The organism is Streptomyces sp. NPDC007971, assembly GCF_042958635.1.
In the GTDB taxonomy this organism is placed as follows: domain Bacteria; phylum Actinomycetota; class Actinomycetes; order Streptomycetales; family Streptomycetaceae; genus Streptomyces.
This window is the reverse complement of record NZ_JBIBJK010000008.1, coordinates 272,029-328,691: the sequence shown is the minus strand read 5'-3', so window position 1 is coordinate 328,691 and position 56,663 is coordinate 272,029. Positions and strand designations below refer to the sequence as shown.

The 56,663-nt window shown below is 70.9% G+C and carries 51 protein-coding genes and 4 pseudogenes (2 of these 55 only partly in view); 36 read left to right on the top strand and 19 right to left on the bottom strand.

Annotated elements, in window-relative coordinates:
* A protein-coding gene (locus ACFZCP_RS19380; RefSeq protein WP_391428248.1) for an adenosine deaminase crosses the window boundary here: on the top strand, positions 1-411 show its 3' portion. It extends 582 nt beyond the left edge of the window; 411 of the gene's 993 nt are visible here — the last part of the coding sequence; its start codon lies beyond the left edge, outside the window; its stop codon occupies positions 409-411.
* On the opposite strand, the gene ACFZCP_RS19375 is transcribed toward ACFZCP_RS19380, so the two are convergent.
* On the bottom strand, positions 375-1,640 hold the full coding sequence (locus tag ACFZCP_RS19375; RefSeq protein ID WP_391428247.1) for an MFS transporter: 1,266 nt from the start codon (positions 1,638-1,640) through the stop codon (positions 375-377). The genes ACFZCP_RS19380 and ACFZCP_RS19375 overlap by 37 nt on opposite strands.
* 536 nt (positions 1,641-2,176) lie before the next feature.
* On the opposite strand from ACFZCP_RS19375, the gene ACFZCP_RS19370 reads away from it, so the two are divergent.
* From ACFZCP_RS19370 to ACFZCP_RS19335, 8 genes are all read left to right on the top strand, one after another.
* Positions 2,177-3,073, top strand: a complete 897-nt coding sequence (locus ACFZCP_RS19370) for a 5-dehydro-4-deoxyglucarate dehydratase (protein WP_391428325.1) — start codon at positions 2,177-2,179, stop codon at positions 3,071-3,073.
* On the top strand, positions 3,070-4,359 hold the full coding sequence (locus ACFZCP_RS19365) for an enolase C-terminal domain-like protein (protein WP_391428246.1): 1,290 nt from the start codon (positions 3,070-3,072) through the stop codon (positions 4,357-4,359). Before ACFZCP_RS19370 ends, ACFZCP_RS19365 begins: the two co-directional genes overlap by 4 nt.
* Positions 4,360-4,460: 101 nt before the next feature.
* Positions 4,461-5,591 (top strand): PfkB family carbohydrate kinase, encoded by a 1,131-nt coding sequence (locus tag ACFZCP_RS19360; RefSeq protein ID WP_362697702.1) that lies wholly within the window; start codon positions 4,461-4,463, stop codon positions 5,589-5,591.
* 214 nt (positions 5,592-5,805) lie between these two features.
* Positions 5,806-6,876, top strand: a complete 1,071-nt coding sequence (locus ACFZCP_RS19355; RefSeq protein ID WP_362678451.1) for a PhoH family protein — start codon at positions 5,806-5,808, stop codon at positions 6,874-6,876.
* A gap of 15 nt (positions 6,877-6,891) precedes the next feature.
* The gene (gene ybeY / locus ACFZCP_RS19350; protein WP_391428245.1) at positions 6,892-7,389 is read left to right on the top strand and encodes an rRNA maturation RNase YbeY; all 498 of its coding nucleotides are present in this window, start codon (positions 6,892-6,894) and stop codon (positions 7,387-7,389) included.
* 15 nt (positions 7,390-7,404) lie between these two features.
* Complete coding sequence (locus ACFZCP_RS19345) at positions 7,405-8,706, top strand: CNNM domain-containing protein (protein WP_391428244.1); 1,302 nt, start codon at positions 7,405-7,407, stop codon at positions 8,704-8,706.
* Positions 8,703-9,062, top strand: a complete 360-nt coding sequence (locus tag ACFZCP_RS19340) for an MmcQ/YjbR family DNA-binding protein (RefSeq protein ID WP_391428243.1) — start codon at positions 8,703-8,705, stop codon at positions 9,060-9,062. The genes ACFZCP_RS19345 and ACFZCP_RS19340 overlap by 4 nt, the downstream gene beginning before the upstream one ends.
* A gap of 44 nt (positions 9,063-9,106) precedes the next feature.
* A complete protein-coding gene (locus ACFZCP_RS19335) occupies positions 9,107-10,126 on the top strand; it encodes an LD-carboxypeptidase (protein WP_391428242.1) in 1,020 nt (339 codons plus the stop codon).
* On the opposite strand, the gene ACFZCP_RS19330 is transcribed toward ACFZCP_RS19335, so the two are convergent.
* Entirely contained in the window at positions 10,111-11,529 is a 1,419-nt protein-coding gene (locus ACFZCP_RS19330; protein WP_391428241.1) for an MFS transporter, read from the bottom strand. The genes ACFZCP_RS19335 and ACFZCP_RS19330 overlap by 16 nt on opposite strands.
* A gap of 46 nt (positions 11,530-11,575) precedes the next feature.
* Here ACFZCP_RS19330 and ACFZCP_RS19325 point away from each other — a divergent pair, with 46 nt between their 5' ends.
* The 5 genes from ACFZCP_RS19325 to ACFZCP_RS19305 all read left to right on the top strand — a co-directional run bounded on the left by ACFZCP_RS19325 (position 11,576) and on the right by ACFZCP_RS19305 (position 16,245).
* Positions 11,576-12,499 carry a helix-turn-helix domain-containing protein gene (locus tag ACFZCP_RS19325; RefSeq protein WP_391428240.1) on the top strand — a complete coding sequence of 308 codons (924 nt, stop codon included), beginning with the start codon at positions 11,576-11,578 and terminating at the stop codon, positions 12,497-12,499.
* Between the two features lie 28 nt (positions 12,500-12,527).
* Positions 12,528-12,890, top strand: coding sequence for a cytidine deaminase (locus ACFZCP_RS19320; protein WP_391428239.1), 363 nt, complete (start codon positions 12,528-12,530; stop codon positions 12,888-12,890).
* 248 nt (positions 12,891-13,138) lie between these two features.
* A complete protein-coding gene (locus ACFZCP_RS19315; RefSeq protein WP_362678474.1) occupies positions 13,139-13,615 on the top strand; it encodes a hypothetical protein in 477 nt (158 codons plus the stop codon).
* A gap of 181 nt (positions 13,616-13,796) precedes the next feature.
* Complete coding sequence (locus ACFZCP_RS19310) at positions 13,797-15,125, top strand: beta-xylosidase (RefSeq protein ID WP_391428238.1); 1,329 nt, start codon at positions 13,797-13,799, stop codon at positions 15,123-15,125.
* An 88-nt stretch (positions 15,126-15,213) separates the two neighbouring features.
* Positions 15,214-16,245 carry a WxL protein peptidoglycan domain-containing protein gene (locus ACFZCP_RS19305; RefSeq protein ID WP_391428237.1) on the top strand — a complete coding sequence of 344 codons (1,032 nt, stop codon included), beginning with the start codon at positions 15,214-15,216 and terminating at the stop codon, positions 16,243-16,245.
* Here ACFZCP_RS19305 and ACFZCP_RS19300 read toward each other — a convergent pair.
* Together ACFZCP_RS19300 and ACFZCP_RS19295 are read right to left on the bottom strand one after the other, a co-directional pair.
* Entirely contained in the window at positions 16,139-16,477 is a 339-nt protein-coding gene (locus ACFZCP_RS19300; protein ID WP_362678483.1) for a P-II family nitrogen regulator, read from the bottom strand. The two genes, ACFZCP_RS19305 and ACFZCP_RS19300, sit on opposite strands and share 107 nt — an antisense overlap.
* Positions 16,474-17,784: an ammonium transporter gene (locus tag ACFZCP_RS19295; RefSeq protein WP_391428236.1), complete on the bottom strand. Its 1,311-nt coding sequence runs from the start codon at positions 17,782-17,784 to the stop codon at positions 16,474-16,476. The genes ACFZCP_RS19300 and ACFZCP_RS19295 overlap by 4 nt, the downstream gene beginning before the upstream one ends.
* Before the next feature lie 175 nt (positions 17,785-17,959).
* Here ACFZCP_RS19295 and era point away from each other — a divergent pair, with 175 nt between their 5' ends.
* Positions 17,960-18,913: a GTPase Era gene (gene era / locus ACFZCP_RS19290; protein WP_362678489.1), complete on the top strand. Its 954-nt coding sequence runs from the start codon at positions 17,960-17,962 to the stop codon at positions 18,911-18,913.
* Between the two features lie 195 nt (positions 18,914-19,108).
* Here era and ACFZCP_RS19285 read toward each other — a convergent pair whose 3' ends face one another.
* Positions 19,109-19,969 (bottom strand): helix-turn-helix domain-containing protein, encoded by an 861-nt coding sequence (locus ACFZCP_RS19285; protein ID WP_391428235.1) that lies wholly within the window; start codon positions 19,967-19,969, stop codon positions 19,109-19,111.
* Positions 19,970-20,100: 131 nt separating this feature from the next.
* On the opposite strand from ACFZCP_RS19285, the gene ACFZCP_RS19280 reads away from it, so the two are divergent.
* Entirely contained in the window at positions 20,101-20,961 is an 861-nt protein-coding gene (locus ACFZCP_RS19280; protein WP_391428234.1) for an NAD-dependent epimerase/dehydratase family protein, read from the top strand.
* A 115-nt stretch (positions 20,962-21,076) separates the two neighbouring features.
* Here ACFZCP_RS19280 and ACFZCP_RS19275 read toward each other — a convergent pair whose 3' ends face one another.
* Both ACFZCP_RS19275 and ACFZCP_RS19270 read right to left on the bottom strand, forming a co-directional pair.
* Positions 21,077-22,330, bottom strand: a complete 1,254-nt coding sequence (locus ACFZCP_RS19275; RefSeq protein WP_362678498.1) for an MFS transporter — start codon at positions 22,328-22,330, stop codon at positions 21,077-21,079.
* Positions 22,327-23,640 carry a GH1 family beta-glucosidase gene (locus ACFZCP_RS19270; protein WP_391428233.1) on the bottom strand — a complete coding sequence of 438 codons (1,314 nt, stop codon included), beginning with the start codon at positions 23,638-23,640 and terminating at the stop codon, positions 22,327-22,329. The genes ACFZCP_RS19275 and ACFZCP_RS19270 overlap by 4 nt, the downstream gene beginning before the upstream one ends.
* Before the next feature lie 114 nt (positions 23,641-23,754).
* Here ACFZCP_RS19270 and ACFZCP_RS19265 point away from each other — a divergent pair, with 114 nt between their 5' ends.
* Positions 23,755-24,336: a GNAT family N-acetyltransferase gene (locus tag ACFZCP_RS19265; protein ID WP_391428232.1), complete on the top strand. Its 582-nt coding sequence runs from the start codon at positions 23,755-23,757 to the stop codon at positions 24,334-24,336.
* Between the two features lie 48 nt (positions 24,337-24,384).
* Here the strand turns inward: ACFZCP_RS19265 and ACFZCP_RS19260 are convergent, their stop codons facing one another.
* Together ACFZCP_RS19260 and ACFZCP_RS19255 are read right to left on the bottom strand one after the other, a co-directional pair.
* Positions 24,385-24,651, bottom strand: coding sequence for a protealysin inhibitor emfourin (locus tag ACFZCP_RS19260; RefSeq protein WP_362678507.1), 267 nt, complete (start codon positions 24,649-24,651; stop codon positions 24,385-24,387).
* A 21-nt stretch (positions 24,652-24,672) separates the two neighbouring features.
* Positions 24,673-25,734 carry a M4 family metallopeptidase gene (locus ACFZCP_RS19255; protein ID WP_391428231.1) on the bottom strand — a complete coding sequence of 354 codons (1,062 nt, stop codon included), beginning with the start codon at positions 25,732-25,734 and terminating at the stop codon, positions 24,673-24,675.
* Between the two features lie 350 nt (positions 25,735-26,084).
* Between ACFZCP_RS19255 and leuA the strand changes: the two genes are divergently transcribed.
* The 11 genes from leuA (at position 26,085) to ACFZCP_RS19200 (ending at position 41,758) form a co-directional block, all read left to right on the top strand.
* Positions 26,085-27,806, top strand: coding sequence for a 2-isopropylmalate synthase (gene leuA, locus ACFZCP_RS19250; protein ID WP_391428230.1), 1,722 nt, complete (start codon positions 26,085-26,087; stop codon positions 27,804-27,806).
* A gap of 184 nt (positions 27,807-27,990) precedes the next feature.
* Positions 27,991-28,686 (top strand): TerB family tellurite resistance protein, encoded by a 696-nt coding sequence (locus ACFZCP_RS19245; RefSeq protein ID WP_362678516.1) that lies wholly within the window; start codon positions 27,991-27,993, stop codon positions 28,684-28,686.
* Positions 28,687-28,902: 216 nt separating this feature from the next.
* Positions 28,903-30,978 (top strand): MMPL family transporter, encoded by a 2,076-nt coding sequence (locus ACFZCP_RS19240; protein ID WP_391428229.1) that lies wholly within the window; start codon positions 28,903-28,905, stop codon positions 30,976-30,978.
* Positions 30,979-31,032: 54 nt separating this feature from the next.
* Entirely contained in the window at positions 31,033-32,223 is a 1,191-nt protein-coding gene (locus tag ACFZCP_RS19235) for a histidine kinase (protein WP_391428228.1), read from the top strand.
* Complete coding sequence (locus ACFZCP_RS19230) at positions 32,220-32,885, top strand: response regulator (protein ID WP_391428227.1); 666 nt, start codon at positions 32,220-32,222, stop codon at positions 32,883-32,885. The genes ACFZCP_RS19235 and ACFZCP_RS19230 overlap by 4 nt, the downstream gene beginning before the upstream one ends.
* A gap of 3 nt (positions 32,886-32,888) precedes the next feature.
* Positions 32,889-34,118 (top strand): exo-alpha-sialidase, encoded by a 1,230-nt coding sequence (locus tag ACFZCP_RS19225; protein ID WP_391428226.1) that lies wholly within the window; start codon positions 32,889-32,891, stop codon positions 34,116-34,118.
* 222 nt (positions 34,119-34,340) lie between these two features.
* A complete protein-coding gene (locus tag ACFZCP_RS19220; protein WP_391428225.1) occupies positions 34,341-35,096 on the top strand; it encodes a hypothetical protein in 756 nt (251 codons plus the stop codon).
* Entirely contained in the window at positions 35,093-35,680 is a 588-nt protein-coding gene (locus ACFZCP_RS19215) for a hypothetical protein (RefSeq protein WP_391428224.1), read from the top strand. Before ACFZCP_RS19220 ends, ACFZCP_RS19215 begins: the two co-directional genes overlap by 4 nt.
* A complete protein-coding gene (locus ACFZCP_RS19210; protein ID WP_391428223.1) occupies positions 35,680-40,296 on the top strand; it encodes a putative T7SS-secreted protein in 4,617 nt (1,538 codons plus the stop codon). Before ACFZCP_RS19215 ends, ACFZCP_RS19210 begins: the two co-directional genes overlap by 1 nt.
* Positions 40,297-40,304: 8 nt before the next feature.
* Entirely contained in the window at positions 40,305-40,730 is a 426-nt protein-coding gene (locus ACFZCP_RS19205; RefSeq protein WP_391428222.1) for a hypothetical protein, read from the top strand.
* Positions 40,731-40,789: 59 nt separating this feature from the next.
* The gene (locus ACFZCP_RS19200; protein WP_391428221.1) at positions 40,790-41,758 is read left to right on the top strand and encodes an Imm50 family immunity protein; all 969 of its coding nucleotides are present in this window, start codon (positions 40,790-40,792) and stop codon (positions 41,756-41,758) included.
* Positions 41,759-41,783: 25 nt separating this feature from the next.
* Here ACFZCP_RS19200 and ACFZCP_RS19195 read toward each other — a convergent pair whose 3' ends face one another.
* Positions 41,784-42,692 (bottom strand): hypothetical protein, encoded by a 909-nt coding sequence (locus ACFZCP_RS19195; protein ID WP_391428220.1) that lies wholly within the window; start codon positions 42,690-42,692, stop codon positions 41,784-41,786.
* A 33-nt stretch (positions 42,693-42,725) separates the two neighbouring features.
* Positions 42,726-43,102 (bottom strand): annotated as a pseudogene (locus ACFZCP_RS19190) (ATP-binding protein).
* 232 nt (positions 43,103-43,334) lie between these two features.
* On the opposite strand from ACFZCP_RS19190, the gene ACFZCP_RS19185 reads away from it, so the two are divergent.
* The 5 genes and pseudogenes from ACFZCP_RS19185 (at position 43,335) to ACFZCP_RS19165 (ending at position 46,172) form a co-directional block, all read left to right on the top strand.
* Positions 43,335-44,177 (top strand): Scr1 family TA system antitoxin-like transcriptional regulator, encoded by an 843-nt coding sequence (locus ACFZCP_RS19185; protein ID WP_391428219.1) that lies wholly within the window; start codon positions 43,335-43,337, stop codon positions 44,175-44,177.
* Between the two features lie 8 nt (positions 44,178-44,185).
* The gene (locus ACFZCP_RS19180; RefSeq protein WP_391428218.1) at positions 44,186-44,410 is read left to right on the top strand and encodes a DUF397 domain-containing protein; all 225 of its coding nucleotides are present in this window, start codon (positions 44,186-44,188) and stop codon (positions 44,408-44,410) included.
* Positions 44,411-44,418: 8 nt separating this feature from the next.
* A pseudogene (locus ACFZCP_RS19175) lies at positions 44,419-44,981 on the top strand (RHS repeat-associated core domain-containing protein); the annotation flags it as partial.
* Between the two features lie 167 nt (positions 44,982-45,148).
* On the top strand, positions 45,149-45,406 hold the full coding sequence (locus ACFZCP_RS19170; protein ID WP_391428217.1) for a hypothetical protein: 258 nt from the start codon (positions 45,149-45,151) through the stop codon (positions 45,404-45,406).
* Between the two features lie 7 nt (positions 45,407-45,413).
* Positions 45,414-46,172, top strand: coding sequence for a hypothetical protein (locus ACFZCP_RS19165; protein ID WP_391428216.1), 759 nt, complete (start codon positions 45,414-45,416; stop codon positions 46,170-46,172).
* A 26-nt stretch (positions 46,173-46,198) separates the two neighbouring features.
* Here the strand turns inward: ACFZCP_RS19165 and ACFZCP_RS19160 are convergent.
* Positions 46,199-46,717 (bottom strand): annotated as a pseudogene (locus ACFZCP_RS19160) (hypothetical protein); the annotation flags it as partial.
* Positions 46,716-47,128 (bottom strand): annotated as a pseudogene (locus ACFZCP_RS19155) (ATP-binding protein). The pseudogenes ACFZCP_RS19160 and ACFZCP_RS19155, both read right to left, overlap by 2 nt.
* A 203-nt stretch (positions 47,129-47,331) precedes the next feature.
* Between ACFZCP_RS19155 and ACFZCP_RS19150 the strand changes: the two are divergent.
* Positions 47,332-48,174 carry a Scr1 family TA system antitoxin-like transcriptional regulator gene (locus ACFZCP_RS19150; RefSeq protein WP_391428215.1) on the top strand — a complete coding sequence of 281 codons (843 nt, stop codon included), beginning with the start codon at positions 47,332-47,334 and terminating at the stop codon, positions 48,172-48,174.
* A gap of 8 nt (positions 48,175-48,182) precedes the next feature.
* Positions 48,183-48,401, top strand: coding sequence for a DUF397 domain-containing protein (locus tag ACFZCP_RS19145; RefSeq protein ID WP_391428214.1), 219 nt, complete (start codon positions 48,183-48,185; stop codon positions 48,399-48,401).
* A gap of 47 nt (positions 48,402-48,448) precedes the next feature.
* On the opposite strand, the gene ACFZCP_RS19140 is transcribed toward ACFZCP_RS19145, so the two are convergent.
* The 6 genes from ACFZCP_RS19140 to ACFZCP_RS19115 all read right to left on the bottom strand — a co-directional run bounded on the left by ACFZCP_RS19140 (position 48,449) and on the right by ACFZCP_RS19115 (position 56,328).
* Positions 48,449-49,567, bottom strand: coding sequence for a SpoIIE family protein phosphatase (locus tag ACFZCP_RS19140; RefSeq protein WP_391428213.1), 1,119 nt, complete (start codon positions 49,565-49,567; stop codon positions 48,449-48,451).
* A 178-nt stretch (positions 49,568-49,745) separates the two neighbouring features.
* Positions 49,746-50,660, bottom strand: a complete 915-nt coding sequence (locus ACFZCP_RS19135; RefSeq protein WP_362680514.1) for a dihydrodipicolinate synthase family protein — start codon at positions 50,658-50,660, stop codon at positions 49,746-49,748.
* 56 nt (positions 50,661-50,716) lie between these two features.
* Complete coding sequence (locus ACFZCP_RS19130; protein ID WP_391428212.1) at positions 50,717-51,763, bottom strand: oligopeptide/dipeptide ABC transporter ATP-binding protein; 1,047 nt, start codon at positions 51,761-51,763, stop codon at positions 50,717-50,719.
* Positions 51,760-53,733, bottom strand: coding sequence for an oligopeptide/dipeptide ABC transporter ATP-binding protein (locus ACFZCP_RS19125; RefSeq protein WP_391428211.1), 1,974 nt, complete (start codon positions 53,731-53,733; stop codon positions 51,760-51,762). The genes ACFZCP_RS19130 and ACFZCP_RS19125 overlap by 4 nt, the downstream gene beginning before the upstream one ends.
* Positions 53,733-54,689, bottom strand: coding sequence for an ABC transporter permease (locus tag ACFZCP_RS19120; protein WP_362678562.1), 957 nt, complete (start codon positions 54,687-54,689; stop codon positions 53,733-53,735). Before ACFZCP_RS19120 ends, ACFZCP_RS19125 begins: the two co-directional genes overlap by 1 nt.
* Positions 54,690-54,693: 4 nt before the next feature.
* Entirely contained in the window at positions 54,694-56,328 is a 1,635-nt protein-coding gene (locus ACFZCP_RS19115) for an ABC transporter substrate-binding protein (RefSeq protein ID WP_391428210.1), read from the bottom strand.
* Between the two features lie 293 nt (positions 56,329-56,621).
* Here ACFZCP_RS19115 and ACFZCP_RS19110 point away from each other — a divergent pair, with 293 nt between their 5' ends.
* Positions 56,622-56,663 carry the start of a hypothetical protein gene (locus ACFZCP_RS19110; RefSeq protein ID WP_067318308.1) on the top strand. Its footprint extends 174 nt past the window's final position, so only the first 42 of its 216 coding nucleotides appear in the window; the start codon lies at positions 56,622-56,624; its stop codon lies off the right edge, out of view.

Genomic DNA, 56,663 nt, shown 5'->3' with positions numbered 1-56,663 from the left:
CCGCCGGAGTACATCACCGAGGCGCTGGACGTGCTCGGTGTGGAGCGCGTCGACCACGGGCTGCGCTGCATGGAGGACCCGGCGCTGGTCGAGCGGCTGGTCCGGGACCGCATCCCGCTGACCCTGTGCCCGCTGTCCAACGTCCGGCTGCGGGCGGTGGACGTCCTCGCGGACCATCCCCTGCCGGCGATGCTGGAGGCGGGCCTGCTGTGCACGGTCAACTCCGACGACCCGGCCTACTTCGGCGGGTACGTCGCCGACAACTACCACGCCGTGCGCGACACCCTCGGGCTGAGCCGGGAGCAGATGCGGGAGCTGGCCCGCAACTCCTTCCGTGCCTCGTTCCTGGAGGACGACGAGGAGCGGCGGGCCCGCTACCTCGCCGAGGTGGACGCGTACGAGTTCGGGTAGGCGGTGTCGTAGGTGTCCCGGGCGGGCACGGCGGGCGAGCCCACCTGGATCTCCACGACCGACAGCGGCTGCCGGCCCGCCCGCAGGGCCACCACCGTCATCGGTACGGCCACCGCCAGCAGGCCTGCCGCCAGGGCCTCGCCCATGGCCGGGAAGCCGGCCTGCGCGGCCAGCAGGCTCCCGGTCAGCGGGCCGGCCGCCGTGCCCAGTGAGGACGCCGAGCCGACGAACACCGCCCAGCGGCCCCGCGGGTCGAGGGAGGCGGCGAGACCGATGACGTACGACAGCACGACGGGGTAGAGCAGGTTCCAGGCGATCTCGCCCCCGGCGAAGGACCGCAGGTCCGTCGCCGACCCGCTGAGCGCGATACAGCCCGCGATGAGCGCCGTACCCGCGCCGATCGGCACCGCCCGGCCCAGCCGGGGGCCGAGTGCTCCGGCGCCCACGACCCCGACCAGGCCGGCCCCGAGCGCGACCGCGAACACCGCCCCGACGCTGACCTCGGTGAGGTGGGCCTGGCCGAGTCCGATGCGGCCGCTGACCCCCCACAGGGAGTTCTGGGCCAGGGACCAACAGGGCATGGCGGCGGCCAGCAGCAGGCCGTGCCGCAGGTGGGGGAGCCTGCCGTGGCCGGCGTGGGTGCGGGCCGCGGCGGTGCGGTCGGGCAGGCGGCCGGTGAGCGGCCACACCGCGAGTGCGGTCAGGGCGAGCGCGGCCAGCGGCTGGCCGTGACCGGGACCGAGGCGGGGGATCGTCAGGTAGAGGGCGCCCGCGAGGGCGGAGACCCCGAGCAGGCCGAGGGTGGTGACCCGCTGCGGGTCGTTCCCCCAGGATCTCGCCGTCGTCGGGGCCGAGGGTGCCTGCAGGGCGGCGATGCCGCCGGCGGCGACCGCGGTGACCGTGCCGGACCCGAACCCGCCGGCGAGCGCGCCCGCGACGACCAGCGGGACGGCCCCGGTCAGGGCGGCGCTGCCGTAGCCGAGCACGGCGAGTGCGAGCCCGAGCCGGGCGAGGGTGCGCAGGCCGATCCGCTCGACCCGGGAGGCCAGCAGGAAGCCGGCCAGGGCCGAACTCAGCAGCAGCGCACTGCCGATGGCCCCGGCCTGGGTGGCGGTGAGCGGAAGCCCGGTGTCGAGCCGGCCGACGGTGGTCGGCAGCAGGTACGGGGCGAGATACCCGGCCGTGAAAAGGGCGACGAGGGGCCAGGGACGGGAGTGGGGGGCGGACACGGGCGTTCCCAGGGCATGCGAAAGGAGCGGCGGCTCGGAGAGGGGGGAGGGAGCGACGACCGTCGACGGACAGGAACGCGCGAGCAAGTTGTATCAAGCACGCGGTTCGAGAAGAAGGCCGATTCGAGTGATCCGGGTCACTGTTGTGTTTGTGATCGACAAGCCGGGGTAAGAGAGGCCGCTCGCCGGGCGGTTGGCCTGGAGCGGGCCGGATGCGCTATGGTTGATCACGTCGCGGTCGCCGGAACTTCCGGTGGCGGACCGCGCGTTGGTGGTCCAAGGAAAGACGCCCCGCTTCCTGTGGGGAGATGCAGGTGCAAGGCCTGCCCGGCGCTCCGATCGAGCCCCATTCCGCTCTGTGCGGGATGGGGCTCTTTTTTGTTTCCCTTCACCGTCCCGTCCGCGGGCCCCATTGACGGCCCACCGTTCGTGTATCTAGCCTCTGTTCTCATACATGGACGACATTCATAAGGGGAGATGTGCACGTGGGCGGCGATCCGAGTCCTGAGGGTGTGGCGCGGCGGCTGCGGGAGGGCATGGCGCACGGCGTGCTGTCCTTCCCGCTGACCGCCTTCTGCGACGACGGCTCCCTCGACCCCGACGGCTTCAGGGCCCATGTCGCCGAGCGGCTCGCCGCCGCGCCCGGGGCCGTTTTCCCGGCCTGCGGCACCGGCGAGTTCTTCTCGCTGGACGAGGACGAGTACCGGCAGGTCGTCTCCATCGCCGTCCAGGAGGCGGCCGGGAGCGTGCCCGTGGTGGCCGGCACCGGATACGGCTGGGCGCAGGCCGCCCGGTTCGCGCGGATCGCCGAGGAGGCCGGCGCCGACGCCCTGCTCGTGCTGCCGCACTACCTGGTCGCCGCCCCGCAGGACGGCCTCGCCGCCCAGCTGGAACAGCTCGCCGCCCGCACCCGGCTGCCGCTCGTCGCCTACCAGCGCGGCCAGGTCGCCTACGACGTGGCCGCGGTGCGGCGCATCGCGCGCATCCCGAACGTCATCGGCCTCAAGGACGGCCACAGCGACCTCGACCGCCTCCAGCGCCTGACCCTCGCCGCCCCCGAGGACTTCCTCTTCTTCAACGGCGCCGCCACCGCCGAGATCCAGGCCCGCGCCTACGCCACCGTCGGCGTCCCCGCCTACTCCTCCGCGGTGCACGCCTTCGCCCCCGAGATCGCGTGCGCCTTCTTCGCCGCCCTGCAACGCGGCGACCACGGCAGGACCGAGAAACTGCTGCGCGCCTTCTACGTCCCCTTCGTCGAACTCCGCGACCGCACACCCGGGTACGCGGTGTCGCTGGTGAAGGCGGCGGCCCGGCTGCGCGGGCGCCGCGTCGGCCCCGTCCGCGCCCCGCTCACCGACCCCTCGCCCGCGGACCTCGCCGACCTCAAGGCCCTCCTCGCCGCCGGACTCGACCTCGTAGGAGCCTCCCTGTGACCCGTGACCTGACCGTCGCCGAGGTGCGGCTGACGCCGATCCTGGTCGCCGACCGGCCCCTGCTCAACGCCCAGGGCGTGCACCAGCCGTACACCCCCCGGCTGATCGTGGAGGTCGTGACGGCCGACGGGATCACCGGCCTCGGCGAGACCTACGGCGACACCAAGTACCTGGAGCTGGCCCGCCCGCTCGCCGACCATCTCACCGGACGCTCGGTCATGGATGTGAACAGTCTGTTCTCAATGGACCTCGCCGTCGACGACAGCCGGGTCCGGGGCGCCGTGGACGCCGGCGGGCTGCGCGGGGTACAGAGCGCCGACAAACTGCGGCTGTCCGTGCAGTCCGCCTTCGAGGTGGCCTGCCTGGACGCCCAGGGCAGGGCGCTCGGACTGCCGGTGCACGCCCTGCTCGGCGGCAGGCTGCGCGACGAGGTCGAGTACAGCGCCTACCTCTTCTACAAGTGGGCCGGCCACCCCGAGGGCGTCGCGTCCGAGCCGGACGACTGGGGCGCCGCCCTCGACCCGGCCTCGGTCGTCGCCCAGGCGCGCAGGTTCAAGGAGCGCTACGGGTTCACCTCCTTCAAGCTCAAGGGCGGCGTCTTCCCACCCGAGGAGGAGATCGCGGCCGTCCGCGCCCTCGCCGAGGCCTTCCCCGGGCACCCGCTGCGGCTCGACCCCAACGGGGCCTGGTCCGTCGGGACCTCGCTGAAGGTGGCGAAGGAGCTCGGTGACGTCCTGGAGTACCTGGAGGACCCGACGCTCGGCACCCCCGCGATGGCCGAGGTGGCCGCCGCCACGGACACCCCGCTCGCCACCAACATGTGCGTGACCGCCTTCGGGGAGATCAAGGAGGCGTTCACCAAGGACGCCGTTCAGGTGGTCCTCTCCGACCACCACTACTGGGGCGGACTGCGCAACACCCAGCACCTGGCCGCGATCTGCGCCGCCTTCGGCGTCGGGGTGTCCATGCACTCCAACACCCACCTCGGCATCAGCCTCGCCGCGATGACCCAGGTGGCGTCCACCGTGCCGAACCTCCACCACGCCTGCGACTCCCACTACCCCTGGCAGCCGGAGGACGTCCTCACCGAGCGGCTCGCCTTCACGGGCGGCCGCGTCGCCGTCTCCGACGCACCCGGCCTCGGCGTCGAGCTCGACCGGGACGAACTGGCCCGGCTGCACCGGCGATGGGCCGAGGACGACGGCAGCCTGCGCGAGCGGGACGACGCCGCGGCGATGCGGGTGCGCGAACCGGGGTGGCGGACACCGGTGATGCCCCGCTGGTAGCACCGTTCCCGGTGCGAGGGGCCCGGCGCGCAGTGCGATGTGGTGCACACTGGCCAGACCCGCACCACGTCAGGGAGCGCACCGTGACCCCGTCCCGCACGATCGCCGGAGAGGACCCCGAGCACCTCACGCAGGCAGCGCGCTGTCAGGCCCAGGTCGACCCGCTCGCCGCGCTGCGCACACCGGGCGATCCGCCCTGGGACGTCTACCTCACGGGCACGGTCTTCCTCGACATCATCTTCACCGGCCTGGACTCGGCGCCCGTGCGCGGCACCGAGTCCTGGGCCCGCGGGATGGGTTCCAGCCCCGGCGGGGTCGCCAACATGGCCACCGCGCTCGCCCGCCTCGGCCTGAGGACGTCGCTCGCCGCGGCCTTCGGCGACGACCACTACGGCGAGTACTGCTGGGACACGCTCGAACAGGGCGAGGGCATCGACCTCACGCCCTCGCGCACGGTGCCCGGCTGGCACTCGCCGGTGACCGTCTCCATGGCCTACGAGGGGGAGCGGACCATGGTGTCCCACGGCCACGAGCCGCCCCCGGAGGAGCCGGCGCCGGACTTCCCGCCCCCCGCCCGTGCGGCCGTCGCCTCCCTCACGCCGGGCCTGCGCGCTCCCTGGATCTCCCAGGCCGCCCGGGAGGGCACCCGGATCTTCGCCGACGTCGGCTGGGACGACACCGGTGCCTGGGATCTGGCGGGCCTCGCCGATCTCGCCCACTGCGAGGCGTTCCTGCCCAACGCCGAGGAGGCGATGCGGTACACGGGCTCGGCCTGCCCGCGGGAAGCGGCGCGCGCACTGACCGAACACGTGCCGGTGGCCGTCGTGACGCTCGGGCCGGAGGGCGCGTACGCGGTGGACCGGCGGACCGGGGAGACCGCGGAGGTGCCGGCGATCGCGGTGGAGGCGCTGGATCCGACCGGGGCCGGGGACGTCTTCGTGGCCGGGTTCGTGACCGGCACGCTGGCCGGGTGGCCGCTGGCCGACCGGCTCGCCTTCGCGGGGCTCACGGCGGCGCTGTCCGTGCAGGAGTTCGGCGGGTCGCTGTCGGCGCCGGGGTGGTCGGAGATCGGGGCGTGGTGGCGCAGGGTGCAGGCCCTGCCGGGGCAGGAGCAGGCGCCTGCGGCGCTCGGGCGGTACGCGTTCCTGGACCGGCTCGTCCCCGAGGAGCTGGACCGGCCGTGGCCGCTTCGGCGGGCGGTGCCGACCATCGGGTTCCGCCGGTCCGGGTGAGGTACCCAGGGGGGCTCCGCCCCCTGGACCCCCCGTTTGCCCACCCACCCGACTCTCCCCGCCGGGAACCGGCCCTCGGAACTTCGGGCCGGGAAGCCGCCCTCTGAAAAGCCCTACGGTCTTGTCAGCGCACCGTCGTACTCTGGAATCGCGAGGCCGCCCCTCAGCTGTGCGGCCGTGACGAGGAGGAACCGCAGGCCTACAGAGCCGGCCCATGACTCAGACACCTACAGCTCACACCTCCGCGCAGGAGCAGGCGAGAGCGCAGCTGACCGTCCCCGCCCAGCACCCCATGGTGACCGTGCTGGGTTCCGGCGACTCCCTCCTGCGCGTGATCGAGAAGGCCTTCCCGGCAGCCGACATCCATGTCCGGGGCAATGAGATCAGCGCGGTCGGCGACCCTGCGGACGTCGCCCTCATTTCGCGCGTGTTCGACGAGATGATGCTGGTGCTCCGCACCGGGCAGCCGATGACGGAGGACGCAGTGGAACGCTCGATCGCCATGCTCAAGGCGAGCGAGAACGGGACGAGCGACGGCCCGGAGACCCCGGCCCAGGTGCTGACGCAGAACATCCTGTCCTCGCGCGGCCGCACGATCCGCCCCAAGACGCTCAACCAGAAGCGGTACGTCGACGCCATCGACAAGCACACGATCGTCTTCGGCATCGGCCCCGCGGGTACCGGCAAGACCTACCTGGCCATGGCCAAGGCCGTGCAGGCCCTGCAGTCCAAGCAGGTCAACCGGATCATCCTGACCCGTCCCGCGGTCGAGGCCGGCGAGCGCCTCGGCTTCCTGCCGGGCACCCTCTACGAGAAGATCGACCCCTACCTGCGCCCGCTGTACGACGCGCTGCACGACATGCTCGACCCCGACTCGATCCCGCGGCTGATGGCGGCGGGCACCATCGAGGTCGCGCCGCTCGCCTACATGCGCGGCCGTACGCTCAACGACGCCTTCATCATCCTGGACGAGGCCCAGAACACCAGCCCCGAACAGATGAAGATGTTCCTCACCCGCCTCGGCTTCGACTCGAAGATCGTGATCACCGGTGACGTGACGCAGGTCGACCTGCCGAACGGCACGAAGAGCGGTCTGCGGCAGGTGCAGGAGATCCTGGAGGGCGTCGAGGACGTGCACTTCTCCCGGCTGTCGTCCCAGGATGTCGTACGGCACAGGCTGGTGGGCCGTATCGTCGACGCGTACGAGCAGTACGACAGCGAGCACGGCACCGAGAACGGCACGCACAAGGGCGGCCGGGGCAGGTCCGGGCACAAGGGGAAGTAGAGACACGGCGGCACCATGTCGATCGACGTCAACAACGAGTCCGGAACCGAGGTCGACGAGCAGGCGATCCTCGACATCGCCCGCTATGCGCTCGCGCGGATGCGCATCCACCCGCTCTCCGAACTCTCGGTGATCGTCGTGGACGCCGACGCCATGGAGCAGCTGCACATCCAGTGGATGGACCTGCCGGGTCCGACCGATGTCATGTCGTTCCCGATGGACGAGCTGCGGCCGCCCGGCAAGGACGACGACGAGCCGCCGCAGGGGCTGCTCGGCGACATCGTGCTGTGCCCGGAGGTCGCCGCCAAGCAGGGAGCGGAAGCGCCCACGCAGCACTCCATGGACGAGGAGCTCCAGCTGCTCACCGTCCACGGAGTGCTGCACCTGCTCGGGTACGACCACGAGGAGCCCGACGAGAAGGCCGAGATGTTCGGGCTCCAGGCCGCCATCGTCGACGGGTGGCGGGCCGAGCGCGGGCAGACCGGCCCGTCGCCGGCGCCGACCGTCTCGTAGGCGGACCGGTCCGCGATGAGTCCGCAGATCGTGGTCGGGGCGATCGCGCTGGTCGTCGTCGCCTGGCTCGCCGCCTGTGCGGAGGCGGGCCTGGCACGCGTCTCCAGCTTCCGCGCCGAGGAGGCCGTCAAGTCCGGCCGGCGCGGCAGCGACAAGCTGGCGCAGATCGCCGCCGACCCCACCCGTTATCTCAATGTCGCCCTGCTGGTCCGCGTCGCCTGCGAGATGGCGGCCGCGGCCCTGGTGACCTATGCCTGCCTGCAGGAGTTCGACGCCACCTGGCAGGCCCTGCTGGTCGCCATCGGCGTGATGGTCCTGGTGTCGTACGTCGCCGTCGGCGTCTCGCCGCGCACCATCGGCCGCCAGCACCCGCTGAACACCGCGACCGTGGCGGCGTACGTGCTGCTGCCGCTGGCCCGGATCATGGGCCCGATCCCGTCGCTGCTGATCCTCATCGGCAACGCGCTCACGCCCGGCAAGGGATTTCGCCGCGGCCCGTTCGCCTCCGAGGCGGAGCTGCGCGCGCTGGTCGACCTCGCCGAGAAGGAGTCGCTGATCGAGGACGAGGAGCGCCGCATGGTGCACTCGGTCTTCGAACTGGGCGACACCCTCGTGCGGGAGGTCATGGTCCCGCGCACCGACCTGGTCGTCATCGAGCGCTACAAGACCATCCGCCAGGCCCTCACCCTCGCCCTGCGCTCCGGGTTCTCCCGCATCCCGGTCACCGGCGAGAGCGAGGACGACATCGTCGGGGTCGTCTATCTGAAGGACCTGGTCCGCAAGACGCACATCAGCCGGGACGCGGAGAACGAGCTGGTCTCCACGGCCATGCGCCCCGCCGTCTTCGTCCCCGACACCAAGAACGCCGGCGACCTGCTGCGTGAGATGCAGAAGGAGCGCAACCACGTCGCCGTCGTCATCGACGAGTACGGCGGCACCGCCGGCATCGTGACCATCGAGGACATCCTGGAGGAGATCGTCGGCGAGATCACCGACGAGTACGACCGGGAGCTCCCGCCGGTCGAGGACCTCGGCGACGACCGCTTCCGGGTGACGGCCCGCCTGGACATCACCGACCTCGGCGAGCTGTACGGCCTGGAGGAGTACGACGACGAGGACGTGGAGACCGTCGGCGGACTGCTCGCCAAGGCGCTCGGACGGGTGCCGATCGCGGGCGCGTCCGCCGAGGTCGAACTGCCGGACGAGCGCCGGCTGCGGCTGACGGCGGAGGCCGCGGCCGGCCGCCGGAACAAGATCGTCACGGTGCTGGTGGAGCCCGTGCACGCGCCCTCGGCCCCGGAGGAGAAGCCCGAGTGACCCCGCAGGAACTGCGCGCCTTCTGCCTGTCCTTCAACGCGGTGGTGGAGGACTTCCCGTTCAACCCGGACACGTCCGTCTTCAAGGTCGGGGGCAAGCTGTTCGCCCTGACGCGGCTGGACGCGCAGCCCCTGACGGTCAACCTCAAGTGCGACCCGGAGGACGCGGTCCGCCTGCGCGGCGAGCACGAGGGGCTGATCGTCCCCGGTTACCACATGAACAAGCGGCACTGGAACACCGTCACGGCCGACGGCGGCCTGCCCCGCCGCCTGGTCGAGGAGCTGATCGAGGACTCGTACGACCTCGTCGTCGCGGGTCTGCCGAAGGCGGAGCGGCTGCGGCTGGACCGCCCCTGAAATTCCCTGGGGCGGCCGGTTGACCACGTGTCAGAATCCGGCGCATGACTGTTCGCTACCCGCGCCCCCTGCGCCCCGGTGACCGTATCGGTGTGACCTCCCCCTCCAGCGGGGTGGCCGAACAGCTCCGGGGCCGCCTCGACGTGGCGGTGCGCGATCTGGAGGAGCGCGGGTACGAGGTGGCCGTCGGCCGCTGCATGGACGGCTCGGGCCACCTCAGCGCCCCGGCCGCCGAGCGCGCCGCCGAACTGACCGCGATGCTGACCGACCCGGACATCCGGGCCGTGGTGCCCCCGTGGGGCGGGGAGACCGCGATCGACCTGCTGCCCCTGCTCGACTTCGAGCGCATCGGCCGGGCCGAACCGACCTGGGTCGTCGGCTACTCGGACATGTCGACCCTCATGACCCCGCTGACCCTGCTCACCGGCGTCGCGACCGTGCACGGCAACAACCTCATGGACACGCCCTACCGGACGCCCGGGGGCCTCACGTCCTGGCTGGACGTCGTGGCCGCGCCGCAGGGCGAGCCGTTCGCCCAGACCCCGCCCGGCCGGTACCGGTCCGGCGGCTGGGACGACTGGACCAAGGAGCCCGGGATCCGCGACCTCACCCTGGACGCCGAGGGCGCCTGGACCCGCCTCGACGGGGACGGCGACGTGGACGTCGAGGGCCGGCTCGTCGGCGGCTGCACCGAGACGCTCGCCAACCTCGCGGGGACGCCGTACCTCGACACCTCGCGCTTCGCCGGGAACGAGCCGCTGCTCGTCTACGTCGAGGCCTGCGAGGACAACGCCTTCACCATCTGCCGCAACCTGCACGGCATGCGCCTGGCCGGGTTCTTCGACCGAGCCGCCGCCGTCCTCGTGGGCCGCACCTCCGCGCCCGACAGCCGCGGCCTCACCCAGCACGAGGCCGTCCTCGACGCCCTCGGCCCGCTCGGCGTGCCGGTCGTCGCGGACGTCGAGTGCGGCCACGTGGCGCCCTTCCTCCCCCTGGTGAACGGCGCGCGCGGCCGTGTGGTGCACACGGCCGCGCGGAGCGAGATCGTTCAGACCCTGGACTGACCCCGGCGCAGGCCCAGCGCGACGAGCACGGCGGCGGCCAGGACGATCACCGCGTCCAGGGCGATAACCGTGTGGACGCCCGACAGCAGGTCCGGGGACGTGGTGGCGAGGACGCCCAGCAGCGGGATGCCCACCGTGAGGCCCACCTGCTGGGTGGAGGTCACCAGACCGGTGGCCAGGCCCTGCTCCTCGTCCGGGACGCCCGAGGTGACCGTGAGGCCGTAGGAGATGATCGCGCCCAGGTGGCACATGCTCGCCAGGGACACGGCGGCCGTGGCGATCCAGACCGACCAGCTGTCGGAGCCGAGCAGCAGCAGGACCGCCACCAGCGCGCCCTGGCCGGTCAGCGAGCCGACCAGGGTGCGGCGGGCGCCGAAGCGGCCGATGACCTTCGGGGCCAGCGTGCCGGCGAGGGCCGACAACGCGCCCTGGAAGCCGAAGACCAGGCCCGTCTCGAAGGCCGACAGGTGCAGGATCTCCTGGAGGTAGAGGGTCAGCACGAAGATCACCGTCGACATCATCGAGAAGGTGACCAGACCGGCCACGTTGCCCCATGCCACGGTGCGGCGGCGCAGCATGGCGAGCGAGACCAGGGGCGCGGCCGAGCGGGACTCGATCACGGTGAACGCGGTCAGCAGAAGGAGGCCGGCGATCAGCGTCGTGATGACGTCGGTGCGGCCGAAGCCGTGGTCGGCGGCCGTGGACAGGGCGTAGATCAGCGACAGCAGGCCCGTGGTGACGGTGATCGCGCCGGGCACGTCCAGGCGCGGACGGTGGGGGGTGCGGGACTCCGGCAGCAGGCCCGGCGCGAGCGGCAGCACGAGCAGCGCGAACACGGCGAGCAGGGCCATCGTGGAGCGCCAGCCGAGCGCGTCGGTCAGCAGACCGCCCGCGACCATGCCCACCGTGAAGCCCAGCGACAGCAGCGTGCCCGAGATGCCGAGGGCACGGTCGCGGGCCGGGCCCTCCGGGAAGGTGGTGGTGAGCAGGGACATGCCGGTGGGCACGATCGCCGCCGCGGCGAGGCCCTGCAGGGCGCGGCCGGCCAGGAACGACGCCGGGTCCCAGGCCAGGGTGGCCAGCAGCGAGGCCGCGCCGAACAGGGCGAGGCCGGTGAGGAAGAGCCTGCGGCGGCCGTACAGGTCGCCGATGCGGCCGAACAGGAGCAGGAAGCCGCCGGAGGGGAGCGCGAACGCGGTGACCGCCCACTGCAGGGCGGAGCGGCTCATGCCGAGGTCGGTGCCGAGCGCGGGCAGGGCCACGTTCAGGACGGAGAAGTCCAGGGCGACCATGAACTGAGCCGCGCACAGGACGAAGAGGACGAGCTTGTCGCGCGGGGACAGCCGGGGGGTGTCGAGCGGTTCACGCGTGGGGGTGGTCGGGGTGGTGGTGTCGATCGCCATGGCACGAGCTTCGGGCGTGCGGAACAAGGGTGGGGAGTCGGAACTTATGGTGGTGCCGACACCACCAGACACGACGGGGGAGGGGCGGTACGTGCCTGTTGCGGAGGCGTTGAAGAACCACCGGCGGAACGAGCTGCGCGAGTTCCTGAGGAGCCGGCGGGCCCGGGTCAGTCCCGAGGAGGCCGGTCTGCCGGCCGGCGGCGGCCGGCGCCGTACGCCCGGACTGCGCCGGGAGGAGGTCGCCGTGCTCGCCGGGGTGGGCGCCTCCTGGTACCAGTGGCTGGAGCAGGGGCGGGACATCTCCGTCTCCCCGCAGGTCCTCGACGCCGTGGCCCGGGTGCTGCGGCTGAGCGACGCGGAGCGGCGGCACCTGTACGGGCTGGCCGGTCTGAACCCGCCCGCGCCCGAAGTGGCGCCCGGGAAGCGGGACATGTGCGACGGCCTGCGGCGGCTGATCGACACCTGGATGCCGTATCCGGCGCACATCATGGACCGGTACTACAACTGCGTGATGTACAACGACGCGGCCGCGCTGGTCCTCGGCATGCGACCCGGTATCACCCAGAACTGCCTGGTCGACTTCTTCACCGACCCGCTGTACCGGTCGCGGAGCAGGAGCTGGGAGAAGAACGCGCGCACGGTGGTCGCGCAGTTCCGGGCCGCGTGCGCGGCGCGGCCGGACGACGAGGGGTACCGGGCGGTGCTGGCCGAGGTGACCGGGGCGAGCCCGGAGTTCGTGGGGATGTGGGCCGAGCAGAACATCGAGGACCAGGGGCAGATCCGTAAGGAACTGGAGCATCCGCTGGTCGGGCTGCTGGTCGTGGAGTCGACGGTGCTGAAGGTGCCGGCCCGGCCGGATCTGTCGATCGTGCTGCACACCCCGCTGGAGGAGGCCGACACCGCCGGGAAGCTGGAGTGGCTGGCCTCCCCGGAGGGCAGGCGGGGCACGATGTACCCCGTGGCGGGGTGAGCGGGCGGTGACTTCGTATGCTCGGGGCATGACCGACAGCAATGCGCTCGACCCCGAGGACCGCAAGATCGTCACCCTGGCCCGTTCCGCCAGGGCCCGCAACGGTGTGCCCGAGGGGGCGGCCGTACGGGACGAGACCGGGCGGACGTACGTCGCCGGGACGGTGGAGCTGGCTTCGCTGAAGCTCAGCGCGCTGCGGACCGCCGTCGCCATGGCCGTGGCGTCCGGGGCGACTTCGCTGGAGGCGGCCGCGGTGGTGAGCGAGGCGGAGAGTGTCGCCGACGAGGACCGGGCGGCCGTGGCCGATCTGGGCGGGGCCGGGACGCCGGTGCTGCTCGCCGGGACCGACGGAGCCGTGCGGCTGACCGTCCCGGCGGGCGCCGCGCAGTAGCAGCGGCCGGTCCGCGCGGGCGCCTGGAGCCCGCCGGTCCGGGCGGGTGCTCCGGAGTAGTCCGGAATTCATCCTTGCCGTGGGCTGCCTCTCGCGCATCAATGGAGCCGTAAGTACCCGACGATCCGTCAGATCCGCACCGCCGCCGCAGCGTGCCCGCACCCACCTGCTCAGGCCTGTCGTTCGTCGGCGCACCTTCCGACCATCCCCCACATGGCATCCCCCACAGGGAAGGGAAGCGGATCCCCATGATTGGCATGCGCACAGCAACAGGTGCGGCGCTGGCCGCCGGCGTCCTCGCGGCCGCCGGGCTGGCCTTCGCGCCCGCCGCGGCCGCCGTCACTCCCCAGACGGCGACCATCAACGCGAGCTGCGGCTTCTTCGGCGGTGGCGCGGCCACGCTCACCGCCACCCAGAGCGGCACCTCGGCCACCGTCACCCTCACCTCCACCGCGGTCAAGGCGCCGGTCGCCGTGGCGGCGGACTCCATCACCTCCAAGCTCACCCTGGTCAAGGCGAGCGGCGGCACCACCGTCTTCACCGGCACGAAGAACCCGGCCATGGCCGCCGGCGACCCGGTCAGCGCCGGCCCGCTCAGCGGCACCGTGGCCTCAGGCGACAGTCTGGAGGCGTACGGCGGCTCGCTGCAGATGACGATCTTCGGGATCAACGTCACCTGTACGGCCACCGGCAAGCAGTCGCCCGGTCCGTTCGTCTTCGACTGAGCGACCCGAGTGACCTGAGTGATCTGTTCCGGATAGTTCCGGATCTCCCGGGGATGCCGCAGAAACTGATGATCCGTCAGTTTTCTGCGGCATCTCCATTGACTTCTCACGCGGGCTCCACATCAATGCCCCCTGTCGGCGCAGATGAGCCGCTGCGCCCGCAACCCTCAGGAGGGGGCCCATGGGTCCGACACCCCGAAGATCCCGACGGTGGCGCTGGGCGTCACTGCTCGGGGCGACCGCACTCGCGGTCACCGCGGGCGGCGCGCTGGCCTGTCCGGCCGGTGCCGCCGGTACCAACGTGGACTTCGCCACGCACTGCATCCCGCCCGCCGTCGCAGGCATCCCGCCGATCGACGGCACCACCACCGCGAGCGTGTCGGTGGACAACACCAGCCCGAAGGTCGGCGACACGGTCACCGTGACCTACACCGTGGTCACGGCCGCCGCCAGCAACCCCACCGACCTGGCCCTGCCGGCCGACATCATGACCCCGACCGGCAAGGTCACCCTCGGCGGCGCCCAGACCGGTGACGTCACCGTCGCCGGACCGAAGAAGAACCCGCCGGTGCCGGGGAAGGCCGCCTTCCCGTCCTTCTCCATGACCGGCACGTTCACCGTCACCAAGGCCGGCCAGATCAAACTCTCGCCCGGCGACTACAACATCCACACCAGCTACATCCTGGAGCTGGACACCCCGTGCACGGTCACCAACCCGCCCGCGCCGGCTTCCGAGACCCTCACGGCGACCGACGGGACACCCGCCAACACCCGTGCCATCTCGCTCGGTTCCGCCTCCGGTGACCCGGGCGCCAGTGTCACCGTCAGCGGCAGCAACTTCACGCCGGGCGCCACCGTCACCCTGGCCGGGCGGGCCGGCGGCAACCAGACCGCGGACACCGCCACCGCGACCGCGAACGCCCAGGGCTCCTTCAGCGGTTCGCTGGTCGTCAACGACAAGACGACGACCGGGATCGTGGCGTACGAGGGCGGCACCTGGAGCGCGGACAAGGGCGCGGGCCCCGCGGCCTACGTCGTCAACGACAACACGCCCGTCCCGGCCGGCAGCCAGAAGCTGACCACCACGGTCAAGGCGGGCACGCTGTCCATGTCCCAGGCCGGGGACGCCGTGGCACTCTCGGCGGTCGACTTCGGCAAGGGCGGGGCCTCGACCGGATCCCTCAACACGGTGACCGTCAAGGACTTCCGCGGCGGGCCCGCCGGCTGGTCCCTGACCGGCAAGGTCACCGACCTCACCGGTCCCGGCGCAAAGATCGACGCGAGCAAGCTGAGCTGGACCCCGGCCTGTGCGACCAAGGCGGGCAGCCCCAGCACCTGCAAGGCCGGTTCACCGGGCGCCGTGGGCCTGTCGGGAGCGACCCTCGCGTCGACCCCCGACTCCACGCTCACCGGCGGCGAGTTCACCGTCGACGCCGGACTCTCCCTGGACGTACCGGCGTTCACGCCCCCGGGCTCGTACTCCGGCGTCCTGACCCTCACCCTCACCTGACCCGCACTCCGGTGGCCGGGCGCCCCGCCGCACCACGGGGCCGCACCCGCCCGACCGCCCGACCCGAGCCCATGGGGGGTCCGCACCCATGCGCAAGCCGCACGTCCTCCTCCTGAGCCTTGCCGGCCTGCTCCTCGGCCTGCTCGGCGGCATCACCGCCGCACCCGCCGAGGCCGCCGACAACGGCAGCTGGTCCGTCTACCCGGCCGCCTCGAAGATCGCCGCGCGCCCGTACTTCTACCTCTCCGCCGACCCGGGCCAGACCCTCACCGACCAGGTCGTCATCGCCAACAAGACCGGCAGGCCGCTGACCTTCCGGCTCTACGCCGCCGACGCCTACAACACCGCCCGCGACGGGGGGTTCGCCGTACGCACCCTCAAGGAACACATGCACGGGATCGGCGCCTGGGCCAGGCCCGCCCGGTCACACATCACCGTGCCCGGGCACAGGAGCGTCACCGTGCCCTTCACCCTGCGCGTGCCCCAGGGCGCCGAACCGGGCGACCACCCGGGCGCGATCGTCGCCCTCGACGAGAGGGTCGCTCCCGGCAGCGGGAAGTTCGCGCTCGGCGTGCAGCAGGCCGTCGGCGCCCGCGTCCACCTCCGCGTCAGCGGTCCCACACTCCCCGCGCTCTCGGTCGAGCACGTGCGGATCGGCCACCACCAGCCCCTGGTGCCGGGCCTCGGCGACAGCACGGCCACCGTCTCCTACACCCTGCACAACACCGGGAACGTCACCCTCGACCCGAAGGTGCGGCTGAAAGCGCGGGGGCTGTTCGGCCGGACGCTGCTCGACCGCGACCTGACCCGGATCCCCTCCGAGCTGCTGCCCGGGCAGCGGGTACGGCTCACCGAGGCCTGGCACGGCGCACCCCAGCTCGACTGGGGCGACGTCACGCTGACCGCGAGCGCACCGGGCACCCGCCAGTCGGCGAGCGCCTCCTTCCTCGCGCTGCCGTGGCTACTGGCCGGGCTGGTGTTCGCCGCCGGAGCGGTGAGCGGAGCGCTGCTGGTCAGAGCGCGTCGGGGCCGCGCTCGCCGGTCCGCACCCGTACGACGGTCTCCACGGGCAGCGCCCACACCTTCCCGTCCCCGATCTTCCCCGTCCGCGCGGAGCTGACGACCGCGTCGATCACGTCCTCGGCGACCGCGTCCTCGACCACGACCTCGATGCGGATCTTCGGCACCATGTCGACGCGGTACTCCGCCCCCCGGTACACCTCCGTGTGGCCGTGCTGGCGGCCGTAGCCGCTCGCCTCGGTCACGGTCAGACCGTGCACGCCCAGCTCCTGCAGGGCGGTCTTGACCGCGTCGAGGCGGTACGGCTTCACGATCGCGGTGATGAGCTTCATGCCTGGCGCTCGACCTTCTGGGCGGTGGGGAGGAGAGAGGAGGAGACCGGGGCGCCGTGGCCCAGGACCCCGTGATCGTAGGCCGTCTCCGCGTGCACCGTAAGGTCCAGGCCGGTGTGCTCCTGCTCCTCGCTCGCGCGCAGGCCCATCGCCCTGTCGATCACCTTGCCGAGGCCGTACGTCACCGCGAACGCGTACCCGGCCACGACCGCCACGGCCAGCAGCTGCCTGCCGAGCGGGACCAGCCCGCCGCCGTAGAACAGGCCCTGCGTACCGCCGGTCATCGCCTTCTCGGCGAACAGGCCGATCAGCAGGGTGCCGATGACCCCGCCGACCAGGTGGACGCCGACGACGTCCAGCGAGTCGTCGTAGTTCAGCCTGAACTTCCAGCTCACCGCGTACGAGCAGACGACGCCGGCGGCGAGACCCACCACGAGGGCGCCGAGCAGGGAGACCGTGCCGCAGGACGGGGTGATCGCGACCAGGCCGGCCACCGCGCCGGAGGCCGCGCCGAGCGTGGTCGGATGGCCGTCGCGCCGCTGCTCCACGAAGAGCCAGCCGAGCAGGCCGGTGCAGCCGGCCGCGAGGGTGTTCAGGAAGGCGGCCGCCGCCAGGCCGTTCGCGCCGAGCGCGGAACCGGCGTTGAAGCCGAACCAGCCGAACCAGAGCAGACCGGCGCCGAGAACCACCATGGGCAGGTTGTGCGGACGCATGGCGTCCTTCCTGAAGCCCAGGCGGGGGCCGAGAACCAGACACAGGGCGAGACCGGAGGCCCCGGAGGTGATCTCCACGGGCAGCCCGCCCGCGAAGTCGAGCGCGCCGAGCCCGTCGAGGATCCAGCCGCCCGGGCCCCACACCCAGTGCGCCACCGGAACGTATACGAGCAGCGTCCACAGCGGTACGAAGACCAGCCAGGCCGAGAACTTCGTACGGTCGGCGACCGCGCCGCTGACGAGCGCCGCCGTGATGATCGCGAAGGTGAGCTGGAAGGTGGCGAAGAGGAGGGTGGGGACGGTGCCGTGGACGCTGTCCGGGCCGAGACCGCTCATACCGGCGTGGTCCAGGCCGCCGATCAGCCCGGCGAAGGCGTCCTCGCCGAAGGCGAGCGAGTAGCCGGCCGCCAGCCACACCACCGTCACCAGGGCGATCGACACGAAGCTCATCATCAGCATGTTGAGCACGCTCTTCGTGCGGACCATGCCGCCGTAGAACAGAGCCAGGCCCGGGGTCATCAGCAGGACGAGGGCGGTGGCGGCGAGCAGCCATGCGGTGTCGCCGGTGTCGACGTGCTGAGCGGCCAGGGTCACGGGGCGTCTCCAACGGTGCGGGGGCTCGTCAGAGGGTCACCGGCGGGCGTTTCCGGTTGCGTACGGGTGTGTTTCCGTGACGTTTCGTTGCGTGGGGGTTTCCGGAAGCTCACCGGGAGAGCCGGTGCGCCCCGCTGGTACGGCGCGGCTTCGTGGATCAGGGAGAATGGTCACCATGAGCGTCCGTACCCAGTCATCCGAGCAGCCGGCCGAGACCGCCCACCGCGCCGGCTTCGCCTGCTTCGTGGGCCGTCCCAACGCGGGCAAGTCCACCCTCACGAACGCTCTGGTCGGGCAGAAGGTGGCGATCACCGCGAACCAGCCGCAGACCACGCGGCACACGGTGCGCGGCATCGTGCACCGGCCCGACGCCCAGCTCATCCTGGTGGACACCCCTGGCCTCCACAAGCCGCGCACGCTGCTCGGCGAGCGGCTCAACGACGTCGTACGGACGACGTGGGCCGAGGTCGACGTGATCGGGTTCTGCCTGCCCGCGAACGAGAAGATCGGCCCCGGCGACCGCTTCATCGCCAAGGAGCTGGCCGGGATCAGGAAGACCCCCAAGATCGCGATCGTCACCAAGACCGACCTGGTCGACTCCAAGACCCTCGCCGAGCAGCTGATCGCCATCGACCAGCTCGGCAAGGAACTGGGCTTCGAGTGGGCGGAGATCGTGCCGGTGTCGGCGGTCGGCGACAAGCAGGTGGGTCTGCTGGCCGACCTGCTCGTGCCGCTGCTGCCGGAGGGACCGGCGCTCTACCCCGAGGGCGACCTCACGGACGAGCCCGAGCAGGTCATGATCGCGGAGCTGATCCGCGAGGCTGCCCTGGAGGGGGTCCGTGACGAGCTGCCGCACTCCATCGCCGTGGTCGTGGAGGAGATGCTCCCGCGCGAGGACCGGCCCGCGGACCGGCCGCTTCTCGACATCCACGCCAACCTCTACATCGAGCGGCCGAGCCAGAAGGGGATCATCATCGGTCCCAAGGGCAAGCGGCTGAAGGAGGTCGGCATCAAGTCCCGCAAGCACATCGAGGCGCTGCTCGGGACGCCGGTGTTCCTGGACCTGCATGTGAAGGTGGCCAAGGACTGGCAGCGCGACCCGAAGCAGCTTCGCAGGCTGGGCTTCTGACACCCCTGCCCACCCACCCGACTCGGCCGACTGAAAGGCACACCACCGGGGCTCCGCCCCGAACCCCGTCAGCCCGAGGACGTCGGGGTGGGTGGGCGCGCGGACGTCGGCCCCGGTGGGCGGGTGGTCGTCGGGTGGGGTGAGTCCGCGGTGCCGGGCCCCGTGGGCTCGTGGACTTCGGGTGGCAGAGGGGGTTCAGGTCTCGTGGTCCGCCGCTTGCGGTGTCATGTCCTGCAAGCCCACGACCCTCAGCAGTTGCAGCCTCTCATAGGACTCCGTTCCCGGGCGGGCCGTGTGGATGACGAGGAGCTGGTTGTGGTGGTGGTGCAGGAGGATCTCGCAGTCCAGTTCCAGGAGGCCGACCACCGGGTGCCGGAAGCGCTTGGTCGTGGACTGGCGTACGGCCACCTCGTGTTCCTCCCACAGGGCCGCGAACTCCCCGCTGGCAGCGCGTAGTTCGGCCACCAGCGCCGCCGGTTCCGGGTCGTCGGGGCGGGCGGCCGTCACCGCGCGGAGGTTCGCCACGTGGGCGCGGGCGTGCCCGGGGACGTCCTCGGGCGGGAACAGGGTGCGGGCGGCCGGGTCCAGGAAGAAGCGGCGGATCAGATTGCGCGCCTGCGGCGGGCGGGCCGACGCGTCACCGGACAGGGCCTTCGCCATCGCGTTCTGCGCCAGCACCTCGCCGCAGTCCGACATCACGTGCGCCGGTGTGTCGTGCAGCCGGTCCAGCACCAGCAGCAGACCCGGCCGGACATGCCCGGACGAGCCCTCCCGGCGCGGGGGTTCCTCGCCGGCCAGATGGAAGAGATGGTCCCGCTCGTCGTCCGTCAGGCGCAGGGCGCGGGCCAGCGCCGTCAGCATCTGGCGGGACGGGCGCGGGCCGCGGCACTGTTCCAGTCGGGTGTAGTAGTCCACGGACATGCCCGCGAGCGACGCCACCTCCTCCCGGCGCAGGCCCGGTGTGCGGCGGCGGGCTCCGGCCGCGAGGCCCACGTCGGAGGGGTCCAGGCGGGCACGGCCGCGGCGCAGGAAGTCGGCGAGTTCGGTCCGGTTCACCCCTCAAGCGTGCGGCAGCGCACCCGGCTTATCCAGGGACTGCCGATCCCCGGATCGGAAGGTCTCTCCCGGCCCCGTCCGCTCCGGCCCAGGGTGGAGGCAGCCACCGGACCCATCCTGAGGAGCGGATCATGTTCACACTCGTCACCGGCGTCACCGGCCAGGTCGGAACCGGTTTCCTGCCCAGGCTGCTGGCTCAGGGCCGATCGGGGGACCGGGTGCGCGTCCTGCTCAGGGACGCCTCCCGCGCCGACCGTCTCGCCGGCCTCGGCGCCGAGGTCGTCCTCGGCGACCTGCGCGACACCGACGTCCTCGGCAGGGCCCTCGCCGGCGTCGACGCCGTCGTCAACATGGCGGCCGCCTTCCGGGGCGTTGCCGACGAGGAGGTGCGGGCCGTCAACCGGGATGCCGCACTCGACCTCGCGCGGGCCGCCGTCGCCCGTGGCGTACGACGGTTCGTCCAGACCGGCACCAACCTGGTGTACGGCGTCGGGCGCGGGCGCCCGCACGTGGAGGACGACCCGAGTGTGCCGGGCGGCCCGATGTGGACGGCGTATGCGCAGTCCAAGGCCGAGGTCGAGCGCGCGCTGCTGACCCACGAGGAGTTCGCGGGGCTCGACGTGCGCGTCGGGCGCCTCGCCTTCGTCTACGGCGAGGGCGACCCCCATCTGCCCGGCATCACCCGGTGGACCGCCCACCAGCCCGCCACCAAGCGCCACCACCTGGTGCACGTCGCCGACGTCGCCCAGGGTCTGCTGCGCCTGCTGTACGCCCCCGGTGCCGACGGCCGCGTCTACAACATCGCCGACGACGCCCCGGTCACCGTGCTGGAGATCCACCAGCTGCTCGGCGCCGACGCTCCGGCGCAGGACGTGGACCCGGACCCGGACCCCTGGCACGGGCTCGTCTCCACCGACCGGATCCGCCGCGAGCTGGGCTTCCGCCCGCAGTACCCGACCCTCTGGACGGCCCGGGACGCCGGCGCCCTCTAGCCCGCCCGGCCCGCTCCATCCCCCGGCCCCCTCCTCGCCGCGCCCGGCCCGCCCCACGCCTCGGCCGGCTGCCTCCACGCCCCGTCCCGCCCGGCCGAATCCACGCTCGGCCGGCTCACTCCACGCCCCGGATGCGGCCCACCAGCACCGCCCCGGCCAGCCCGACCGCCGCCGCCACCAGGTACAGCACCCGGTAGCCGCCGAGGTAGGTCACGATCGGTGCGGCGAGGGCGGGGGCCGCCACCTGGGGCAGGGCGTTGGCCACGTTGATCACGCCCAGGTCCTTGCCCCGGTCCAGCGCCTTCGGCAGCACGTCCGTCATCAGGGCGAAGTCGACCGAGGTGAACACGCCGAAGCCGATCCCGAGGACCGCGGACGCGACGATCGCGCCCGGCCAGGTCTGCCGGGCGGCCAGCGCCGCCGTCGCCACCGCCATCAGCACGCCCGACCACACCACGAACGGCTTGCGCCGGCCCACCCGGTCCGACCACGCCCCGCCCGCCACCACGGTCGCCATCAGCGTCAGGCCGTTGACCGCCGTCAGGATCAGCACGCCCCGAGCGGGGTCGCCGTAGTGCAGGCGGTCCCGCAGGTAGTAGAGGAGGTACAGCAGCACCAGCGAGTTGCTGAGGTTGATCAGGAAGCGGGTCAGCCAGGCCCAGCCCAGGTCGGGATGGCGGCGCGGACTCAGCCAGAAGCCCGCGAGGAAGGTCCGCCAGGACCAGGGCGGGCGGTCGTCCGCCGGCAGGCGCAGGTCCTCGTAGCGTCCCACGTAGGGCAGTACGCCCACCACGGTGAAGACGGCGCATGCCGCATAGCCCGCCCCGATGCCGCCGGCGGCCGTCGCCAGGCCCGTGCCGCCGACCACCCCGAGGATCTGCGCCGCCCCCAGCCAGCCGCCCACCCGGCCGCGCTGGAACCTCGGCACCCGGTCCGGTACCGCCGCCGTGACCGCCGCGAAGGCCGCGTTCAGGGTGAGCTGGACCAGGCACCAGCCCAGCGTCATGGTCCACAGACCGTCCGCCTGCGCGAGCAGCAGCAGACACAGGGCGCCGGCCGCCGCCCCCGCCACGATCCAGGGCGTGCGGCGGCCCCACCGGGACGTCGTACGGTCCGAGAGCGCGCCGAAGAACGGGTTCGCCAGCAGGGAGACCACCGCGCCGGCGCCGGTCACCCACGCCAGCATCGTCTCCTTCGACATCCCGGAGCCGGCCGCGAAGTCCCCCGCCTGGGAGGCGAGCAGGATCTGCAGCGGGCCGAACCAGCCCACCCAGATCGCCCCGTTGGCCAGCGAGAGCGCCGCCGTCCAGCCCCGGCCGACCCGCTCGACCGGCTCGGCGAGCGCGGCCGAGGCGCGGGCGGTGGTCATCTCTGTGCCCGCAGCACGTCCCGGAACCAGTGGTAGGAGGCCTTCGGGGTGCGCTTCTGGGTCGCGTAGTCGACATGCACGAGGCCGAAGCGGCGTGCGTAGCCCTCCGCCCATTCGAAGTTGTCCAGCAGGGACCACACGAAGTAGCCGCGCACGTCCACGCCGGCCTGCGACGCCGCGTGCAGCGCACGGACGTGGCCGTCGAGGTAGGCGATCCGGTCCTGGTCGTCGATGCCCTCGTAGGAGCAGCCGTTCTCGGTGATGACGATCGGCGGCAGCCGGTCGCCGTAGCGGTCGCGGAAGCCCGTGAGCAGCTCGGTGAGCGCCTCGGGGACGACGGGCCAGCCGAAGTCCGTCACCGGGCGGTCCTCGATCTCCCGTACCGAGAAAGGGAGTTGGGCCGGCAGGGTCAGGCCGCCGAACTCGGTCTCGGTGCCCTGCGGGGCGCCCACCCGGGTCGGCGCGTAGTAGTTGACGCCGTACCAGTCGACCGGCTCGCCGATGACCTTCAGGTCCGCCTGGACGTCGCCCGGCATCGCCTCGCCCAGGCCCTCGGGGTAGGTGCCGAGGACGACCGGGTCGGCGAACAGGCGGTTGAGCAGGAGGTCGTAGAAGGCCGCCGCCTCCTGGTCGGCCGGTTCCGCGGAGGCGGGCCAGGTCGGGCCGTGGGAGTTGGCGATGCCGATGTCCCCCGCCCCGGCGGCGCGCAGGGCCTGCACCGCGAGGCCGTGGGCGAGGAGCTGGTGGTGGGCGACCGGGAGGGCGTCGAAGAGGAGCTGTCTGCCGGGGGCGTGGGCGCCCAGGGCGTGGCCCAGCAGGGTGTGCTCGGCGGGCTCGTTGAGGGTGATCCACTTGCCGACGCGGTCGCCGAGGCGCCCGGCCACCACGGACACGTGGTCGGCGAACCGGGCCGCCGTGTCCCGCTCCATCCAGTCCAGCGAGACGGGCAGGTCCCAGTGGAAGAGGGTGGGCACGGGACGCACGCCCGCCGCGCACAGCTCGTCCACCAGGCGGTCGTAGAAGTCCAGGCCGCCGGGGGACTTCACCCGGGGCCAGGAGACGGAGAACCGGTACGCGTCCACGCCGAGGCCGGCCAGGAGGGCCACGTCCTCCCGGTAGCGGTGGTAGTGGTCGCAGGCCACCTCCGCCGTCGAGCCGTCCTTCACCCGCCCCGGCTCCGCCGTGAACACGTCCCACACGGACGCCTCGCGCTCGTCGGCAGCGCCCTCGATCTGGTGGGCGGAGGTCGAGACACCCCACAGGAAGCCGGCCGGGAAGCGGGGGATCGGATTGCCTGCATCAGTCGCCATGGCCGGGATCATCCTTACCCCCGGTAACGGAAGTCAACGCCCGCGCGTGAAACGGCAGTTACGGGCATCACGGCATCCGGCGACCCTCGTGCGACGACTCTTTATGATCACCGGATGATCGAAGGAAGATTTGTACGACTGCGTGCCCTGCGTGCCGAGGACCTCGACGCGCAGCTGCGCTGGCGCAACGACCCCGAGGTGGCGTACTGGGCCACCGGCGGCCACCCCGGCTTCGGCCCCGTGAGCCGGGAGGCGCTGGAGCGCTTCCATGAGGCCCGGCTGCGCGAGGACCCCCGCGAGGGGTCCACCTTCACCGTCGAGGAGCTGGAGGGCGGACGCCCGATCGGCATGGCCGACTACCGCGACGTCGACCCCTTCGCGGGCCGGGCGACCGTTGGCATCACCATCGGCGAGCGGGACCGCTGGGGCGGCGGCCACGGCTCCGAGGCGCTGCGGCTGCTGCTGGACCACCTGTTCGGGGCCTGCCGGCTGCGGCGGGTCGAGCTGGACACCTGGAGCGGCAACGAGCGTGCCGTCCGGGCGTTCAGGCGCCTCGGGTTCGTCGAGGAGGGGCGTCGGAGGGCGTCCGTGCGGGTGGGCGACGCCTGGTACGACAGCGTGGAGTTCGGACTGCTCGCCGAGGAGTGGGAGCGGCCCGCGCCGGCCCGGGGCCTTCCTTCGGGAGGGCCGGCCTGATCCGGTCTTCGGGAGGGCCGGCCTGATCCGGAAGAAGGGACCCGGTTCCTAGGCGCCCTCCTTCAGCACCCGGGAGACCAGCTCCCGCTGGTCCTCGGTCAGCCGGGGGTCGGCCGCGTGCACCGTGCGCCCGTCCACCGTGATCTCGTAGCGGAAGCCGTCCGGGACCCCGGCCGGCGGCGTGCCCCGGCCGGACGCGAGCACGCGCTCGGCCAGGGCCTGCCACTCGGCGGCGTCCGGCCGGGCCGAGGTGTCCACCTCGGCCCGGCGTTCGATGCCTGCGAAACCGCCCGTGCGCCGTACCTGAATACGCATGGGTGACTGTCTAGTACGGAACTAGAGCGTGCGCACCCCGACCTGCTCCCAGGCCTTCTGCGCGGCCTGGAGTTCGTCACCGGCGCCGTACCGCGTCCGGGCCGCCTTCACGGTCAGCGTGGCGAAGTCGGCGAACTGGGCGTCCGGCTTCAGCTCGCCGCCGGTCAGCACGTCGTACCAGATCTGCCCGGCCCTCTCCCAGGCGTGGCCGCCGAGCGCGGAGGCGACCAGGTAGAAGGCGTGGTTCGGGATGCCGGAGTTGGTGTGCACCCCGCCGTTGTCGCGGCTCGTCCTGACGTAGCCGTCCATGGTCGCGGGCTGCGGGTCCTTGCCCAGGTTCGGGTCGTCGTACGCCGTGCCCGGCGCCTTCATCGAGCGCAGCGCCTCGCCGTGGACGCCCGGCGCGAGCAGGCCCGCGCCGATCAGCCAGTCGGCCTGGTCCGCACTCTGGCCCAGCGCGTACTGCTTGATGAGCGAGCCGAACACGTCCGACACGGACTCGTTGAGCGCTCCGGACTGGCCGTAGTACTCCAGGTTCGCCGTGTACTGGGTGACGCCGTGGGTCAGCTCGTGGCCGATCACGTCGATGGGGAGGGTGAAGTCGAGGAACAGCTCGCCGTCGCCGTCGCCGAACACCATCTGCTCGCCGTTCCAGAAGGCGTTGTCGTACTTCTCGCCGTAGTGGACGGTCGCGATCAGCGGCAGTCCGGCGTCGTCGATCGAGTGCCGGCCGTAGGCCTTGAGGTACAGGTCGAACGTGGCGCCCAGGCCCGCGTGCGCGCGGTTGACGGTGGCGTCCCTGGCGGGCTGGTCCTGCTCGGAGTGCACCTTGGTGCCCGGCAGGTTCTCGGTGTGGTCGGCGTCGTAGATGGTGCGGTCCGGCGCGTCGGACGGGGTGCCGGCGGGTGCGGCGGTGCTCCGCAGCGCGGTGATCCTGCGCCGGGTGCGGTGCAGGGCGTCGTGCTCCAGGGTGCGCTGCGCGGCGTCGGCGATCCCGGAGTCCGCGTGCTGGGCCAGCCGGTCGAGGACGTGCGGCGGCACGATCGGGCAGAAGACGGGCTCAAAGCCCCCGTTGGTCGTCATGCCGGGCACCCTTGCACTGAGTTACTTCGGTGTCACTACCTGCGACCATGATTGGTGAAATAGGGTGACAATCCGGTGACAGGGTGCTCGCGCTCCGTAGTGCGCGTGATATGGCGCACCATTTGTCCAATTTGTTCCATCGGTTCCGCATACTGATACAGGCCCGCGCACCCAGCGCCCCTCGGCTAGGCTGCGGAGCATCATGCGATTCGGGCTGCTTCTCCTTAGTTGCCGCGGCGAGGGCCTGTAGACAAGGCCGACTCCCTCCCCGCGGAGCTTTGGCGTTGCGTCGTCGGCCGTCCTTCCGGACACCGGACACAACCGGAAATCTTCGAGGAGCCCACGCCATCATGGCCAACCGCCAGCAGCCCAGTTCCATGCCGATCCGCAAGTACGGCCGCTACGAGCAGGTCGACATCCCGGACCGCACCTGGCCCGGGCAGCGCATCACCGCCGCCCCCCGCTGGCTCTCCACCGACCTGCGCGACGGCAACCAGGCCCTGATCGACCCGATGTCCCCCGAGCGCAAGCGCCGGATGTTCGACCAGCTGGTCAAGATGGGCTACAAGGAGATCGAGGTCGGCTTCCCCGCCTCCGGCCAGACCGACTTCGACTTCGTACGCTCGATCATCGAGGAAGAGGGCGCGATCCCCGAGGACGTGACGATCTCCGTCCTGACCCAGGCCCGCGAAGACCTGATCGAGCGGACCGTGGAGTCCCTCAAGGGCGCCCGCCGGGCCACCGTCCACCTGTACAACGCCACCGCCCCGGTCTTCCGCCGGGTCGTCTTCCGCGGCTCCAGGGACGACATCAAGCAGATCGCCGTCGACGGCACCCGCCTGGTGACGGAGTACGCCGAGAAGCTGCTGGGTCCGGAGACGGAATTCGGCTACCAGTACTCGCCCGAGATCTTCACCGACACCGAGCTGGACTTCGCGCTGGAGGTCTGCGAGGCGGTCATGGACGTCTACCAGCCGGGTCCGGGCCGCGAGATCATCCTCAACCTGCCCGCCACCGTGGAGCGTTCGACGCCGTCCACGCACGCGGACCGCTTCGAGTGGATGCACCGCAACCTCTCCCGCCGCGAGCACGTCGTCCTGTCGGTCCACCCGCACAACGACCGCGGCACGGCCGTCGCCGCCGCCGAGCTGGCCCTGATGGCCGGCGCCGACCGTGTCGAGGGCTGCCTGTTCGGGCAGGGCGAGCGCACCGGCAACGTCGACCTGGTCACCCTGGGCATGAACCTGTTCTCCCAGGGCGTCGACCCGCAGATCGACTTCTCCGACATCGACGAGATCCGTCGCACGTGGGAGTACTGCAACCAGATGGAGGTCCACCCGCGCCACCCGTACGTGGGCGACCTGGTCTACACGTCCTTCTCCGGCTCCCACCAGGACGCCATCAAGAAGGGCTTCGACGCGATGGAGGCCCAGGCCGAGGCCGAGGGCGTCACCGTCGACGACATCGAGTGGGCGGTCCCGTACCTGCCGATCGACCCGAAGGACGTAGGCCGCTCCTACGAGGCCGTCATCCGCGTCAACTCCCAGTCCGGCAAGGGCGGCATCTCCTACGTCCTGAAGAACGACCACAAGCTGGACCTGCCGCGCCGGATGCAGATCGAGTTCTCCCGGCTCATCCAGGCCAAGACGGACGCCGAGGGCGGCGAGATCACCCCGAAGGAGATCTGGGCGGTCTTCCAGGACGAGTACCTGCCCAACCCGGACAACCCCTGGGGCCGCATCCAGGTCAGGAACGGCCAGTCGACGACGGACACGGACGGCGTGGACACGCTGACCGTCGAGGCCACGGTCGACGGCGAGGACACCGTCCTGACCGGCTCCGGCAACGGTCCGATCTCGGCCTTCTTCGACGCCCTGCAGTCCATCGGTATCGACGTACGCCTGCTGGACTACCAGGAGCACACGATGAGCGAGGGCGCCTCCGCGCAGGCCGCCTCCTACATCGAATGCGCGATCGACGACAAGGTCCTGTGGGGGATCGGCATCGATGCGAACACGACGCGTGCATCGCTGAAGGCGGTCGTCTCCGCGGTGAACCGCGCCGCCCGCTGACCGCTCTGACCGGCCGTTTCGGGGCCCGGACCGTCGTATACGACGGTCCGGGCCCCGTCGCTTATCGGCCATCGCGCCCCCGAGGTCACAGAAAGGTCTCGTACGGGGTACTGACTCAGCCTCCGTGATGTGGCTAACATCACGCCAGCGCGGCGATGTTGCCGCGCGGTTACGGAGGTGCGACGTGCTGCCAGTACGGGGACGAGACGGCCGTGCCACCCGGGCTGTGCGCCTGCTGGGCACCCGCACCGCATGGACACCCGTGGGAGACGGCGAGTTCTTCTGTCCCGGCTGCGGAGGCGACCGCAACTACCAGCGGCTCACCGGGCGCCGCCGCTTCACCCTCCTCGGGGTGCCCGTGCTGCCGCGCGGGGCGACCGGACCCGTCGTGGAGTGCGCGTCCTGCCGCCACCACTACGGCACCGACGTCCTCGACCACCCCACCACCCGCCGCTTCTCCGCGATGCTCCGCGACGCCGTGCACACCGAGGCCCTCGCCGTTCTTGCCGCGGGTGGCACCGGCTCCCGCACGGCCCTGGAGACGGCCGCCACCACGGTCCGCGCGGCCGGCTTCGAGGACTGCTCCGAGGACCGGCTGGCCGCCCTGGTCGAGGCCCTCGCCGCCGACACCGGCCGGGTGCTCGGCGGACCGTGCGGGGCGAGCCTCGCCATAGAGCTGCACGAGGCCCTCGACCCGCTCGCCCCCCACCTCGCCCCGGCCGGCCGCGAGTCCCTGTTCCTCCAGGCGGCCCGCATCGCGCTGGCCGACGGCCCCTACACCCCCGCCGAACGCGAGGCCCTCACCACGATCGGCGCCGCCCTGACCATCTGCACCGACGACGTCAACCGCCTGCTGGCCGCGGCACGCACACCGTCCTGACAGCAACACCGTCCTGACAGCAACACCGTCCTGACAGCACGCACCTGCCCGGCCGTCCCGTACGCCGTCCTGATACTCCCCGGGGAGTAACGGCGCCGCCCGGACACCCGTGGCAGTACCCCCGAACTCGCCCCCACGCCCGACGAACGCGGCCCGCCGCGGCGGAAGTCTGGAAGCCGTATCCAGACATCCGCTCCAGAGGGAGGGCCCGTTTCCATGGGGGCCGCGAGAACACGTGCGACAGGCGGGCGACGAGGCCTGCCCTGGCTGGTGCTGGGCCTGTGGGTGGTCCTGCTGGCCGTGGCGGGGCCGTTCGCCGCCAAGCTCACCGACGTCCAGCAGAACCGGGCGACCGACTATCTGCCCGCATCCGCCGACTCCACCCGGGTCGCCCGGCTCCAGGACCGGCTGCCGGGCGGCGAGAGCACCGACCTGGTCCTCGTCTACCACCGCGCCGGCGGCCTCACCGCCGCCGACCGGGCGACGGCAGGGCGCCAGGTGGCGGCCGTCGCCCACCGCCACACCCTGACCACCGCCCCGCGGGCCGTCCCGTCCGCCGACGGCACCACGCTGATGTACCCGGTCACCAGCAACGAGCCCGGCACCGACGAGAAGAAGCGCGACGCCTTCGTCGACGACGTGCGTCGGGCCGCCCACGGCCAGGACGGGCTGACGGTCGAGGTGGGCGGCCCCGCCGCGCTCTCCACCGACGCCTCCGGGGTGTACGCCTCCCTCGGCGGACCCCTGCTCTACACCACGGTCGCCGTCGTCGCGATCCTGCTGATCCTCATCTACCGCAGCCCGCTGCTGTGGCTGGTCCCGCTCGTCGTCGCCGGTGTCGCCGACTTCCTCGCCCGGGTCGCGGCCTACGGCCTCCACCAGGCCTTCGGCACCACCGTCTCCGGCCAGAGCGCGGGCATCATGACGATCCTCGTCTTCGGCGCCGGCACCGACTACGCCCTGCTCCTCGTCTCCCGCTACCGCGAGGAGCTGCGGCGCCACGAACGGCCGTACGACGCCATGCGGGCCGCGCTGCGCGGCTGCGGGCCCGCCGTCCTGGCCTCCTCCGGCACGGTCGCCGCCGGGCTGCTGTGCCTGCTCGCCGCCGACCTCAACTCCAGCCGGGGCATGGGCCCGCTCGGCACGGTCGGTGTGCTGTGCGCGCTGGCCGCGATGCTGACGCTGCTCCCCGCCGTCCTGGTCCTGCTGGGCCGGCGCGTCTTCTGGCCGCTCGTGCCCTCCTACGGCAGCACGCCCAAGGAGCGCCGGTCGCTGTTCGCGGCGATGGGCTCCTCGGCCGGGCGCCGCCCGCTGACCGTCCTCGGCCTGGGCGCCGTCCTGCTCGGCGCGCTCGCCCTCGGTGTGCTGAACCTGCCCGGGCCGGTCAAGCAGCTGGACACCTTCATCGACCGGCCCGACTCCGTCGCCGCCATGGACACCCTCGCCAAGGCCTTCCCCGAACGGTCGGCGCAGCCCATTGAGATCCTCACCCCGGCCGACCGTGCCGACGCCACGCTGGCGGCGGCCGAGCGCACCCGGGGAGTGGCGGGCGCACAGGAGGGCCGTACCGGCAAAGGCTGGACCGAGATCTCGGTGACCGCGTCCGCCCCGCCCCAGTCCGCCGCCGAGACCGCCACCATCAAGGCGCTCCGCCACCGGCTCGACGGCTCCTACGTCGGCGGGCCCAGCGCGCAGCAGCTCGACCTGGAGGACACCAGCGCCCGTGACCGGCTGGTCGTCGTGCCCCTCGTCCTGCTGTCCGTGCTGCTGATCCTGATCGTCCTGCTGCGCTCCCTGGTCGCCCCGCTGATGCTGGTGGCCGCCGTGGTCGCCGTGTGGGGTGCGGCGCTCGGCGTCGGCGGGCTGGTGTTCGGACCACTGTTCGGCCTCCACGGCGCCGACCCGGGGCTGGGCCTGCTGTCCTTCGTGTTCCTGGTCGCCCTCGGCGTCGACTACGGCATCTTCCTGATGCACCGCATGCGGGAGGAGTCGCTGCGCGGTGCCGAGCCCGCGACGGCCGCGCTCACCGCCCTGCGGACGACCGGCGGGGTCATCGCCTCCGCCGGGCTCGTCCTCGCCGCCACCTTCGCGGTGCTCACCGACATGGGTCTGGTCCCGCTGGTCGAGCTGGGCTTCGTCATCGCGGTCGGCGTGCTGCTGGACACCTTCCTCGTCCGCACCTACCTGGTGACCAGCGCGAGCGTGGCGCTGGGACGGTGGGTGTGGTGGCCGGGCCGGCTGTCCGGGACGCCGGCCGGCGGCCGCGAGCGAGTCCCGGAAACCGTGGCCTGACCTCCGGGTGCCCCTGCCGCCGGCGGGGGCACCCGCCTACCGGAAGATGAACCCGTGCAGGCAACCATCACCGCCGTCCGGCCCCGACAGGTCCTCGCGTCCCTCGACCCGCTGCGCCAGGACGCGTACCTGGCCGCCGGCCTCGCCGCCCTGGCCTCCGTGATCGCGGTGACCGTCGGCAGCGGACGGCACCCGGACGCGCTCGGCTGGACCCTGCTGCTCGGCCTCCACGTGCCGCTGGCCTGGCGCCGCAGGGCGCCGCTCGCGGTCCTGGCGATCGCGATCCCGCTGATCGCGTTCTACCACCAGCAGAACTACAACCACTCCGCGCCCACCGCCGCCTCCATGGTCGTCCTCTACACGGTGGCGGTCGGCAGCGGCCCGGTGCGCACGGCGGTCATCGGCTGCGCCGTCATCGGGCTCATGCTGGTCCTGAAGATCGGCCACGGCACGGCGGGGCTCGCGGTGTCGTTCCAGATCACCGGCTGGATCGTCTCGATGCTCGTGCTGGGCGGCTACATCCGCGTCCACCGCGAGAACGCGGCCGCCGCCCTCGAACGCGCCGAACGGGCCGAACGCACCCGCGAAGAGGAGGCCCGCCGGCGGGTCGCCGAGGAACGCCTGCGCATCGCCCGTGACCTGCACGACCTGCTCGCCCACAGCATCACCCTCATCGGCGTGCAGACCTCGGTCGCCGCCCACGTCCTGTCCGCCGACCCAGGCCGCCTGGACCGGGCCGCCGTCGCCGGGGCCCTGGAGGACATCGCCGAGACCTGCCGCAGCGCCCGCGGGGAACTGCGCACGACCCTGGAGGTCCTGCGCGACGCGGGCGGACCGGACGCCCGCGGCCCGCTGCCCGGACTGCACGGCCTGGCCGACCTCGCGCGGACGGTGGCCGGCGCCGACGTGCGGCTCACGGTCACCGCCGACGGGGTGCCGCCCGCCGTGGGAGCCGCCGCCTACCGGATCGTGCAGGAGGCGCTCACCAACGCGGTACGGCACGGGGGCCGCGACGACCTGACCGTGCACGTGCGCGTCCACGAGGACGACGGCGCGCTGCGCGTCCACGTCGCCGACGACGGCGCGGGCACGGGAGCGGGCACACCCGGCTTCGGCCTGGTCGGCATGCGGGAGCGGGCCCGCAGCGTCGGCGGCACCGTCGACGCCGGGCCGCGCACGGACGGGAACGGCTTCGAGGTGACGGCCCTGCTGCCGCTCGTACTGTCGCCGGGAGGAACACGATGAACCCCGTCCGGGTCCTGCTCGCCGACGACCAGACCCTCGTACGGGCCGCGTTCGCGATGCTCGTGGAGTCCGCGCCGGACATGGTGGTCGTCGGACAGGCCGCCACCGGCCGTGAGGCCGTCGACCTGGCCCGCGCCGAACGCGCCGACCTGGTGCTGATGGACATCCGCATGCCCGGACTCGACGGTATCGAGGCCACCCGGCTGATCGCCGCCGACGAGGACCTGGCCGGGGTGAAGGTGCTGGTCCTCACCACCTACGACACCGACGAGAACATCGTGGACGCGCTGCGCGCGGGCGCCTCGGGCTTCCTGGTCAAGGACACCCGTCCGGCGGACCTGCTGGATGCGATCCGCACGGTCGCCGCGGGCGAGGCGCTGCTCTCCCCGGGCCCGACGGCACGCCTGATCGAGCGGTTCCTGCGCAGCCCCTCCGCGCCCGCGACGGGCGGCCCCGAGTGCCTCTCGGACCGAGAACGGGAGGTGCTGACACTCGTCACCCGAGGCCTCAACAACACGGAGATGGCAGAGGTGTTGGGCCTCAGCCCGCTCACCGCCAAGACCCACGTCAGCCGGATCATGGGCAAGCTCGGGGCACGCGACCGCGCCCAGCTGGTGATCGTGGGCTACGAGTCGGGGCTGGTGGTTCCGGGGAATATATGAGGCGTGACCCCGCTGAGCCGCGTCCTCCTCGTCGCCACCGCGTTCCTCACCCCGCTCACCGCCCTGCACCCGGCCCACTCCGCACACGGCTGCACCTCCTCGGTGCCCTACACGGCCGGCGAGGGCGGCTACGCCAGCTACCGCATCCCGGCGACCGTCCTCACCGTCCCGCACCTGCGCCGGCGTCTGCACCTGCACCTGCACCGCGGGGAGAGCACCGGCGGCACCGTCCTGGCGTTCGCCGAGGGTCGGCGCGACGGCACCGCCGACAGCGGTGACATCGATGTCGTCCTGCGCCGCTCCACCGACGGCGGCTGCACCTGGGGCACCATGACGGTGGTGACCGCCGGGCGCGGCGACACCCGGGGCAACCCGTCGCCCGTGGTCGACCCGCGCACCGGTGCGGTGGTCCTGGTGACCTCCTCCAACAGCGGGGCCGTGACGGAGGACCAGATCATGCGCGGCAAGGTCGCGCCGGAGCAGGGCCGCCGGGTGTTCGTGCAGCGCAGCTGGGACGACGGCGGCCACTTCACAGCCCCGCACGAGATCACGGCCGAGGTGAAGCGGCCCGGCTGGCGCTGGTACGCGACCGGCCCCGGCCACGCGCTGGCCCTCACCCACGGCAAGCACGCCGGCCGTCTGCTGATCCCCGCCGACCACTCCGCCGCCCCGCCCGCCGGCTCCCACGACACCGGCCGGGAAGCCCGGTACTACGGCGCCCACGCCCTCTACAGCGACGACGACGGCCGCACCTGGCACCTCGGCTTCGTGGACGACACCTACGACGGCGTGGCCAACGCCAACGAGACCAGCGCCACCCAGCTCCCGGACGGCCGCCTGTACATCGGCTCCCGGGACCAGAACGGCAGCAGCCCCGGCAACCGCCTCGACGGCTACAGCAGCGACGGCGGCACCACCCTCGACCGGCCCCTCGCCGTCCAGTCCACCCTGGACGACGTCCCCGTGACCCAGGGCAGCGTCCTCCAGCTCCGGGGCCCTGCCGCACCGCTGCTGTTCTCCGGCCCGTCCGTGCCGACCGTCCGCCGCGCGATGGCCCTGTGGAGCAGCACGGACGGCGGAGCGACCTTCACCAAGGCACTCACGCTGTCCGCACGCCGGGCGGCCTACTCCGACCTCGTGCAGCTGGACCAGGACACCGTCGGGATCCTGTACGAGACCGGGATGACGGGGGCGTACGAGACGATCGAGTTCCGGCGGCTGACGGCGCCCTGACGCGCCCCCCCGGTACGGGGAGTTCGCGGCTCTGCCGTGCCACCGGTGATGGAAAACGCCCGGGAGACGCCGGCAATTGGCCTTCCTTTGCCCATTGTTGATCCGATGGGCGTTGCTGGCGCGGGATCGCCCATGTGAGGATCGAAGGTCGTTCGCTGAATGAAATCGGCAGGACTTGACCAGGTGGTTCCATCAAGGGGGGATGGCGCTGTGAGTGGCGCTGTGAGTGGCGCTGAGCCGGCGAGGTCGGTGGGGGAGACGGGCGAGGCCGAGGCGCATCCGCCCAGGTCGGCGCTGGCGGACATCGCGGAGCAGACGGTCGTGCGCGCGAGTGAGACGCCGACGTCACCCGTCGAGGCCGAGCCCACCCCCTCAGGTCCGAGGGCAGACGACATGTTCGCCGACGCAATGCCGACCGCGCAGCCGCCCCGGCCGACGGATCCGACGGACCTGACCGACCTGACCGACCTGACGGACCTGACGGACCGACTCCGTTCCCACCGCCGTGCGTTCCGTGCGCGACTGGGCGAGTTCCGCCGCCGTCGGGTCCTTGTCCCGTACGGGGAGGGCGGAGCGGCGCTGACGGTGGAGATGCAGGGAGCGCGGTGGCTGCTCGCGTTCACCGACGAGGCGGCGCTCGGGCGCTGTGCGCGGGCGCGCGGGGAGAGCGACCGGACCTGGCGGTACCGGGCGGTGTGGGGTGCTGCGGTGCTGGACGCCGGTGTGCCGGCAGTTGCCGGGACCGGGTTGCCGTGCGGGGTGCTGGTGGATGCCGGTGACGGCGAGCGGGGGTGGGTGCTGCCGCCGGTGGTGGGGATCGTGCCGGAGGCGGTGGCCGTGAACCGGCCGGGCGGTGCGGACGTCGACGCAGACGGGGAGAGCGGAACCGTGACACGTACGTCTGGCGTGATCGACATGGGCCCGGGATCGGACTCGGGTGCCGGGGACGGACGATCGACGGGGGAGAGGCGACAGTGACGACTCCGAGTGGGGGCGGCCGGCCGGATCTGCAGGTGCAGGGGCTGAAGTCGATCGCCGAGGGCATCAACAAGGCTCTGAGCGAGATGGATTCGCTGGGCGGGATGAAGGGCTGGGCGGGCGCGGGCCGCGGCTTCACGGGCTTGGAGATGGACGGCATGGACGTCGGTGACGACCAGCTGGGCGCGATGCTGCACACCTTCTGCGAGCGCTGGCAGTGGGGAGTGCGCGATCTGATGCAGGAGGGCAACGCACTGGCCGAGGGGATGGGGCTGGCGGCCGGCACCTTCCACCAGACGGACGAGTACGTGAAGGGCTCGTTCAAGATCGCCTACAACTCCGCCGTCGGAGACCCCTTCGCCTCCAACGACCAGGTGGAGAAGGAGAGCGTGGACCAGATCAACCACGCCGGGATGACGACGGGTTACGGCAAGCAGGACCGCGACAACCTGGTGAACTCCCTGAAGCAGACCGGGAAGGGCATGCTCACGGACGTGGAGACGAGCGAGGGGATACCGGGCAGCCCGATCCCGGTCTCGCCGTCCATCGTGCAGGACGTGACCGGGACGGGTGGCGGCAACTGATGTCGCTCACGGGGAAGTTCAACAGTGCTCTGGGCTCGCTCAAGTCCGGCTACGACCACGTCAAGCGGGCGACGGGCCATGTCATCGACGAGGGTGCCCATGGCGTGGGCGACGCGCTCGACTGGGCCGGTGCGCACGGCTGGGCCGACAAGGTCGACGACTGGGGTGACTCGACCGCGTCCAAGCTGGGCGCACATGTGGACGAGCAGCAGCTGGACGAGACCGAGGACCCGAAGGAACTCATCCACGGCAACCCGGCGAAGCTGCGCGAGACGGCGGGGCATCTGCAGCGCTTCGCGAAGGCCTTCGGCGCCGTTGCGTCCGGTATGAGGGATCTCGACTCGTCGGACTTCAAGGGCGAGGCGGCCGACGCCTTCCGCAAGAAGTTCGCCTCGCACCAGGTCAAGTGGCAGCAGGCAGCCGAAGCGTGCGGTGAGGCGGCATCCGCGCTGGAGAACTTCGCGCACACGGTGGAGTGGGCCCAGGCCCAGGCGCGGGAGGCGGTGGCGAAGTACCGCGAGGGCAAGGCCGCCTCGAAGACCCACGAGCAGAAGGTGAAGACCTACAACGACGCGGTCGAGGCGGGCAAGGACGATCCCGGGCCCAGGCCGTCGGAGCAGGACCCGGGAGACGAGGCCAAGCACGCGGCCGAACAGATCCTGGCCGCCGCCCGACGCCAGCGCACCCACCTCGCATCGGAGGCCGCCGACCGCGTCAAAGCCGCCCTGCAGCACGCCCCCAGTGAGCCGTCGGCCCTCAACCAGCTCAAGCTCGACGGCGCCGACGTCCTGGATGCCGCCAAGACGGAGGACATGCGCTTCTTCGGCGGTTTCGTCCGCGGGCTCGGGGACCTGAACAACCTGGCCCGCAACGCGAACCCGCTCGACCCGTACGCGATCACGCACCCCTACGAGGCGATCCAGGCCAAGGTGGAACTCCTCGGCGGCGCCGTGCACTTGGTCACCCACCCCACCGAAACCGGAGACAAGCTCTGGAACTCCTTCCTGGAGGACCCCGGCGGCGTCGGCGGCGAACTCGCTCCCCAGTTCCTCATCCCGGAGGCGGGGGCCGAGGGCGTCGCAGTCGACGGCGCCCGGGTCGCGGAGGACGGGGTGAAGGGCGCCGAGGAGGCTGCGGCGGGGGAGCGCGGGGCGGCGGATGGTGCGGGCGGAAAGTCTGCCCGCGACGAGGTGGACGAGAACCCACAGGACCATTCCCGGCAAGACGATGCCGTGGAGGACTGTGGTGACCCGGTCGACGTCGCCACCGGCAAGATGTTCCTCCCGCAGACGGATGTGACGCTCCCAGGTGTGCTTCCGCTGGTCCTCAAGCGGCGGGTGGAGTCCGGCTACCACCAGGGCCGCTGGTTCGGCCCCTCGTGGTCGTCCACCCTCGACCAACGCTTGGAGATCGACGCACAGGGAGTCGTCTTCGTCACGGAGGACGGCCTGCTCCTCGCGTACCCGCACCCGGCCCCGGGGTTGCCCACCCTCCCGTCCCACGGCCCCCGCTGGCCCTTGGACCGTGTGGCCGACGGATACACGATCACGGACCCGCGTACGCTCCGCACCTGGCACTTCGCGGACCGGGGCGAGGACCTTGCCGTCCTTGAACAAATCGACGACCGCAACGGCAACTGGATCACGTTCGAGTACGACGAGAAGGGCACGCCGCTGGCCGTGGTGACGAGTGCCGGCCAGGGCGTCCGCATCACGACAGACTCGGGCCGTGTCACGGCCTACCACCTGGTGGCGACCGGCCAGGAGCTGAAACTCTTCGGCTACACGGAGGGCAACCTCACCGAGGTCGTCAACTCCTCGGGACTGCCGTTCCGCTTCACCTACGACGACTCCGGCCGCATCACGTCCTGGACGGACACGAACGACCGCAGTTACGCGTACGAGTACGACGACCAGGACCGCTGCACGTCCCAGACCGGCGCTGCGGGCCACATGGCGACACGCTTCGCCTACGGGGAACCGGACCCGGAGACGGGCGTGCGGGTGACCACGGCGACCAACGGCGAAGGCCACAGCACGCGCTACCTGGTCAACGAGGCCCGGCAGGTGGTGGCTGTGGTCGACCCGCTGGGCGCCGAGACCGGATACCACCGCGACCGCTACAACCGCCTGCTGTCCCGGACGGACCCGCTGGGCCACACGACGACCTTCGAGTATGACGAGATGGGCAACACCACGAGGGTGGTACGCCCGGACGGCCGCGAGGCGAGGACGGAGTACAGCGAACTCGGTCTGCCGGTGAAGCTGGTGAATCCGGACGGCACGGTAATCCGGCAGGGCTTCGACGAGCGGGGCAACCGCACGTCGGTGACGGACCCGGCGGGCCGGGCGACCCACTTCACGTACACGGAGGCCGGCCACCTGACGTCCGTGACGGATCCATTGGGCCACACGACAGGGGTCGTGTGCGACCGTGCGGGCCTCCCGGTGGAGGTGACGGACCCGCTGGGCGCGGTGACGCGCTACGAACGCGACGCCCTCGGCCGCGCCATCACGACAACGGACCCGACAGGTGCGGTGACCCGGCTGGAGTGGACCGTGGAGGGTCACCTGTCGGCCCGTACGGCCCCGGACGGCACGACCGAGTCCTGGACGTACGACGGCGAGGGCAACTGCACCAGCCACACCGACCCGATCGGCGGCGTCTCCCGCTTCGAGTACACCCACTTCGACCTGCTGACGGCGCGCACGGGCCCGGACGGGGTCCGCTACGAGTTCGACCACGACAGCGAGCTGCGCCTGACAAAGGTCACCAACCCACAGGGCCTCACGTGGACGTACGAGTACGACGCGGCGGGCCGCCTGGCGACGGAGACGGACTTCGACGACCGCACCCTGACCTACGAGTACGACCTTGCGGGCCGCCTTGTCTCCCGCAGAAACGTTCTTGGCGACATGGTGTCCTTCGAGCGCAACGAACTGGGCCAGATGACCCGCAAGAATGCGGCGGGCCAGGTCACGACATACGCGTACGACTTCACGGACCAACTGGCGCAGGCGACGGGCCCCGATGGCACGACACTCACTCTGCTGCGAGAGCGTTATGGCCGCCTGCACTCGGAAACGGTCAACGGACGGACCCTGACGTACAAGTACGACGAGCTGGGGCGCCGCACCGAACGCACGACCCCGACCGGGGCCAGGACATCCTGGTCGTACGACGCTGCCGGGCGCCGCACCGGCATGGTGGCCTCGGGACGCGCTATCGACTTCACCTACGACGAGGCAGGCCACGAACTGTTGCGCCATATCGGCGAGACGGTCACGCTGGAGCATGCCTTCGACGCGCTGGGCCGTCTGACGATCCAGTCGGTGGCCGGGGCGGCGGGCCGCTCGGTGCAGCACCGGACATACACCTACCGCGCCGACGGCAGTCTGACAGGCATCGACGATCAGCTCGCCGGCTCCCGCCGCTTCGACCTCGATGCGGCGGGCCGGGTGACGGCGGTCCATGCGGCGGGCTGGACGGAGCGGTACGCCTACGACGAGGCAGGCAACCAGACACAGGCATCGTGGCCGGCGGACCATCCGGGTCAGGAGGCGGTGGGGATCCGCGAGTACGCCGGCACACGTATCCTGCGCGCCGGCAACGTCCGCTACGAGCACGACGCCCTAGGCCGCATCACTCTCCGCCAGAAGACCCGCCTGTCCCGTAAGCCCGACACCTGGCGCTACGAATGGGACGCCGAAGACCGCCTCGCCTCGGTGACGACACCGGACGGCACCCGGTGGCTCTACACCTATGACCCGCTCGGCCGACGCACCGCCAAACTCCGCCTCGCGACTGACGGGGAGACAGTCGTAGAGCGGGTCGACTTCACCTGGGACGGCACCACCCTCTGCGAACAGACGACGACGTCTGCGGACCTCCCCAACCCGGTCACCCTTACCTGGGACCACCAGGGGCTGCGCCCCTTGGCTCAAACGGAACGCATCACCGCGGCAGACGCCCCCCAGAACGAGATCGACTCCCGCTTCTTCGCCATCGTCACCGACTTGGTTGGAACACCCAGCGAACTCATTGATGAGCGAGGCGACATCGCCTGGCACACCAGAAGCACGCTGTGGGGGACAACGACGTGGGCAGCGAACAGCAGCGCCTATACCCCTCTGCGCTTTCCCGGCCAGTATTACGACCCGGAAACCGGGCTCCACTACAACTATTTTCGCCATTACGACACAGAGACGGCTCGGTATGTCCGCCCTGACCCCCTGGGCCTGATACCGGCTCCCAATCCTGTCAGCTACGTCCGCAACCCTCACGTCTGGGTCGATCCGCTGGGGCTGGCGCCGAACTGCCCGCAGGTTGATCCCGTCGCCGAAGAAATAGCCAGACATGCAAACGAGGAGGCAATCCGCCCTGATGGCAATGGGACCCACTATGTCCGGGGCGTACACCAGGATGCCCTGAAGTATTATGTCGATGGCGTGATAAATGGTGATGTGCCGGGTGTCCAGGTGCGCTACGACCTTCGCAATGGCCGCGTCGGCTACTGGGACCCTGACAAGCAAGCCGTCGTCATCGAAGACGATGGCGGGGGTACAGTTTTCACACCCAGGGGCGGTAAAGCATGGTTCGACGACGTTCTTGAATAAGGGGAGAAATGACCGGTGTCACGCTGAGATCTGATGAATTCAGAGCTCTCTTTCAGATCATCCATCAGGGGTTGGAACTTTCTGATGCTCAGCTATTGAATATCGGCACATCATCGGCCGAAGTGGCCTCGCTGGCCACATCGGCAGGGGAGGTGAGAAGGCTGATGTCGGACGTCTCTCAGGTGCGTATCGAGGTCGCTGCAGATCTGGAATCGGCTGACTCACCCGCGGTCGGCAGGGAGGACGTCACCGGCACTCCAACCATGTGGGTATCTGAAGCGACGGGAAACCTGTGGGGACGCTTGGCAGAATATGTCATCCAAGCATCGAGTCCTCGCGAACTTTTCCTTCGAACCGGCTATGAACATGTCGATCTGGGTCGGGCTGCGGCGCGGCTCGCAGATCTTGCGAGCCCCATGACTCCAGAGGAATAGGACTCAATTCCTTTCGGTGGAGGGCTGGATGGTAGGCAACCGTGGTGTGGACATCTTTCGTGACCAACCCTGAGGGCATCAACCGCATCTATCAGGGCGCCCCGCCGAGCCTGTCCGGGATCCGCTTGCACCAGGTGGTGTTGGGCAGGGATGGGCCCGAGATGAGGGTGCGTCTGGACCTGCCGGACTATCCTGCTCGGCCTCCGCGGAAGTGGGCTGCGCAGGGTTTCAACACCGTGCAGATCGAGCTTGCCTTCGGCGGACTTCGCTCGATCACTCTGGATGGTTTCGGCACTGATGTGACAGCGGACATCTCCCTCACAGGGGGCGACGGCATTTCCGTCGACATCGTGGGGACCGGGGCTCGTATTCAGGCAGTCTCCGACAGCGCCTCCATTGCAGCCCTGACCGCGTATGTCGATGGGGCGCGCCATACCCCGAGTGGTGAGGAATCGGACCTTGCGCGTGGCCTGACCGCCGCGGGTCTGAAGTACCTGGGGATGGTCGGCTCTTCCGTCCCGGTGATACCTCCACACCTGGCTTCCTTTGCGAACTCGACCGCAACGGAGGGGAAGGAGTGGGCCGTGAGCGTCGAAAATGATGCCCCCGATTTTCAGCAGAGAGTGAACCATGAGTGGTACATGCTCTGTGCGCATCAAGGCCTCTTCGATCCCAAATCCCCACAGTTCCTCATCGCTGTCCGTGACACGGAGAACGATCACGCTGGTGCCGCCAGGTGGGCGCGTGTTGCACTACAGATGGATTGGGATTTTGCAGGAGCCGGCGCCGAGGCTCGGGTCACGGGGTGTGGTTGGGGGCACCCCGAGTTCGTCATGCTCTCGCTCGACGGAAATGTCATTGCCCGAGGCTCGCAAGGGCAGGAGTGGACGGATTTCGTCTGCCTGAAGAACCCTCACCGTGTCCCCTCGCTCAGAGCGTTGGGCGCCAGGCTCGCCGAGAGCAGATCAACCTCTCAGGCGACGCGCGACGCCCTGGCCCGCTGGCTGGAGCACACCTCGGTGGAGTGACTGTGTCTCACCGCGACTCCGGCTCTCACCCTTCGGTGAACAGCTCCGCCGCGTCCGTCGCGTGTACCGCTCGTTGCGCCCAGGCCTCAAGCTGGTCCAGGTCCGTGCACGCCTCCACTCGCTCGCGGACCGCGTCGGTCACCTGAATGCCGCGCCACTGGAGGATGTGGAGGACCATCTCGGCCTTGGCCTCGACCCGGCCCTGTTCCAGGCCCTGTTCCAAGCCCTGCTCTCGCCCCTCCTCGCGCACCTGCTCTGCGAGCGGGTGTCGCCAGAAGTACTGGATCGCCGTCATCAGATCCCTCCACATCTGCTTCGCCTGGGGATCGGCCAGGCATGAGTCGACGAACTGCACGAAGACCGCGGCGCTGTCGGGGTCGATGGTTCCCAGGGCGGAGGCCAGGGATTCCAGTATGGCGGCGGCGCCCGGGCCGCGCCCGTGTGTCATCGCCGAGAGCACCGCAAGGGGGACATCCCGTTCCGCCTGTCGCTCGTCCGCGATAACCGGCACGTTGTCCGGACCGAGCACGAGCGGACGCACCGTCAGGGAGTACCAGCCGGGAAAGCCGAGCTGGATGGGCTGGGAGGCCCAGCGTGCCGTGGTGCTGCTCTGGGTGATGACGATGAGCACCGGTTCGCAGCGGTACTTCTCGTAGAGGTAGGAGAGGTAGTAGGGCCAGCTGCCCCGTTTGCGGTCGTCCGCCTTTCCCTGTGACTCGACCACCAGCAGGTACGTGCCCTCGTCCGTCTCCGCCCGCAGCAGCGTGTCCACCCGCCGCTCGACCGGTTCGATCTCGGTGAGGTCCACGTTCAGAGCCGCGATCTCCCGTGGTTCGGGGAACGGGACGTGCAGCACGCTCTGTAACGCTCGTGTCAGCAGCGCCGGGTCCTTCTGGAAGATCCGGTGCAGCGCCTCGTGCGACGAGCCGACCATCAGCTCTCCTTTCCGTACGACGTGATCAACGAGCTAGGCCGCAGCAAGTTCGCACCACACGTACTTGCCCCGGTTCCCGAACCGCGCCGACGGCTGCCAGCCCCAGTAGTCCCCGCAGGTCATGACCAGGCCCAGTCCCCGGCCTGCCTCCTCCAGCTCCCCTGTCGACGCCAACGGTTGCGGCGGCTCCGGTGGTCCGGGGTCCGTGTCCCACGCCCCGAGCCACACCACCCCCTCCGCCTGCGGCGAACCCTCAGCGCCGCCGGCCCCTTCGTGTGGCGTACCGCGTTCGATACCAGCTCCGTCGCCAGCAGTTCTGCCGTGTCCATCAACGCGGTCAACCCGTGCAGGGTCAGGATCAGGCGCAGCGTGCGGCGGCAGACCGTCACCGCTCTGAGGTCGTTGGGGATGTAGAGGGTGTAGTTCCCAGTCCAGGGTTTCGGGCATGCGTCATCAACTCCGGTGAGGTGAAGGGGATTTCGCGCACGGTGGCATTGCCGCAGCCATCATGTCGCGACGAAGCGGTGCACTTCCGTTGCGTGTATGGTGCGTCACTGACGGTAGGGGGCATTATTTAGATCTCGCAAGCGTAATCTGCCCCCGAACGGGTTGCGCTGGCAGGCATGTTGGGAGGACCGGTCGGTGGCCAAGAGGATCGAGCCGACGGCACGTCAGATGCGCCTGGCGGTCGAGCTGCGCAGGCTTCGTGATGCGGCAGGCCTCACATCGCGGGAGGCGGCAGCGCTCCTCGGGGTGAGTGCTCCGCAGATCAGTCAGATCGAAGCCGGCCTTGCTGGTGTGAGCGAGAGCCGATTGCGTCGACTGGCTGCCAATTACTCGTGCTCGGACGACGGGTTGATCGAAGCCCTGGTGGCCATGACGACGGACCGCGCGAGGGGCTGGTGGGAGGAGTACCGGGAGCTGTTGCCCGCGCCGTTCCTCGATCTCGCCGAGCTGGAGCACCATGCAACGTTCCTGAAGGATGTCCAGTTCGTCTTGGTTCCCGGGCTCCTTCAGACTGAGGACTACGCTCGTGCCGTCTTCTCCGGCCGCGTTCCCGACCTGCCCGCCGAGGAGGTCGAGGTGCGTGTCCGCCACCGGATGCAGCGCAAGGCAACCGTCGCAGCCACCCCGTATGAGGCAGTCGTCCACGAGGCGGCATTGCGCATCATGGTCAGCGACCGCACCGCCTCACGGACCCAACTCGCTCACATCCTGGAGACTTCGGAAGCGGCGCACGTGACCGTACGTGTCATCCCCTTCTGTCTGGAAGGGTTCGCCCGCGCCGCCAGCACCATGACCTACGCGGGAGGTGCCGTGCCGAAGATAGACACCGTCGTACGCGACGGCCCTCATGGAGCGATTTTCATCGACTCCGAGGCACAGCTGGGATCGTTTCGAACGCTCTTTCATAAAGTGGAAGCTGCGTCGCTCGACCCCGGGCGCTCGCGCGACTTCATCCACAGGCTGGCGAAGGAGCTGTGAGGCACTCTATGGGTACCCCCGACAACTGGCGGAAGTCGTCCTACTCCGGGCCGGGCGACGGAGACTCCTGCGTGGAGATCGCGACCGCGGTCACCCGCATATCCATCCGCGACTCCAAGGCCCCGGCGAGGGCAACCCTCACCTTCCTGCCCGCATCCTTCACCCCCTTCATAGAAGCCCTGAAGGAACCTCGCCCCACCACGGCAGACGCCGCCACGCCCACCTGCCCCTAGCCGAGCCGAGCCGCGCCGGAGACGTCCGCTTCGAGTACGACGCCCTCGGCCGGGTCATCCTGCGGCAGAAGACCCGCCTCTCCCGCAAGCCGGACACCTGGCGCTACACGTGGGAAACGGAGAACCGCCTCACCTCCGTGACCATCCCTGACGGGACCCGGTGGAGGTACCGCTACGACCCGCTCGGCCGCCGCACCGCGAAGGAGCGCCTGGCGGCCGATGGCGAGAGTGTGGTCGAGGTGGTCCGGTTCACCTGGGACGGCCTGACCCTGTGCGAACAGACCAGTCACCAGCTGGATGCCCCGCACATGGCGACATCGCCTGGCGCACCCGGAGCACGCTCTGGGGCACCACGGCCTGGTCCCGTGACGCCAGCGCATACACCCCACTGCGTTTCCCCGGCCAGTACTACGATCCCGAGACCGGCCTCCACTACAACTGTTTCCGCCACTACGACCCCGAGACCGGACGCTACACCTCGCCGGACCCCCTCGGCCTGGCTCCCGCCCCGAATCCCCTTGCGTATGTGGACAACCCGCACAGCGGATGCGACCCGCTGGGCCTCATGCCCAAGTGCACGAAGGAGGAAAAGGCGCAGAAGCGGGTCGACAAGATCCTGGACGACATCGCCGAGAGAGCGCGGAACGGTGAGATCAACAAGCATCCCAAGTACCAGGGGGCACACGGCACGGCTTCACCGACGAACAGGTCCTGGAAATCCTGAAGAACCCTGATGCCGTGTACCAGTCATCGGGCCAGGCAGGAAACTTCATCTTCCGGAAGGGCAATGACATTGCCGTGGTCTACGGTCCCGGCTCCAAGCAGGGCCAGGCCATCACGGCCTATGGAGAGTCGGGCACAAAGGGCTTTACCGGAGTGAAGGCGCTCGGTGGCAGCGAGACGGACCCCGGTGCTCCGGTGACCCACGAGGACATCGTGCAGGGCACGATTCCTGCTGAAGAGGGCTACTTGGCCCCAGCAAAGCAGATCAGATGAGGCAGGAATGACCACGAAACTTTCGTTCGACGGCGACTGGCGCGCAACGGTGACGGACGACCCGCTGCACATCACCCCCCGCTTCACGGGCGACTCCGTGGATGTAATGCAGTACGTGGACGTGCAGGAGCGTGAGCGGTTCCTCGCGCATACCTTCGGCAGCCAGGACCGGCTCTGGGACACTCCTGACGTCTTCCGGTTCGACCCGGACAGCCGAAAGCTGGTCGGTGCCGAACTCCAGATGCCGTACGTGTCCGCCGACGCTGAGACCTCCACCCGTCTTCCCTTCATGCCCCCCGTACGCCAGGGCGGGCTCCGCGCGGACGAGGTCGAGGACTTCCGGCATGAGACATGCACGGTGCTGTGCCGCGCTCCCGGGGACGCCGTACTGATCTGTCTGCGCGACCTCGACGTCCTCGACGAGCCGCTGGAAGCGTGTATCGGCGTAGCCCCCGACGTGGCGCTCCTCGTCCAGCACGGCACCGTCGTCGGCTGGAGCCTCACCGATCCCGCGCGGTACCTGACCGCCGCGTACGCCGAACCCGACCCCAACCCGCCGTCGCCCGCGACCTGTCGGATGCTCACCGAGTGCCTGGACCTGCTCACTGCACCGGTGGTCGACGATGTGGTGGACGGCGAACCGCCCGCCCTGGCCCGGCTCCGGGCTGCCGACGAGTCCCTGCGCAACCAGCGCGAGGACCGGCACCGGGCCGACGCGCTGCTCACACTGATCACCACACTGGTCGAGAACTACGGGAACTGGTGACGATCGGGTGGCTACCTGGGGACGTCTACCTCGGCCTTGGCCTCGGCCCGACCCTGTTCCAGTCCCTGCTCCCGCCCCTCCTCGCGTACCTGTTCTGCCAGCGGGTGTCGCCAGAAGTACTGGATCGCCGTCATCAGATCCCTCCACATCTGCTTCGCCTGGGGATCGGCCAGGCATGAGTCGACGAACTGCACGAAGACCGCGGCGCTGCCGGGGTCGATGGTTCCCAGGGCGGACGCCAGGGATTCCAGTATGGCGGCGGCGCCCGGGCCGCGCCCGTGTGTCATCGCCGAGAGCACCGCAAGGGGTACGTCCCGCTCCGCCTGCCTCTCGTCTGCGATCACCGGCACGTTGTCGGGACCGAGTACGAGTGGCCGCACCGTCAGGGAGTACCAGCCGGGAAAGCCGAGCTGGATGGGCTGGGAGGCCCAGCGTGCCGTGGTGCTGCTCTGGGTGATGACGATGAGCACCGGTTCGCAGCGGTACTTCTCGTAGAGGTAGGAGAGGTAGTGGGGCCAGCTGCCCCGTTTGCGGTCGTCCGCCTTAGGCCGCAGCAAGTTCGCACCACACGTACTTGCCCCGGTTCCCGAACCGCGCCGACGGCTGCCAGCCCCAGTAGTCCGCGCAGGTCATGACCGGGCCCAGTCCCCGGCCTGCCTCCTCCAGCTCCCCTGTCGACGCCAACGGTTGCGGCGGCTCCGGTGGTCCGGGGTCCGTGTCCCACGCCCCGATCCACACCACCCCCTCCGCCGTGCGGCGAACCCTCAGCGCCGTCGGCCCCTTCGTGTGGCGTACCGCGTTCGATACAGCTCCGTCGCCAGCAGTTCTGCCGTGTCGACCAGGGCAGTCAATCCGTGCAGGGTCAGGATCAGGCGCAGGGTGCGGCGACAGACCGTCACCGCTCTCAGGTCGTTGGGGATGTAGAGGGTGTAGTCCCAGGACTCGACTTCGGACATGCGTCAGCAACTCCGGTGAGGTGAAGGGGATTTCCCACACGGTGGCATTGCCGCAGTCGTCATGGCGCGACGTCGCGGTGCGCTTCCGTTGCGTGTTCGCTGCGTCACCGACGGTAGGGCTAACTGTTAATGCATCGCAAGCTGGTCGCGTAACCTGACACCCGGACGGGTCGAGCTGGCAGATGTGTTGAGAGGAATCGTCGATGCCATTGAGGTCCGAGCCGACGGCACGTCAGTTGCGCCTGGCTGTCGAGCTGCGCAGACTCCGTGACGCGGCAGGCCTCAGCGCGCGAGAGGCGGCAAAGCTGCTTGGGGTGAGCCCTCCACACATCAGCCAGATCGAGTCAGGTCTCACAGGTGTGAGCGAGCATCGGCTGCGCCGCCTCGCCTCCAATTACTCCTGCTCGGACCACGAACTCATCGAGGCCCTGGTGGCGATGGCGACCGACCGCACGCGAGGCTGGTGGGAGGAGTACCGGCAGCTGCTGCCCACGCCGTTTCTCGACCTCGCCGAACTGGAGCACCATGCCACCTTCCTGCGGGAGGTCCAGTTCCTCTTCGTCCCAGGACCCCTTCAGACGGAGGACTACGCGCGTGCCGTCTTCTCCTACCGGGTCCCTGAACCCCCGGTCGGTGAACTTGAGTTGCGTGTACGTCACCGGATGCAACGAAAGGCGGCCCTGGACGGCTCTCCGTACGAGGCGATCATTCACGAGGCCGCCCTGCGCATGATGGTCAGTGACCGCGCCGCAGCGCGGGCGCAGCTCGCCTGCCTCCTCGACCTCTCCGGGGCGGAGCATGTCACCGTGCGCGTCATCCCCTTCGCCCTGGAGGGGTTCGCCGGTGCCGCCAGCACCATGACGTATGCGGGCGGTGCGGTACCGAAGCTGGACACGGTCGTACGCGAGGGCCCTCATGGGACAGCCTTCATCGACTGCGAAGCTCAACTCGGTGCATTTCGAACGCTCTTTCATAGACTGGAGGCTGCGTCGCTCGACCCCGAGCACTCGCGCGACTTCATCCACAAGCTGGCGAAAGAGCTGTGAGGCACTCCATGGGCACCCCTGACAACTGGCGGAAGTCGTCCTACTCCGGTCCCGGCGACGGCAACTCCTGCGTGGAGATCGCTACCGCCCTCACCCGCATATCCGTCCGCGACTCCAAGGTCCCGGCGAGAGCAACCCTCACCTTCCCCGCCGTATCCTTCGCCCTCTTCATGGACGCCCTGAAGGAGACTCGCCCCGCGGCGGCGAGCGCACCCACGCCCACCTGACCCTGGCCGGGGCGCAGCGACTCTCCTGATCAGAGGGATCAGAGGGATCACAGGCTCGGGCGCCGCCGGGCGACGAGGGCGGCGATGTCGTCGTCGAGCGCGCCGCCGCTGTAGGCGATCAGGTCGCGGTGGAGATGGCCGAGGAGCTGGTGGGGCGTCTCGCCGCTCCATGAGCGGACGCGTTCGGCAAGGGGGTAGAAGGCGCCGGAGCGGTCGCGGGTCTCGGTGACCCCGTCGGTGTACAGCAGGAGCTGGTCCCCGGGGTGGAAGGGGGTGAGATCGACGTGGTAGCCGTCGCTCACCAGGTCGCCGAGGTTGAGTGGCGGTGAGGGGGAGGCGGGCTGCAGCTCCCGTACCTCGCCGCGGTGCAGCAGCAGCGGGGGCGGGTGGCCGCAGGTGACGGTCCGGAGGACCGGTTCGTCGTCCGGGATCTCGGCGAGGAGCGCGGTGGCGAAGCGTTCGACGATCTCCGAGCCCGGGATCTCCGGGGTCTTGGAGGCGTTGCGGCTCACGCTCGTCTCCAGGCGGCACGCGAGGTGGGGCAGGTCGGGCGCGTCGTGGGCGGCCTCGCGGAAGGCGCTGAGCAGCATCGCCGCCGCCTGCATCGCGAGCAGGCCTTTGCCGCGTACGTCGCCGATGAGGAGCCGTACGCCGTGCGGGGTGCGGATCGCCTCGTAGAGGTCGCCGCCGATCCGGGCTTCCGCCGCAGCGGCCAGATACAGACTTTCGAGGGTGACGTGACCGAGGTGTCGCGGAATCGGGTGCAGCACCGCCAGCTGGGCGGTCTCGGCGACCGAGCGGACCTGGGTCAGCTGATGGGCGCGTCGGTCCAGCAGGCGGTTGAAGAAGACGGCGAATGCCGCGATCGCGACGAGGCTGGCCAGCTCGGAGTAGGCGGTCGCATCCCGCAGCGCGTCGAAGTCCACCATGAGGCCGAGGAAGCCGGCGCACGCGCCGACTCCGATGAGCACGGTCCCCCACAGGGGCAGCAGCGCAGCGCCGGAGATCATGGCTGTGGCGAGGATGGCGTCCGGCCGGACGGCGCGGGGTGTGAAGAGGCCGACGAGCAGGCCGATGACCAGTAGCAGGGCAGGCAGGAGGGACAGCAGCCTGCCCCGTACGCCAGCGCCGTGCGGGACTCCGCGTTTCTCAGGAGACCTCGCCATCATGCCGCTCCCCAAGGTCGCACGGGTCGAGTGCAGCTCAGGTCCGGAAGTCAGGCCACCATTTTCGGTAATTTTATCGCTTCTCGCCTGCGACCCATGAACGTCGAGTGAGCGGTGGTGACGCACAGGAATCGCCGGGTGCCGACCGCCAAGGGCCGACCGGTCCGAATGGAACCGCCTACAGCAACCCCGCTCCCGCCAGGAGCTTCCCCACCTTCGCCACCTCGTCCCCGGACAGCGGCACCTGCGGCTCCGCCGTCACCGGGCAGTCGATGATCCCGCGCAGGTGCAGCGCCGTCTTGAACGCGCCGATCGCCGAAGAGCTGCCGCCCATCCGCGCCGGATCCCCGACTCCGGCCATGCCGAACAGCGTGCACAGCCGCTCCTGTTCGCTGCGCGCGCCCTCCCAGTCGCCCGCCCGGGCGGCCCGGTAGAGGCGGACGTAGCCGTGCGGATCGACGTTGCCGAGGCCGGGCACCACGCCGTCGGCGCCGAGTGCCAGGGCCGAGTCGACGAGCAGTTCGGAGCCGGTCAGCACGCTGAAGCCGGAGTGGGCGCGGGCGCCGGTGACGACCTCCCGGAACGCTGCCAGGTCCCCGCTGGAGTCCTTCAGGCCCGCCAGCACCCCGTCGGAGGCGAGCCCCAGCACCAGCTCGGCGGGGAGCTTGGTGTGCACGGCGACGGGGATGTCGTAGGCGATCACCGGGACCGGGCTCGCGGCCGCGATCCGGCGGTAGTGGTGGACGATCTCCGAGGGGTGGGTGCGGGCGTAGAAGGGGGCGGTGACGACGACGGCCTCGGCGCCCGCCGCGGTGACCGCGCGGACGTGGTCGAGGACGCGGGGGGTGGTCATGTCGATGGCCCCGGCGAGGACGGACAGCTGACCGGCCATGTGGCCGGCGACCACCTCGACCACGAGCCGGCGCTGCGCGTCCGTCAGGAAGGCCGCCTCGGAGGTCGAGCCGAGCACGAACAGTCCGTGCACCCCGGCCTCGACCAGATGGTCGACCAGCCGGAGCAGGGAGGGCACGTCCACCTCGCGTTCCGGTGTCAGGGGCGTGCAGACGGGCGGGACGACACCGGTGAGCTGCATTGATTCGTTCGCCTCCGGGGCGCTGCGCTCCATCGGCTCCCTGGACGCGGGAAAGGTCATTCGGTGCTCCGGGGCAGGCTCTGGCGGGCCAGGTCGCGGGTCGACTGGTCCTCCTGCACAGGATGGTGACAGCGGAAGCGGTGTCCGGGCTGCGACGCGGCCGAGAAGTCCGGCATCGCACCCGCACAGACCTCGTCGGCCTTCCAGCAGCGGGTGCGGAAGGGGCAGCCGCTCGGCGGCCGGGTCGCCGAGGGAACCGGGCCGGTCAGCGGGATCGGGTCGATGGGGTCGAGCAGGCCGGGGGTGGCCGAGAACAGGGCCCGGGTGTACGGGTGCCGGGCCTGGTCGGTGACCCGGCCGGCCGGTGTCTCCTCCACGATCCGGCCCAGGTACATGGTGATCACCCGGTCGCTCATCCGCCGTACCGTCTGGATGTCGTGCGAGACGAACACCAGGGCGAGTCCGAGACGTTCCTTCAGGTCCAGGAGGAGGTTGAGGATCTGGGCGCGGACGGAGACGTCCAGGGCGCTGGTCGGCTCGTCGGCCACGACGAGGCCCGGGTCGAGGGCGAGTGCGCGGGCGATGGCGACGCGCTGGCGCTGGCCCCCGGAGAGCTGCCCGGGCAGTACGTCGGCGAGGGCCCGGGGGAGACCCACCAGGGCCATCAGCTCCCGCACGCGGTCGTCCCGTTCGGCTCTGCCGCCGCGGCCGTGCACGTCCAGCGGGTCGCGCAGGATGCGGCGGACCGTGAGCCTGCGGTTCAGGGCGGTCGAGGGGTCCTGGAAGATCATGCCGGTGCCCGCGCCGACCGTGGACCGGCGTTCGGCCGGCGGCATCGACCACAGGTCACGGCCCCGGAACGACACCGTCCCCGAGGCCGGCCGCTGGATGCCCACCAGCACCCGCGCCAGCGTCGACTTCCCGCAGCCCGACTCGCCGACCACTCCGACCGTCTCGCCCGGCGCGACGGCGAGAGAGGCGCCGGTGAGGGCGTACACCCGGTCGCGGGAGAACACGCCGCCGCCGCGGGCCTTGTGGACGACGTGGACGTCCCGCACCTCCACGACGGCGGTCCCCGTACGGTCCTGCACATCAGCGGTCACTGCAGGGCCTCGCTCTGAGCCGACGTCGGTTCCACCGCCGGGTGGTGGCAGGCGGTCGTGTGCGCGGCCGGGCCGGTGAGGACCGGCGCGGTGGTGTGGCAGACCTCGGTCGCGAGCGGGCAGCGGTCGGCGAACCGGCAGCCCGCCGGGAAGTCGGCGGGGGACGGCACGACCCCCTTGATCTGCGTCATCCGTTCGTCGGCCGACTCCAGCGAGAGCACGCTGCCGAGCAGCCCGCGCGTGTAGTGGTGGGCCGGCGCCTCCACCAGGTCGGCGGTCACGCCCGACTCCACGATCTGCCCGCCGTACATCACCACCACCCGGTCGGTGACGTCGGCGACCAGCGCCAGGTCGTGCGAGACCAGGATCAGCGCGAAGCCCAGTTCCGCGCGCAGCCGCAGCAGCAGCTCCATGACCTGGGCCTGCACGGTCACGTCCAGGGCGGTCGTCGGCTCGTCGGCGACGATCAGCGCGGGGTCGCGGGAGAGGGCCATGGCGATCAGCACCCGCTGCCGCTGGCCGCCGGAGAGCTCGTGCGGGTAGCTGCGCAGGGTGCGCTCGGGGTCCAGGCCGACCAGGGAGAGGAGTTCCCGCGGGCTGCGGCGGCCGCCGCGCCGTACGAGCTGCTTGAGCTGGGCGCGGATGGTCATCGCCGGGTTCAGCGAGGACAGGGCGTCCTGGTAGACCATCGCCATCTCGTGGCCGAGCAGCCGGCGCCGCACCCGCATCGGCTCGGCGAGCAGGTCCCGCTGGTGGAAGCGGACCTGGCCGCGCACCCGGGCGCCCTGGGGCTGCAGGCCCATGACGGTGAGCGCGGTCAGCGACTTGCCGCAGCCCGACTCGCCCACCAGGCCCAGCACCTCGCCCGGGTGCACCTCGAAGCTCACGCCGGCCACGATGTCCACGCCCCGGTGCCGTCCGGGGAAGCCGATCGCGAGGTTCTCCACCGCGAGCACCGGCTGCCCGCCGGGCGCGGGGCGCGGGCGGGCCCGGGCGCGCAGCCGCCCGGCGGACTCGGCCAGGCCGGGCAGCGGCAGCACCTCGCCGGTGCCGGCCTCCGGTGCCTCCAGACGGTCCTCGGGCGCCTCCACCTCGCGGGCCGCCGGAGCGGCCCAGGCGTCCGAGACACCCTCGGAGAGCACGTTCAGGGACAGGACGGTCAGCAGCATCAGCAGCCCGGGGAACACGGTCGCCCACCAGCCGCCGGTCAGCACCATGTTCTTGCCGTCGGCGATGACACTGCCCCAGGAGGGGTCCGGGGGTCGCACACCCGCGCCGATGAAGGACAGCGACGCCTCGAAGACGATGGCTTCGGCGACCTGGACCGTGCAGAACACCAGCACCGGGGCGGCACAGTTGACGGCCACGTGCCGCAGCACGATGTGCGGGGTGCGGGCGCCGATCACCCGCTCCGCGGTGACGTAGTCCTCCCCGTACTGGTCGAGCACGTTGGCCCGCACCACCCGGGCGACCGGCGGGGTGAACAGGAAGGCGATCGCGCAGATCAGTACGCCGATCCCGCCGCCGAAGACGGCGACCAGCACCGCCGCGAGCGCGATGCCCGGGAACGCCATGACCACGTCCAGGCAGCGCATCAGCGTCTCGTCGACCCCCTTGCGCGAGGTGGCGGCGAGCGCCCCGACGACCGCGCCGACGACCAGCGCGAGCGCGGTCGCGCCGAGCCCGATGGCCAGCGACCAGCGGGCGCCGTACATCAGCCGGCTGAGGATGTCCCGGCCGAGGCTGTCCTGGCCCATCCAGTGACCGGCCGACGGATGCCCGCTGCCACCGACCGGGTCCTGCTGGTCGAGCGGGTCGTGCGGGGCGAGCACGGGCGCGAGGACGGCGACCAGGACCACGAGGGCCAGGAAGCAGACGGCGGTCTTCGACAGCAGCGGCAGCCGGCGCCAGCCGCGCAGCCGGACGCCGGGCCGGGAGAGCCGCTCGGTGAGCTCCGCGCGCGTGACCATCAGGCCGCCCTCAGACGTGGGTTGACGAGCAGATAGAGGATGTCGATGACGAGGTTGACGACGACGAACCCGGTGGCCGTGGTCAGCACGACCCCCTGGACCACGGCCGGGTCGCCGTTCTGCACGGCGTCGATCATCAGCTTGCCCATGCCGGGCAGCGAGAAGATCGTCTCGATGACGACCGCACCGCCCAGCAGATAGCCGACCCTGAGGCCCAGCACGGTCAGCGGGTTGACGAGGGCGTTGCGCAGCACGTTCCGGCCGACCACCACCCGGGGCGGCAGCCCGCTGCCGATCGCGGTGCGCACATAGTCCTTGTCCAGCTCCTCCACCACGGACGTGCGCACGATCCGGGTCAGCTGGGCGGCCACCGGCAGCGACAGGGCGAACGCCGGCAGCGCCATGGTCTTGAGCCAGCCGGTGACGGAGTCGGCCGGGTTGATGTAGCCGCCGGTCGGGAACCAGCCGCGGTCCACCGCCAGGTACTGGATCATCAGCAGCGCCAGCCAGAAACCGGGGGCCGCGACCCCGATCAGGGAGACGATCCGGATGACCTGGTCCGGCAGCCGGTCCCGGTGGACGGCCGCCGTGACGCCCCCGGCCAGCGCGAGCACCACCGCGATGCCCAGGCCGAGGAAGGTCAGCTGGAGGGTGAGCGGCAGCGCGGTGGTGACCTGGTCGACGACCGGCGCCCGGGTCAGGGCGCTGGTGCCCAGGTCGCCGTGGAGCAGGGCGCCGACGAAATGGACGTAGCGCACCGGGAGCGGGTCCAGCAGGCCGTTGCGCTCCCGGAAGTCGTGCAGCTGCTGGGGGGTCGGGTTCGCGCCCTGGAAGAACGCCGACGCCGGGTCGACGTCGGAGAACCGCATCACCAGGAACACGAACAGCACGATCCCCAGCAGCAGCGGCACGAGCAGGGCGACGCGGCGCAGCAGGATCCGTACGACGGCCGTCATACCGCTAGGCCCACGCGGCCTGGAGCAGGTTGATGCCCGGATACGGCTGCGGCCTTATCCCGCTGAGCTTGCGCGGGTCCCAGGCTGTCATCAGCTCGTTGTGGACGACCGGATAGAGGACGGCCTGCTCGGCGACGACGTCGATGTAGTCCTGGACCATCGCCTTCTTCTTCGCCCGGTCCGGCTCCCGGGTCGCCCGGTCCATGTCCCTGAAGAGCTGCTTGGCGACCGGGTTGCCGGCCCACCGGGTGTAGCCCATCCACAGGTTGTCGGGCCCGTAGTTGTAATGCATGATCAGGTCGGCGTCGAGCCCGAACTGATTGGGGTTGGAGGCCGCCGCCACCACCTGGTAGTCCTGCTTCTGGTCCATCTTGGTGAACACGGCCGTGGTCTCCTGCGGGGCCAGGGTCGTCTGGACGCCGATCGCGTCCCAGGAGGACTTGATGGTCGGCAGGCAGTCCACGATCCAGCTGACGTTCACGGCGAGGATCTCGACCTTCAGCCCCTTGACCCCCGCGGCCCTCAGCAGCGCCTTCGCCTTCGCGGGATCGTGGCCGTAGACCGTTTTGGCCCGCCGGTAGGCGGGGTTGTTCTCGTTGAGGAACGAGGACGCCGGTGTGCCGTGCCCCTTCAGCGCGACCTGCACCATCTTCTCGGTGTCGATCGCGTAGTGCAGCGCCTGGCGCACCCGGACGTCGTCGAAGGGCTTGTGCTGCGTGTTGAACATCAGGAAGAGGTTGTTCATCCCGGCGCCGCCCGCCACCTTCATACCGCCCTGCTCCAGGCGGGCGATGTTGGCGTAGGGGATGTTGTCGGCGATCTGCGCGCCCGCGCCGCTCCCGGAGATCTTCGCCACGCGGGGCGCCGCGTCCACGATCGTCAGCCAGTTCATCCGCTTGAAGGCGGGCTTGCGCGGGCCGTTGTAGGCGGCGAACGCCTCGAAGGTGGTGTTCGACTTCGGGTGGTGCGCGGTCTGCCGGTACGGCCCCGAGCCCACCGCGAGACCCTTGATCGCGTCGTCCCAGGCGCCCGGCCGGGAGAACACGTGCTTCGGCATGACCTTGGCCAGCGTCAGCCGGGCCAGCCCGTCCGGGAAGGGGTACTTGAGCACCAGCTCGACGGTCCGTGCATCGACCTTGCGCGCCTGCTCCAGCCAGCTGACGAAGAAGCCCTTGGCGAGGGTCTGCGTCTTCGGGTCGAGGATCCGGTCGAAGACGAAGACGACGTCGTCGGCGGTGACGGGCTTGCCGTCGTGGAAGGTCGCACCGGAGCGCAGGGTGAACCGCCAGACGGTGGCGTTCGGGTCCTTGGGCACCTCGGTGGCGAGCGCCGGGTACGGCACCCGGGAGATCGGGTCGGTGTCGAGCAGCCCCTCGTAGATGTGGTTGTTCGCGGCCATGGCGAACGCGGAGGCCGTCTGCGTCGGGTCCCAGCTGCCGTCGTTGCCGTACCCGATCACGGCGGTCAGCGTGCGGTTCTTGCCGCTGCCTCCGCTTCCGGTGTCGTTCGTGGACTCGGGACCGGCGGAGCAGCCCGCCAGTGCCGGCGGAAGGACGGCGGCAGCGCCCAGCGCCCCCGTGAACGTCAGGAACGAGCGGCGGCGCGGTGCCGGCACGTCGTGGGTCACGTCGTCGCGCACGGTTCCTCCAACGAGGTCGGGGGGAGGGGAGAGGTACGACGTCCTACGTCCGGTTTCGGTAGCGCGACCATAGGAAAGCCCGTGGGGGTGGTCAAGAGATCACACACGAATGGCGTAGCCGCCACAGGTCGCACCATTGACGGGGTGAAATGGCGGTGGACGGGCGCGAGTTGGCATGGCCCGACAGCCGGGTGCGCGGGCAGAGTCCGCGCCGAGTTTAGGCACGCTGGGCCACCAGTGGCATGCGAAGCGTGAAATTGCCGGGGGCAGGGGAGCCACCGGAGGTGGACGCGATGAAACTTCCGGTCGGCTCCTGCGCCGTCGACACCCGCACC

Bases quoted from the DNA above. Each gene is read 5' to 3' on its own strand.
- ACFZCP_RS19370 (WP_391428325.1), top strand. From the start codon at position 2,177: ATGGCGCACGGCGTGCTGTCCTTCCCGCTGACCGCCTTCTGCGACGAC.
- ACFZCP_RS19355 (WP_362678451.1), top strand. From the start codon at position 5,806: ATGACTCAGACACCTACAGCTCACACCTCCGCGCAGGAGCAGGCGAGA.
- ybeY (WP_391428245.1), top strand. From the start codon at position 6,892: ATGTCGATCGACGTCAACAACGAGTCCGGAACCGAGGTCGACGAGCAG.
- ACFZCP_RS19345 (WP_391428244.1), top strand. From the start codon at position 7,405: ATGAGTCCGCAGATCGTGGTCGGGGCGATCGCGCTGGTCGTCGTCGCC.
- ACFZCP_RS19335 (WP_391428242.1), top strand. From the start codon at position 9,107: ATGACTGTTCGCTACCCGCGCCCCCTGCGCCCCGGTGACCGTATCGGT.
- ACFZCP_RS19330 (WP_391428241.1), bottom strand. From the start codon at position 11,529: ATGGCGATCGACACCACCACCCCGACCACCCCCACGCGTGAACCGCTC.
- ACFZCP_RS19325 (WP_391428240.1), top strand. From the start codon at position 11,576: ATGGTGGTGCCGACACCACCAGACACGACGGGGGAGGGGCGGTACGTG.
- ACFZCP_RS19320 (WP_391428239.1), top strand. From the start codon at position 12,528: ATGACCGACAGCAATGCGCTCGACCCCGAGGACCGCAAGATCGTCACC.
- ACFZCP_RS19315 (WP_362678474.1), top strand. From the start codon at position 13,139: ATGATTGGCATGCGCACAGCAACAGGTGCGGCGCTGGCCGCCGGCGTC.
- ACFZCP_RS19310 (WP_391428238.1), top strand. From the start codon at position 13,797: ATGGGTCCGACACCCCGAAGATCCCGACGGTGGCGCTGGGCGTCACTG.
- ACFZCP_RS19305 (WP_391428237.1), top strand. From the start codon at position 15,214: ATGCGCAAGCCGCACGTCCTCCTCCTGAGCCTTGCCGGCCTGCTCCTC.
- ACFZCP_RS19300 (WP_362678483.1), bottom strand. From the start codon at position 16,477: ATGAAGCTCATCACCGCGATCGTGAAGCCGTACCGCCTCGACGCGGTC.
- era (WP_362678489.1), top strand. From the start codon at position 17,960: ATGAGCGTCCGTACCCAGTCATCCGAGCAGCCGGCCGAGACCGCCCAC.
- ACFZCP_RS19280 (WP_391428234.1), top strand. From the start codon at position 20,101: ATGTTCACACTCGTCACCGGCGTCACCGGCCAGGTCGGAACCGGTTTC.
- ACFZCP_RS19275 (WP_362678498.1), bottom strand. From the start codon at position 22,330: ATGACCACCGCCCGCGCCTCGGCCGCGCTCGCCGAGCCGGTCGAGCGG.
- ACFZCP_RS19270 (WP_391428233.1), bottom strand. From the start codon at position 23,640: ATGGCGACTGATGCAGGCAATCCGATCCCCCGCTTCCCGGCCGGCTTC.
- ACFZCP_RS19265 (WP_391428232.1), top strand. From the start codon at position 23,755: ATGATCGAAGGAAGATTTGTACGACTGCGTGCCCTGCGTGCCGAGGAC.
- ACFZCP_RS19260 (WP_362678507.1), bottom strand. From the start codon at position 24,651: ATGCGTATTCAGGTACGGCGCACGGGCGGTTTCGCAGGCATCGAACGC.
- ACFZCP_RS19255 (WP_391428231.1), bottom strand. From the start codon at position 25,734: ATGACGACCAACGGGGGCTTTGAGCCCGTCTTCTGCCCGATCGTGCCG.
- leuA (WP_391428230.1), top strand. From the start codon at position 26,085: ATGGCCAACCGCCAGCAGCCCAGTTCCATGCCGATCCGCAAGTACGGC.
- ACFZCP_RS19240 (WP_391428229.1), top strand. From the start codon at position 28,903: ATGGGGGCCGCGAGAACACGTGCGACAGGCGGGCGACGAGGCCTGCCC.
- ACFZCP_RS19230 (WP_391428227.1), top strand. From the start codon at position 32,220: ATGAACCCCGTCCGGGTCCTGCTCGCCGACGACCAGACCCTCGTACGG.
- ACFZCP_RS19210 (WP_391428223.1), top strand. From the start codon at position 35,680: ATGTCGCTCACGGGGAAGTTCAACAGTGCTCTGGGCTCGCTCAAGTCC.
- ACFZCP_RS19205 (WP_391428222.1), top strand. From the start codon at position 40,305: ATGACCGGTGTCACGCTGAGATCTGATGAATTCAGAGCTCTCTTTCAG.
- ACFZCP_RS19195 (WP_391428220.1), bottom strand. From the start codon at position 42,692: ATGGTCGGCTCGTCGCACGAGGCGCTGCACCGGATCTTCCAGAAGGAC.
- ACFZCP_RS19180 (WP_391428218.1), top strand. From the start codon at position 44,186: ATGGGTACCCCCGACAACTGGCGGAAGTCGTCCTACTCCGGGCCGGGC.
- ACFZCP_RS19165 (WP_391428216.1), top strand. From the start codon at position 45,414: ATGACCACGAAACTTTCGTTCGACGGCGACTGGCGCGCAACGGTGACG.
- ACFZCP_RS19150 (WP_391428215.1), top strand. From the start codon at position 47,332: ATGCCATTGAGGTCCGAGCCGACGGCACGTCAGTTGCGCCTGGCTGTC.
- ACFZCP_RS19145 (WP_391428214.1), top strand. From the start codon at position 48,183: ATGGGCACCCCTGACAACTGGCGGAAGTCGTCCTACTCCGGTCCCGGC.
- ACFZCP_RS19140 (WP_391428213.1), bottom strand. From the start codon at position 49,567: ATGGCGAGGTCTCCTGAGAAACGCGGAGTCCCGCACGGCGCTGGCGTA.
- ACFZCP_RS19135 (WP_362680514.1), bottom strand. From the start codon at position 50,660: ATGCAGCTCACCGGTGTCGTCCCGCCCGTCTGCACGCCCCTGACACCG.
- ACFZCP_RS19125 (WP_391428211.1), bottom strand. From the start codon at position 53,733: ATGGTCACGCGCGCGGAGCTCACCGAGCGGCTCTCCCGGCCCGGCGTC.
- ACFZCP_RS19120 (WP_362678562.1), bottom strand. From the start codon at position 54,689: ATGACGGCCGTCGTACGGATCCTGCTGCGCCGCGTCGCCCTGCTCGTG.